Here is a 56392-nt window from a genome sequence, read left to right on the forward strand (position 1 = left end):
GCAGCCCGCCACCGCGGCGGCGACCAGGGCGAGGGCGGTCAGGGGAACGGTGGTACGGCGCACGGAGACGGTCATGATCGGAACGTAACGACGATCCGGCGCGACCGCGCGGTGTGCTGCTCTTGTCGGACTACCCGTCACCCCCGGCCGGAGTGACGCCCCCTCAGTGCCGCCACGGTCCGGTGACGGCGAACGTGGTCCCCGGCTCGTAGCAGTTGACGTACATGGTGCGTCCGTCGGGCGAGAACGTGACGCCCGCGAACTCGCCGTACTCCGGCTCCTCCGGGGTGCCGATGTTCCGGGCGTTGCGCGCCAGGGCGTAGACCTCGCCGTGCCGGGTCACCCCGTAGACGTGCTGGGCGCCGCCGCCGTCCTCACAGACCATCAGCCCGCCGCCGGCGGCCAGGCAGATGTTGTCCGGCGACTCGCCCGGCAGCTCCACGCCGGTGTCCGGGCCGAAGACCACCACCAGCGTCAGCCTGCGGCGGCGCGGCTCGTACCGCCACACCTGGCCGAAGTGGTCGGCCGCCGAGCCCTCGGAGCTGCGGGCGTAGCTGGAGACGAAGTACACCGACTCCTTCCCCCAGTAGCAGCCCTCCAGCTTCTGGGCGTGCGTGATGCCGCCGCGGCCGAAGTCCTGGAAGCGGATGGGCGTCTCCTTCGCCTGCGGGTCGGGCACCGGCACCCACTCGACGCGGTCGAAGGCGGTGCCGGGCTCCAGGACGGCCGACAGGTCCGGCACGTCCGGCACGCGCATGGCCTCCAGCCTCCCGCCCGCGCGCAGCGAGTCGAAGCCGCCGCGGGGCCGGTCGGGCAGGAAGCGGTAGAAGAGGCCGAAGGGGTGGTCGAAGGCGTCCTCGGTCTCGTAGACCACGCCGGTGCGCGGGTCGACGGCGACGGCCTCGTGCTGGAAGCGGCCCAGTGCGGTGAGGGGCTCGGGGACGGTCCGGTGGCCGGGCCGGAAACCGACCTCGAAGACGAAGCCGTGGTCCTTGGCGTAACCGTTGGTGCCGGCCTTGTCCTCGGTCTCCTCGCAGGTCAGCCAGGTGCCCCAGGGGGTGGGGCCGCCCGCGCAGTTCACGGCCGTGCCCGCGATGCCGACCCGTTCGGAGAGCACCTCGTCGTTCCGGGAGAGCTCCAGCAGGGTGCAGCCGCCCCGGCCCTCCGGGTCGTACGTCAGCCCCTCGACGGCCGGAACGCGGTGCGTGCCGCCGTTCGGCTTGTTCTCGTGGTTGCGGACCAGCCACACGCGCCCGGCGCCCGGGCCGGCCAGGGCGGCCATGCCGTCGTGGTTGCTGGGCACCGGGCCCTCGCCCGAGCGCATCGGGTCGCCCTCGCGGGAGAGCACCCGGTAGCGGAAGCCCTTCGGCAGGTCGAGCAGGCCGTTCGGATCGGGGACCAGGGGACCGTAGCCGCCCCGACCGCCGGTGGCGTGGGCGGGATCGGTACCGGCGAACAACTCGGAGACGGCACCCGCGAAGACGATGCCCGCTCCCACGGCACCGGCTCTTCCCAGGATTTGGCGTCGCGTTGCTGACATGGGCGACTCCCTGCTGGCGGACAGGTTGATGACCCGGTTGTGTGTACCACGGTGTCCGCTCAGCGGGAACCAGGCGCGGCCCGGTCGACCCCGTGGGACCCGCCCGGCGTACGTCCGTCGCCGCCCGTCAGTCCCCGGCCGCCCGGGCCTCCTCGGCGGGCCGCCGCGCGTCGCGGGCGAGCGCGGTGAGCCGGGAGATCGCCCGGAAGTACTTCTTGCGGTAGCCGCCCTTGAGCATGTCCTCGCCGAAGAGCCGGTCGAACGGCACCCCGGAGGCGAGCACCGGCACCTCGCGGTCGTAGAGCCGGTCGGCGAGGACGACCAGGCGCAGCGCGGTGGATTGATCCGGCACCGGCCGGACATCCGTCAGGCAGACCATCTCCACGCCGTCGCACAGGGCCCCGTAGCGGCTGGGGTGGACGCGGGAGAGGTGGTCCAGGAGGGAGGGGAAGTGGTCCAGGGAAGCGCCGGGCGTGCGGTGCGCGACGGCGGTCACCGTCGCGTCGTCGACGGGCCGCGGGGCCTCGGGCAGGCCGCGGTGCCGGTAGTCCTCGCCGTCGATGCGCAGCGTGCGGAAGTGCGCGGCCAGCCCCTGGATCTCCCGCAGGAAGTCGGCGGCGGCGAAACGGCCCTCGCCGAGCTTGCCGGGCAGGGTGTTGGAGGTGGCCGCCAGCGCCACCCCCGCCTCCACCAGGCGGCTCAGCAGGGTGGAGACCAGGACGGTGTCGCCCGGGTCGTCCAGCTCGAACTCGTCGATGCACAGCAGGCGGTGCCCGCTGAGCGTGGCCACCGTCTGCTGGAAGCCGAGGGCGCCCACGAGGTTGGTCAGCTCCACGAACGTGCCGAACGCCTTGCGCTCGGGCGGGGCGTCGGTGGCGTGCCACAGGGAGGCCAGCAGGTGCGTCTTGCCGACGCCGTAGCCGCCGTCGAGGTACACCCCGCGCGGCCCGTCGGACGCCGGCCTGCCGCCGCTCCGGCCGCGGCGGAACCAGCGTCGTATGCCGCCCTCGTCCCCGCCGCCCGCCGGCGCCCCGTCGAGCCCGGCCGCGAACTCGTCCAGCACCCGCACGGCCTCGGCCTGGCTGGGCCGCGCCGGGTCGGGGATGTAGTTGTCGAAGCGCACCGAGTCGAACCGCGGCGGCGGCACCAGCTCCGCCACCAGGCGGTCGGCGGGAACCCGCGGCTCGCGGGAGCACAGGGACAGCGGTGCTGTCTCGTCGGTTGTCGGACGCTTCGAGGCAGTGGAGGACGACACCCTTCTCACTCTACGGGGCGTGGCGGGGCGCGGAACGTGCCCGTGGCCCGTGCCACACTGCGCGGTATGCGACGTCTGTTCCCCTCTCCCACCCCCTCGGCGGCCCCGATACCTCCGGCGGAGGCCGCGCCCCCGGCGGAGCCGACCGGCTCCGCCGACCCGCAGTGGACCCTGGAGGAGCTCGCCGACGCCTACGCCTATCCCGCCGTCGCCCCGGGCACGCCCTGGCTGCGCGGCAACATGGTCTCCTCGCTGGACGGCGCCGCCCACCACCAGGGCCGCTCGCAGCCGCTGTCCTCGGACGCCGACATGCGGATCTTCGGGGTGCTGCGGGCGCTGGCGGACGCCGTGGTCGTCGGTGCGGAAACGGTACGCCAGGAGGGATACCGGCCCGCCCGCCGCCGCGAGGCGTTCGCCGCCCGGCGCGCGGCGGCCGGACAGCACCCGGCCCCGGCCATCGCCGTCGTCAGCGCGAGCCTGGACCTGGACTTCTCCCTGCCGCTGTTCACCGAGCCACTGGTGCCCACGCTGCTGGTCACGGGCGCGGCGGCCCCGGCCGACCGCCAGGCGGCGGCGCGCGAGGCCGGCGCGGTGGTGGTGCACGCGGGCGAGGGCGCCGCGGTGGACCCGGCGCGGGTGCCGGCGCTGCTGGCCGAGCACGGCCACACCCGGCTGCTCACCGAGGGCGGTCCGCGCCTGCTGGGCCAGTTCGCGGCGGCCGGCGTGCTGGACGAACTCTGCCTGACCCTCTCCCCCCGGATCACCGCGGGGGACGCCTCGCGCATCACCGACGCCCCCGGCTTCGAGGTGCCGCTGGAGTACCGGCTGCACTCGGTGCTGGAGGAGGACGGCTTCCTCTTCACGCGCTACCGGCGGGCCGGCGCGGCGGCCGGCGCGAAATGACGCATGCGGACCGGGAAAGTGTGACGTGCACAGAATGAGATACGCAGAGTGAAATGCGCAGCCCTCGCACGAGGGCGGATGGTTCTACGGGTCGAGGGACCCGACAGGAGGAAGGGCACCCGACGTGTTCACCACCGTGTTGATGATCGAGAAGCCGCTGGTGCCCGCCGACGTGGAGCTCGTCACCACACTCCACGGTGACGAGCCCGTGTCCTTCGTGGTGCTGATGCAGCCGCGCGGAGACCAGGACCGGCTCCTGCGCGCCCTGGACGACGTGGCGCTCGGCGAGCTGGACGACGCCGTGCGCGAGTTGTCCGAGGAGAAGCGGGAGGACAGCCCGGTCTCCCCGGCGGAGCGGTCCCTGGAGCATTCGCTGGAGGCGCTCCGCGCCGCGGGCGCGGAGGCCGTCGGGCAGATCGTCCAGGACCGCCCGCTGGACCTGCTCGCCTCCGTCGTCCGGGAGACCGGCGCGGACGAGGTGATCGTGCTGACCGCGCCGCACCTGGTCGAGGAGTTCTTCCACCGCGACTGGGCCTCCCGGGCCCGTCACAAGGTGGGCGTCCCGGTGCTCAAGCTGTTCGCCCACGGCGAGGAGTAGCCGCGGCGGCGGTCGGCGGGAGACGGCCGGCCCGGAGCGGGCGCGCCGTGCGGGCCGACTGCGGGGGGCGGACGCGCTCGCATAGGCTGGGGGCCGCGTCCGGCGCGCACCGCGCGCCAGGGCGGGACGGTCCGGTCCGCGACGCGGACGCGCCGGCCCGCGGAGACGTCACGGAGATGTTCGACCAGCACGCCCCGGCGGGCGGGCCCACCAGGAGCGCCCCCCGACCGGCACACCCGAAAGGACACCGTATGGCGCCCGGCCTGCCGCCCGCGATGGAACGACCCCACTTCATCGGCATCGGCGGGGCCGGCATGTCCGGTATCGCGAAGATCCTCGCCCGGCGCGGCGCCCGGGTCGCCGGCAGCGACGCCAAGGAGTCCGCCACCGCCGAGGCGCTGCGCGCGCTGGGCGCCACCGTCCACATCGGCCACGCCGCCGACCACCTGGCCGCCGACGCCACCGCCGTCGTCGTCTCCAGCGCCATCCGCGACGACAACCCCGAGCTGGCCGCCGCCCGCGAGCGCGGCGTGCCGGTCGTCCACCGCTCCGACGCCCTGGCCGCCCTCATGGAGGGCACGCGCCCGATCGCCGTCGCCGGCACGCACGGCAAGACCACCACCACCTCGATGCTCGCGGTCGCCCTGACCACGATGGGGCTCGACCCCTCCTACGCCATCGGCGGCGACCTCGACGGCCCCGGCACCAACGCCCGCCACGGCACCGGCGAGGTCTTCGTCGCCGAGGCCGACGAGAGCGACCGCAGCTTCCACAAGTACGCCCCCGAGGTGGCGATCGTCCTCAACGTGGAGCTGGACCACCACGCCAACTACGCGTCGATGGAGGAGATCCACGACTCCTTCGAGACCTTCACCGACCGCGTCCGCCCCGGCGGCACCCTGGTGGTCTCCGCCGACCACGACGGCGCCCGCGACCTCACCGACCGGGTCCGCGCCCGCCGCCGGGCCCCGGGCGCGGAGGAACTGCGGATCGTCACCTACGGCGAGGCCGACGACGCCGACGCGCGCGTCCTGAAGGTCGTCCCGCGGGGCCTGACCAGCGAGGTCACCGTCCTCCTCGACGGCGAGGAGATCGCCTTCACCGTCTCCGTCCCCGGCCGCCACTACGCGCACAACGCCGTCGCCGCGCTCGCCGCCGGCGCGGCCCTGGGCCTGCCGGCCCGGGACCTGGCCGCCGCCCTCGGCTCGTACACCGGCGTCAACCGCCGCCTCCAGCCCAAGGGCGAGGCGCGCGGCGTGCGGGTCATCGACTCCTACGCCCACCACCCCACCGAGATGGCCGCCGACCTGGAGGCCATCCGGGGCGCCGCCGGGGACGGCCGGGTGCTGGTGATCTTCCAGCCCCACCTGTTCAGCCGCACCCGCGAGCTGGGCGCCGAGATGGGCCGGGCCCTGGCCCTGGCCGACGCCTCGGTCGTCCTGGACGTCTACCCCGCCCGGGAGGACCCGATCCCCGGCGTCACCAGCGCCATCGTCGTCGACGCCGCCCTCGCCGCCGGGGCCGACGCACGGGCCGAGCAGGACAAGGAGAAGGCCGCCGAGCTGATCGCCGGAATGGCCGGCCCCGGCGATCTCGTTCTGACGATGGGGGCGGGCGACGTCACCGAACTCGGCGCGACCGTCCTCGACCGTCTGGCGAAGTAACGAGGAGGCACCCCATGGCGTACGAGGTCGACAAGACCGAGGAGGAGTGGAAGCGGGAGCTGAACCCCTTCGAGTACCACGTGCTGCGCGAGGCGGGCACCGAACCCCCCTTCACCGGCGAGTACACCGACACCAAGACCACCGGCGTCTACCAGTGCCGGGCCTGCGGCGCGGAACTCTTCCGCTCGGAGACGAAGTTCGAGTCCCACTGCGGCTGGCCCAGCTTCTACGACCCGGCCGACTCCTCGGCCGTCGAACTGCTGGAGGACCGCTCCCACGGCATGGTCCGCACCGAGGTCCGCTGCGCGCGCTGCGGCTCCCACCTGGGCCACGTCTTCCGCGGCGAGGGCTACCCGACCCCGACGGACGAGCGCTACTGCATCAACTCCGTCTCCCTGCGGCTGGTCCCCGAGGAGGGCTGAGCCCGGCCGGAGGCGCTCCGCCCCCGGCGACCCGCCTCCACCCCCGCGCTCCGGGGGTGGAGGATGGCGGGCATGCACCAGACACTGCTGCCCTTCCTGGGCGCCTGCCTGCTGATCGCCGCCTCGCCGGGACCGAGCACCGTGCTGATCATCCGCCGGTCCCTGGTCGGCCGCCGCGACGGCATGGCCACGGTGCTCGGCAACGAGACCGGGGTCTTCGTGTGGGGCGTGGTGGCCGCCTTCGGCCTCACCGCGCTGCTGACCGCCTCCCGACTCGCCTACGACGCGATGCGCGTCGTGGGCGCGGTGGTGCTGGTGGTCTTCGGCGTCCAGGCGCTGCGCGCCGCGCGCCGGCTCCGGGGGAGCGCGGCGGCGGGCGTGGGGGAGACGGGGGACGCGGGGGGCGCCGAGGAGACCGGAGACGCCCGCTCCGCGCCGTCCGCGCGGTCCTCGGCGTGGGCGTCGTACCGGGCCGGGCTCGCGCTCAACCTCGCCAACCCCAAGGCGGCGGTCTTCGCCCTGTCCTTCCTGCCGCAGTTCGTCCCCGCCGGCGCCCCGAAGCTGCCCACGATGGTGGCGCTGGCCGCGCTGTGGGCGGTCTTCGAGGTGGGCTACTACGCGTGTTACGTGTGGGGCGTGCACCGGATGAGGCGGCTGCTCGACCGCGCGTCCGTACGCCGCCGTCTGGAACAGATCTCCGGCGGGGTGCTCATCGCCCTGGGCCTGCGGATGGCCCTGGAGGGCTGACGGGACGCGCCCGCGCGTCGCCCGGTCCGGAGGAGACCCCTTTGCATATTCTTTCGATTGAGTGTAAGAGTATGCCATGTTGTCGGTCTCGGGGGTCGTTCCCGAGCCGCTCACACGTCACGGAACAGGGAACCCGCGCGACGCGGGTCTAGGGTGCGCGCATGTCGAAGGTCTTGAAGAAGCTGCCGGTCGGCGAACGGGTCGGTATCGCGTTCTCCGGTGGATTGGACACCGCGGTCGCGGTGGCGTGGATGCGTGAACGCGGCGCGATCCCCTACGCCTACACGGCCGACGTCGGCCAGTACGACGAGCCGAATCTGGCCGACGTGCCGGAGCGCGGCCGTGCCTACGGGGCCGAGCGGGCACGGCTCGTCGACTGCTGCGCCGCGCTGGTCGAGGAGGGCCTGGCCGCGCTGGCCTGCGGAGCCTTCCACATCCGGTCGGCCGCACACACGTACTTCAACACCACCCCGCTCGGCCGCGCCGTGGTGGGCACCCTCCTGGTGCGGGCGATGCAGGAGGACGGCGTCTCCGTCTGGGGCGACGGGTCCACGTACAAGGGCAACGACATCGAGCGGTTCTACCGCTACGGCCTGCTCGCCAACCCCAACCTGCGGATCTACAAGCCCTGGCTCGACCAGGCGTTCGTGGCGGAGCTCGGCGGCCGGCACGAGATGTCCGCGTGGCTCGCGGAGCGCGGCCTGCCCTACCGCGCCTCCGCGGACAAGGCGTACTCCACCGACGCGAACATCTGGGGCGCCACCCACGAGGCCAAGCGCCTGGAGTACCTCGACACCTCCCTGGAGATCGTGGAACCGATCATGGGCGTCGCCTTCTGGGACCCCGAGGTCGACATCCCGGCCGAGGACGTCACCGTGGAGTTCGAGTACGGACGGCCCGTGCGGATCAACGGGCGCTCGTTCGCCGACGCGGTGGAACTGGTGCGGGAGGCCAACCGCATCGGCGGCCGCCACGGACTCGGCATGTCGGACCAGATCGAGAACCGCATCATCGAGGCCAAGAGCCGCGGCGTGTACGAGGCCCCCGGCATGGCGCTGCTGCACGTGTGCTACGAGCGGCTGGTCAACGCCATCCACAACGAGGACACCATCTCGATGTACCACGTCGAGGGGCGCCGGCTCGGGCGGTTGCTCTACGAGGGCCGGTGGTTCGACCCGCAGGCGCTCATGCTCCGCGACGGCCTCCAGCGCTGGGTCGGCCACCCGATCACCGGCAGTGTCACGGTGCGGCTCCGCCGCGGCCAGGACTACTCCGTGCTCGACACCCAGGGGCCGAACCTCAGCTACCACCCCGAGAAGCTGTCCATGGAGCGCAGCCACGACCCGGCGTTCGTCCCGGACGACCGCATCGGTCAGCTGACCATGCGCAACCTGGACATCGCCGACTCGCGGAACAAGCTGGAGCAGTACGCCGCGCAGGGCCCGCTCGGAGGGTGGGGCGGGATCATCGGCGAACTGGCCCCGGGCGGCGCGGAGGCCATCGCCGCGGGCAGCGTCGACGCGGAGGCCGTGGCGATGGAGTCCGAGGCGCTCGACCACGCGGCGATCGAGTCGGGGACGGACTGAGAGGTCCGCCGAACCGGTACGCCGGCCGTACGCCGACCGCACACCGCCCTCGCGGCTCCGGGACCGCCGCGCGCACCGCGCGGCGGTCCCGGGCTCGCGTGGCCGCGCCGGGGCCGCCGGCCCCGGACCTCCCGGCGGTGCCTCCCCGGCGCTTCCCTCCCGGCGGTGCGCGCGAGCGCGCTCAGCGCAGCACCGCCACCGCGTGCGGGCCCAGCCGCAGCAGCCCGTCGCCCTCCGGCGGCTCGCACGCCCCCCAGGAGGCCAGCTCGGCGGCCGTGTGCACCGACAGGGGGATCTCGACGGTGCCCTCGGCGGCCAGGTGCACCGCGATGTGCAGCCCGCCGTGGCGCAGGTACAGCCAGCGCCGCTCCTCGTCGAAGTCCACGTGCACGTCCGAGAGCCGCACCAGGGGCGAGACGTGGGCGCGGCGCAGCGCGATCAGCGCCCGGTGCCAGGCCAGCAGGGCGGCGTGCGGCTCGCGGCGCGGCTCGTCCCAGTCCAGGCAGGAGCGCAGCCGGGTGGCCGGGTCCTGGGGGTCGGGGACGTCCTCGGCCGCCCAGCCGTGCGCGGCGAACTCCCGCCTCCGGCCCTGCCGCACGGCCTCCGCCAGCTCCGGGTCCGGGTGGTCGGTGAAGTACTGCCAGGGGGTGCGCGCCCCCCACTCCTCGCCCATGAACAGCATCGGCGTGTACGGACCGCACAGCACCAGCGCCGCCGCGCAGGCCGCCAGACCGGGGGAGAGGTGGGAGGCGAGCCGGTCGCCCCGGGCCCGGTTGCCGATCTGGTCGTGGGTCTGGGCATAGGCCAGGAAGCGGCGCGCCTCGGTGGCCGCGCGGTCCACCGGGCGGCCGTGGCGGCGGCCCCGGAAGGAGGAGTAGGTGCCGTCGTGGAAGAACGCGCCGGTCAGCGTCTTGGCCAGGGCCGCCAGCGGGGCGCGGGCGAAGTCGGCGTAGTAGCCCTGCGCCTCGCCGGTCAGGGCGGTGTGGAGGGCGTGGTGGACGTCGTCGTCCCACTGGGCGTCCATCCCCAGCCCGTTGGCGCGGAGCGGCGCGGTGGTGCGCGGGTCGTTCCGGTCCGACTCGGCGATCAGGAACAGCGGACGGCCCAGCTCGGCCGCGAGGGCGTCCACGGCCGCCGACAGCTCGGCCAGGAAGTGCTCGGCCCGCTCGTCCATCAGCGCGTGCACCGCGTCCAGCCGCAGCCCGTCCAGCCGGTGGTCGCGCAGCAGGGCCAGCGCGCTGCCGATGAAGTACGCCCGCACCTCGTCCGAGCCGGGCGCGTCGAGGTTGACGGCCGCGCCCCACGGGGTGTGCCGGCGGTCGGTGAAGTACGGGCCGAACTCCGGCAGGAAGTTCCCGGACGGCCCCAGGTGGTTGTGCACCACGTCCAGGACCACGCCCAGCCCGTGGGCGTGGGCGGTGTCGACGAAGCGCTTGAGGCCGTCGGGCCCGCCGTACGGCTCGTGCACCGCCCAGGGCGCCACCCCGTCGTAGCCCCAGCCGTGGGTGCCCGGGAACGGGGCGACGGGCATCAGCTCGACATGGGTGATCCCCAGGTCCGCCAGGTGCCCCAGCCGGCCGGCCGCCGCCTCGAAGGTGCCCGCCTCGGTGAAGGTGCCGACGTGCAGCTCGTACAGCACCGCGCCCGTCAGGTCCCGACCGGCCCACTCGTGCCGCCAGGAGTACGCCCCCTGGTCCACCACCGCGGCGAGCCCGCCGGGGCCGTCCGGCAGCCGCCGGGCCCGGGGGTCGGGGCGCACGGGCCCGCCGTCGAGCGAGAAGCCGTACCGGGTCCCGTGCCCGGCGGACGCCTCGGCCCGCCACCAGCCGTCGCGCTCCGGGGCGCGCTCCATGGGGAACTCCTCGCCCTCCACGTGGAGCGCGACCCGTCGCGCGGTGGGTGCCCACACCTCGAACAGCACTGGCGTCTCCTTCGGCCGACGGCGCGTCAGAGACCCAGCATGCCCGTCGAAGGGGCTTTCACCCCAGGCAGACGCGGCGCTGCGTCACCGGATACCCGGCGCGGGCGAAGTGCGCGGCCATCGGCGTGTTGGTCACGTCGGTGGCCGCCGCGATGCTCCGCGCGCCCTCCGCGACGAGCTGGTGGGTGCACTCCACCAGCAGGTCGTACGCGTAGCCGTGGCCGCGCTGCTCGGGCACCACGCCGATGAAGCCGACGCAGGGGCCGGACGGGTTGCGCGCCGGGACCTGGATGCCGACCAGCGCGCCGTCCGGCGTGTACGCCAGCCGCCACCACTCGCGCGGCGACGGGCACCAGAGGAAGAAGTCCAGCTCCTCCCGGGCCGCCTGCTCCAGGCCGCCCTCGGCGATCGCGCGGCGGGCGTGCGCGTCCAGGGTGACGGAGTGGACCCGGCGCAGCACGTCCAGGACCGCCTCCTCGCCCTCCTCGCCGTCCGGCACGGGACGGAACTCCAGCCGCCCCGGCCGCTCGGGCAGCCCGCACTCCGGGGTCCAGGTGTAGCGGAAGCGCTCCACCAGGAGCGTGTAGCCGGCCGCGCCGGCCGCCTCGATGCGGGCCTCGGCGGCGGCGCGCACCTCGTCCCGCTCGCGCCAGTCCGGAGGCAGCATCAGCTCGTACTCGACCTGGAAGGGGGCGCGGCGCAGCAGCTCCACCGCGGCGTCCCGGTCGGTGAAGTCGAACCAGTCGAGCGCGACCGGTTCCTCGTCGTCGGGTCCGCCCCAGAAGGCGGCGCGCGCGACGACCTCGCCGTCGCGCAGGGCCACCCACGTCCACTCGGGGCGGTGCTCGCCGCCCTCGGCGACGGTGGCGTACGGCCGTCCCAGCAGGGAGCGGCCGACCAGGGCGGAGGTGGGGTCGGGAAGGGAGACGAACAACTCGCGCGCCTCGTCCTGGGCGAGCGCGCGGACGACCGTGGCGGTCGAGGGGGTCATGGGATTCCTCCGTGGAAGGCGGGGACGTCGCCGCGCTTCCGGTCAGGGGAGGCACGCCCGGAGGACAGGGCGGAAGCGCGTGACGACGGGTGCGTGGACGGCGTGCACGGCTCTCACCTCCCTCTCCGGTCCGTGGGCGTGGCCGACAACGTAGCCGAGGGGACGGTGGGCGTCCACGCCTTTTCCGGGGGCCTCTCCGGGCCGCTCTCCTCCGGTCCCTTCCGCGTTTCCCCCGCACCGCCCCGCACCGCCCCGCACCGCCGTCCCCGCGTGTCGTACCGGTCGTGCCCCCGTCCCCGGGCGGGAGGGCACAGGCTGGACAGCCCCCCTCCGCGCCCGGACAATGACGGGTCATGGCATCTCTTGGGTTCAGGGCGGTCCCGCCGCGCCCGTCGGACGAGGACCGGGAGCGTGCCATGGAGCTGCTGCGCGACAGCGCGGCCGACGGACGGGTGTCGCACCACACGTTCGAGCGCCGGATGGAGCTGATCCTCACCGCCCGCCGCTCCGACGAACTCGAGGCCGCCGTACACGACTTGCGTCCGCAGCCGCGGGAGCCCCTCGTCATCCGGGCCGTCGGCGCGGTCTCCGCGCTCCCCGGACGACTGCGGCGGGCCTGGCAGACGGCGCGGCTGCCGGAGTTGCTGCTGCCCCTGCCCGGCCCGCACCCGATGAGCATCGGCCGCGCGCCCGGCTCGGCGCTGCGTCTGAACGACGAGACGGTGTCCCGGGCGCACGCCCAACTCCACAGCTCGGCGCGGGGTTGGGTACTGCGCGACCTGGGCTCGTCCAACGGCACCTGGGTCAACGGCCGCCGGGTGACCGGATCGGTGAACGTGCGCCCGGGGGACCACGTGCGGTTCGGGCGGGTCAGCTTCCGGCTGACCGGTCGCTGACCCCTCGCCCCGCCGGCCGGGTCAGTCGCGGACCAGCAGGGCCACCGGGGAGTCCGCCAGCAGCTCCGCCAGGGCGCACCGTCCCTCCGCCTTCCGCCCGTCCGACAGGTCGCGCCACCGTCCCGGCGGCAGCTCCAGCACGGTCTCCCGCCAGCCGCCCGCCTCCGCCAGGCGCAGCGAGAGCCGGGTGACCACGGTGGCGACCGAGCCGGAGCGCGTGAACGCCACACAGTGCCCGGCCGCCGGCCCCTCGGCGCGCAGCGGCTCGTACGACGCCGACGCGCCGAACCACTCGGGGTGCTCCCGCCGCAGCCGCAGGGCCGCCTCGGTCAGCCGCCGCTTCTCGCGCGACAGCTCGTCCGGCAGCCCGCCGGACGCCTCCCCGCCGTCCGTCCCGTCGGGCCGGACGGCGGGGAACTCGGGCAGCCGGCGGTTGTCGGGGTCGACCAGCGCGGAGTAGACGCCCTCGGTGCCCATGTAGAGGTCCGGCACGCCCGGCATGGTCAGGTGCAGCAGGGCCGCGCCGAGCACGTTGGCCCGCACCGGCTCCCTCAGCTCCCTCGCGAAGGCGATGACCGTGGACAGCGGTGGCCCGCCCGGGCCGGCCGTGACGAAGCGCTCGACGGCCGCCTCGTACGCCGGGTCCTGCTCGGTCCAGCTCGTGCGCAGCCCCGCCTCCCGCACGGCCTTCAGCAGCGCGGGCGCCAGCCGCTCCCGACAGGGGAAGCCCATGCCGTACGCCGTCTGCCACGCCGCCCACGCCACATGGCGGTCGGGCGCCTCCACCCCGGAGAGGCGGAAGGTTTCCTCGGTCACGCGTTCCAGCAGCTCCGCCCAGCGCCGCGGGCACTCGCTCAGCACCGCGATCGCCGCCCGCACGTCCGCGCTCCGCTTGGTGTCGTGCGTGGACAGCACCGTGCCCGTCGTCGGCCGGTCGCGCTGGATCCGCGCGCAGTACGCGTGGAACTCCTCCGGCGCCACCTGGGGCCGCCCCGGGCCGCCGCCCACCTCGGTCGCCGACAGCAGCGGCGTGTAGCGGTAGAAGGCGGTGTCCTCCTCCGACTTGGCCCGCAGCGCCGCACTGACCTGCGCGAAGCGCGCGCAGAAGTCCCGCTGTGCCGCGCCGTCGCCCAACTGCCCCAGCGCCAGGTCGCGCACCACGTCCACCGAGGCGGCCTCCTCGGGGACGACGAACGCCTCCCGCGCGCCCTCGGCCGCCTCCTCCAGCATCGCCCGGTCCTCCGCGCCCACCGGCCCGCCCACGGTGACGTACGGCCGGTAGACCGGGATGCGCACCAGGACCTCCCGGATCGCGGTGCGCAGCGCCCAGGGCGCGTGGTCGCGCAGCGCGAGCTCGGGGGCCGTCTCGCACACCGAGACGGCCGTACGGGTGAGCCGTTCGACCTCGGCGGCCAGGTCGTGGGCGACGACCTCCCGCGCCGCCCGCCGCACGGTCGCCTCCCACTCGCCGCCGAGGTCGGCCTCGACGCCGGTGAAGTCCCGGTACACGGCGGTCAGTTCGGCCAGGCCCTCCGGGTCGACGAAGAGCCCGTCGATCCGGTGCAGCGCGTCGTAGCCGGTGGTCCCGGCGACCGGCCAGGACACCGGCAGCCGCTCGTCGGGGGCGAGGATCTTCTCCACCACCGTCCAGGCGCCGCCGGTCTCCTCGCGCAGCCGCAGCAGGTACGCCCCCGGGTCGGCCAGCCCGTCCGGGTGGTCGACCCGCAGCCCGTCGACGACGCCCTCGCGCACCAGCCGCAGCACGCACGCGTGGGTCGCGGCGAAGACCTCCGGGTCCTCCACCCGGACGCCGATCAGGTCGGAGATGGTGAAGAACCGCCGGTAGTTCAGCTCGGTGCGGGCCAGACGCCACCAGGCGAGCCGGTAGTGCTGGGCGTCCAGCAGCTCGGGCAGCGGCAGGTGCTCGGTGCCCTCGCGCAGCGGGAAGCGGTGGTCGTGGTACGTCAGCACCCCGCCGCGCACCGACATCGCCTCCGCCTCCTCGCCCAGCCGTCCGCCGAGCACCGGCAGCAGCACACGGCCCCCGCCGGCCTCCCAGTCGATGTCGAACCAGCGGGCGTAGGGGGAGGCGGGCCCCTCGCGCAGCACCTCCCACAGCGGCTTGTTGAGCCGTTCGGGCACGGGGACTCCCATGTGGTTCGGCACGATGTCCACCACGATGCCCAGGCCGTGCTCCCGGGCGGTGCGCGCCAGCGCCCGGAGGCCCTCCTCGCCGCCCAGTTCCTCGCGCACCCGGGCGTGCTCGGTCACGTCGTAGCCGTGGGCGGAGCCGGGCGCCGCCTCCAGCACCGGCGACAGGTGCAGGTGCGACACCCCCAGCGAGGCGATGTGGGGCACCGCGCGGGCGGCGGCGGCGAACGGGAACTCCGGCCGGAGTTGGAGCCGGTAGGTGGCGGTCGGCACGGGGCGGGAGGTCCGTCCGGCCGACGGGGACGGTGGGGAGGACATGTACGGCATGTTCCCGGCCCGCGGCGCCCGAACCCGTCGCGCGCCGTGCGGGTGACCGCCCGCCCACCGGACGGACGGCGCGCGGCGCCGCTCAGGCCGGGCGCTGGAGGACGGTCAGGCTGCGGTCGACCAGGGTGATCCGGGCCCCCGCCTTCACCGTGGGGCCGGTGCCGGGCGGCACCCCGTCCTCCCGCGCGGTGTCCACGACCACCTGCCACTGGCTGCCGTGGTCGACCGGCACCACGAACGCGCGCGGGGTGTCCTGCGCGTTGAACATCAGCAGGAAGGAGTCGTCGGTGATCCGCTCCCCGCGCTCGCCGGGCTCGGAGATCGCGTTCCCGTTGAGGAACACCGTCAACGCCCTGGCCTGGGCCTCCTGCCAGTCCCGCTGGGTCATCTCCTCGCCCTCGGGCGTGAACCAGGCGATGTCCGACAGCTCGTCGTGCGTGCCCTCCACCGGCCGCCCGTGGAAGAACCGCCGGCGCCGGAACGCCGGGTGGTCGCGCCGCAGCCCCACCATGGCCTGCACGAACTCGAACAGCGGATGCTTCTCGCCCGGCTCGGGCCAGCGCACCCACGACAGCTCGCTGTCCTGGCAGTAGGCGTTGTTGTTGCCCTTCTGGGTGCGGGCGAACTCGTCGCCGTGGCTGAGCATCGGCACGCCCTGGGAGAGCAGCAGCGTGGCGATGAAGTTGCGCATCTGCCGGCCGCGCAGGGCGAGCACGGACTCGTCGTCGGTGTCGCCCTCGACCCCGCAGTTCCAGGAGCGGTTGTGGCTCTCGCCGTCCCGGTTGCCCTCGCCGTTGGCCTCGTTGTGCTTCTCGTTGTACGACACCAGGTCGTGGAGGGTGAAGCCGTCGTGGCAGGTGACGAAGTTGATCGAGGCCAGCGGGCGCCGCCCGTCGTTCTGGTACAGGTCGGAGGAGCCGGTCAGCCGGGAGGCGAACTCCGCCAGGGTGCGCGGCTCGCCCCGCCACAGGTCCCGCACGGTGTCCCGGTAGCGGCCGTTCCACTCCGTCCACAGCGGCGGGAAGTTCCCCACCTGGTAGCCGCCCTCGCCGACGTCCCACGGCTCGGCGATCAGCTTCACCTGGCTGACCACCGGGTCCTGCTGCACCAGGTCGAAGAACGACGACAGTCGGTCCACCTCGTGGAACTGCCGCGCCAGCGTGGCCGCCAGGTCGAAGCGGAAGCCGTCCACGTGCATCTCGGTGACCCAGTAGCGCAGCGAGTCCATGATGAGCTGGAGGACGTGCGGGGACCGCATCAGCAGCGAGTTGCCGGTGCCGGTGGTGTCCATGTAGTAGCGGGGGTCGTCCGCCAGCCGGTAGTAGGAGGCGTTGTCCAGCCCCCGGAAGGAGAGGGTGGGCCCCAGGTGGTTCCCCTCGGCCGTGTGGTTGTAGACCACGTCGAGGATGACCTCGATCCCGGCCTGGTGGAGCGCCTTGACCGCCTGCTTGAACTCCAGCACCTGCTGGCCCCGGTCGCCCCAGGAGGCGTACGCGTTGTGCGGCGCGAAGAAGCCGATGGTGTTGTAGCCCCAGTAGTTCCTCAGCCCGGCGTCGGCCAGCCGGTGGTCGGTGACGAACTGGTGGACCGGCATCAGCTCCAGCGCGGTGACGCCGAGCTTGGTCAGGTGCTCGATGATCGCCGGGTGGCCGAGCGCCGCGTAGGTGCCGCGCAGGTCCTCGGGCAGCTCCGGGTGGAGCATCGTCAGGCCCTTCACGTGGGCCTCGTAGATCACCGTCTGGTGGTAGTCGGTGCGCGGCGGCCGGTCGTCGCCCCAGTCGAAGTACGGATTGACCACGACGGACGCCATCGTGTGCGGCGCCGAGTCCAGGTCGTTGCGCCGTTCGGGAGCGCCGAAGTGGTAGCCGTAGACCGCCTCGTCCCAGTCGATGGTCCCGCTCATCGCCCGGGCGTAGGGGTCCAGCAGCAGCTTGGCGCTGTTGCAGCGGTGGCCCTTCTCCGGCTCGTACGGCCCGTGCACCCGGAAGCCGTACCGTTGGCCGGGCATCACGCCCGGCAGATAGGCGTGCCGCACGAACGCGTCGGACTCGCGCAGCTCGACGGCCGTCTCCGACCCGTCGTCGTGCAGCAGGCACAGCTCGATGCGCTCCGCCGCCTCGGAGAACACGGCGAAGTTCGTTCCCGCACCGTCGTACGTGGCCCCCAGGGGATAGGCCCGTCCCGGCCAGACCTGCATGTCGGCTCTTCCTGTCGCGGTCTCTTACCCGTCCGTCGCTGCATCCTCGCGCAGCGCCGGCCTGCCGGGCGCGCGCAACATTTATCTTCCCCCGGTCGAGCGTACGAACAAAGGAACTTGGTGGGGGGATACTGCTGCGGTCCATCCGGGGGGCGCAGTAGGCTCCTTGATCGAACAGCGGGTCCGGAAGGCGGTGCACAGGTTGAGCTCGGGAGGGCTTGAGCTCCCCCCAGGTGACGGGGGCGAGGGCGGTGCCGCCGATCCGCCCGGAGTGCCGCCCGGCACGGTGTCCCTGGCACGTCCGATGGAGATCGGCACGGACCTCCGCTGGGACGCCGAGGACTGGGCCGAGGTGCGCCTGCGCGCCCAGCGCGCGGGACGGGCGTACATCTGGCTCAATCTGGTGGAGCAGCGGCTGCGCGCGGTGGTCGCGGCGGTGCTGCGGCCGATCTACGAGCCGGTGCACGGCGAGGAGTGGGTCGTGGCGGCGGCCGGCCCGGCCGGACAGGAGTGGGTCCAGCGGGCGGTGGCCGTCCGCGAGGTCAGCCGCCGCAAGGGCTACCTCCTCGACCCGGCCGACGACAACCTGCTGTCGTTCCTGACGCTGCCCCAGCTGCGCGAGCTGATGGTCCAGCACTGGCCCTGCTTCGAGCCGTACTTCGACGGACGGCGCGAGCTGGAACTGGCCCTGGACGAGCTGGAGGTGGCCCGCAGCGCGGTGGCGCGCAACCGCGCGCTGTCCCCGTCCGTGCTCGCCCAGGCCGAGCGGATCTCGGCCCGGCTGCTGGACCTGCTGGGCGCCGGCCGGGAGGTGCCCTCCGCCCACCGGCTGCCGGTGGACGCGGTGGAGGAGCTGGTCGGCGACCGCTTCGCCGACGTCGTCGGCGTCCACCCGGACCGGGTGCGCCTCCAGCGGCAGCTCCCGGCCGAGGACCTGTTCGGCGGGGCGCGCCGCCTGGACGCCATCGGCATAGGTCTCAACCTGCTGGTCCAGAACTACTCCGGCCGCCGCCTGGTGCGGCTGGCCGACTCCGGATGCCGGGTGCGGCTGCTCTTCCTCAACCCGGCCAGCAGCGCGGTGCGGCGCCGGGAGCGGGAGCTGGGGCTGAAGAAGGGCGAGCTGAGCCGTTCGGTGGAGATGAACATCCTCCACATGCGCCGGGTCCGCTCCCGGGTGCGCGACGCCGGCGCGTTCGAGATCCACGTCTTCGACGAGACCCCGCGCTTCACCGCCTACCTCGTCGACGGCGACGGCCCGGACGGCATCGCGGTGGTCCAGTCGTACCTGCGCCGGGTCCGAGGCATGGAGACCCCGGTCTACGTGCTCCGCGGCGGTGGTCGCGACCTCGTCCACGGGGGCGTCCACGGCGGTGCCCACGGCGGCGTCCACGGGGGCGTCCACGGCGGTCCCGCGGGGGAGGGCGGCGAGCACGGGCTGTTCCACCTCTACCGCGAGGAGTTCGAGTCGGTGTGGACGGACTCCCGCCCGGTCTCCTGACCGGCGCCCGTCGCGCATTTCGGGTGCGGGCGGGACACCGCCCGCCCTAGGGTCGCACCATGACCACCCCCCGTACCGCCCACATCGCCGTGTTCGGCATCGCCTCGGCCGGTCACGTGTTCCCCTCCCTGGAGGTGATCCGCGAGCTCGTGCGGCGCGGGCACCGCGTCACCTACGCCATCCCGGAGTCCTTCGCCGAGGTGGTGGCGAGCACGGGCGCCGAGCCGAGGATCTACACCTCCACCCTGCCGACCGACGACCCGGACGCCTGGGGGACGGAGTTCATCGACACCATCGAGCCGTTCCTCGACGACGCGATCCGGGTGCTGCCCCAGCTCGCGAAGGCGTACGAGGGCGACACGCCCGATCTCGTCCTGGCCGACATCGCCGCCTACCCCGCCCGCGTCCTCGCCCACCGCTGGGGCGTGCCCCACGTCCAGCTCTCCCCGGCCATGGTCGCCTGGGAGGGCTACGAGGAGGAGGCCGAGCCGATGTACGCCGAGCTGAAGCGCAGTCCGCGCGGGATCGCGTACTACGAGCGCTTCGAGCGCTGGCTGGCCGACAACGGCGTCCCCCTCGACCCCGACCGCTTCGCCGGGCGCCCCGACCGCTGCCTGGTACTGATCCCCCGGGCGCTCCAGCCCCACGCCGACCGGGTGAATGAGGACGTCTACACCTTCGTCGGCGCCTGCCAGGGCGACCGCGCCCACCAGGGGGAGTGGCAGCGGCCCGCCGGGGCGGAGAAGGTGCTGCTGGTCTCCTTCGGATCGTCCTTCACCAAGGAGCCGGCCTTCTACCGGGAGTGCGTCGCGGCCTTCGGCGACCTGCCCGGCTGGCACGTCGTCCTCCAGATCGGCAAGCACGTCGACCCGGCGGAACTCGACCCCCACGGGCACGGCCTGCCGGCGAACATCGAGGTCCGCTCCTGGGTGCCGCAGCTCGCGGTCCTCCGGCAGGCCGACGCGTTCGTCACCCACGCCGGCGCCGGCGGCAGCCAGGAGGGACTGGCCTGCGGGGTGCCGATGGTGGCCGTGCCGCGGGCGGCGGACCAGTTCGGCAACGCCGAGGCGCTCCAGCGGCTGGGCGTGGCCCGGTACCTGCCCGCGGAGGAGGCCACCGCCGCCGCGCTGCGCGCCGCCGTCCTGGAGCTGGTGGACGATCCCGCCGTCGCCGAGCGGCTGCGCGCGATCCGCGAGGAGATGGCGGCCGAGGGCGGCCCCCGCCGCGCCGCCGACCTGATCGAGGCGGAACTGCCGTGACCGGCCCGCGACCCGTCGTCACCCCCCGCCCACGGGGTGCGGGCACGACGGGACGCCCCGAGGAGCCGGAGAGGTACGCGGTGCTGCCGCGTCGACAGCGGGAACGCCGGCTTCACCGCCGAGCGGCGGAGCCGGCGGCCGCCTGCCGGGGCCGCACGGTGACGGGCCGCAACCGGCGCACGGTCACCAGGCTGCCGGCGATGGTCACGCGCTGACGGGGACGTGCCCGGCCGTCGACCACTCCGCCGGCGCCTCGTCGTAGCGGCGCGCCAGCAGCTCGACCAGCTCCGGGGCGTCGCCCAGCACCGGGGCCAGCAGGTCCGCGTCCGCCTCGCGGGCGCCCGCGGCGATGCGGTCGGGCAGGAAGCCGGGCGCGATGACGTACGGGGCGACGGCCACCCGCCGGACGCCCTCCGCGCGCAGCTCGCGGACGGCGTCCGCGGTGCGGGGAAGGGATGCGGAGGCGAACGCGGGTCGCACGGCGCACCAACCGGCGGTGCGCCGCCACTCCCGCGCGATATCTGCGATCACCGCGATCGCCTCCGGGTCACTGGAGCCCGCCGAGGCCAGCACGACCCCGGTCGAGCGTTCGTCGCCGGGCCGCAGCCCGGCCTCGTGCAGCCGCCGCTCCAGGGCGGCCGTCAGCAGCCGGTCCGGGCCCAGCACCGCGGCCTGGTGGACCGCCAGCCGCGGCAGCCGGGCGACCGTCTCGCCCAGCACCGCCGGGATGTCGGCCTTGGCGTGGAAGGCGCGGGTGAGCAGCAGGGGCAGGGCCACCACCCGGCGTACCCCCTCGGCGTGGAGACGGGTGAGCGCCTGGGGGACGGACGGCGCGTTGAAGTCCAGGTGGCCGATCTCGACCCGCACCTCGGGGCGGAGGTCCCGCAGCCGCTCGCACAGGGCCGCCACGGTCGCCGCGTGACGGGGGTCGCGGCTGCCGTGGGCGACGACGAGGAGGGCGGGGCGGCTGGAGCACAGGGGGAGGGTTCGCACGGCCTCGTTCACCTTCCGGCCGCGGCCAGCCCGCGGCTGTGCAGGACACGGCGCTCCACGGGGGAGAACAGCAGCGACTCGACGGCCACGCCGACGGCCAGGATCAGCACCACCGAGGCCAGCACCAGGCTCATCTCGCCGCCCTGCCGGCCCGCGTCCAGCATCCGGCCGATGCCGGGCAGTGGAGTGGCCGTGATCAGTTCGGCCGTCATCAGGGCGCGCCAGCCGAAGGTCCAGCCCTGCCGCAGCGCCGCCACGAAGCCGGGCAGGGCGGCGGGCACCAGGACGTGCACGGCGCCGCGCAGACCGCTGGCGCCCATCGACCGGCCCGCCCGCAGCAGCAGCGGCGGCACCTGGTCGACGGCGGCCGTGACCCCGACGGCGATCGAGGGGACGGCGCCGAGCAGCACCACGGCGTACACCGCGCCCTCGGAGTTCCCCAGCGCGATCACCGCGACCGGCACCAGCGCGGCGGCGGGCAGGGACTGCACGGCGGAGAGGATCGGGCCCAGCACCGTGCGCAGCGGCGCCAGTCTCGTCAGCACCAGCCCCAGGGGGACGCCGATGGCGACGGAGGCGGCGAACCCGACCAGACAGCGCAGCAGGCTGTGGCCGAGCGCGGGCAGCAGGGTGCCGTCCGACCAGGCGCCGGTCAGCTCGTCCCGGACGGCGGAGGGGGCCGGCAGGGTCGCCGACCAGTCCAGCGCGTACGCCGTCTGCCACAGCGCGAGCACCAGGGCGAGGGCCGCCAGCGGCGGCGCGATCTTGGCCAGCGCCCGGCGGGAGGCGGCCCCGGTCGTGGAGTCCGGGGACTCCAGGGCGTCCAGACCGGACGCCACCTCGTCGGAGCCGTCGGCCCTGTTCCCCGTCTCCCGGGGGTCCTGTCCGGAGGTCCGGCGGGAGTCCTCGGTGTCAGTGGCGGGCATGGCGGACGATCTCCTCGTGCAGATGGCCGGTGATCTCCCGGGCGAGAGAGGTGACACCGGTGTCCTCGATACGGCGGGGGTGGGGGATGTCCACCCGCCACTCGCGCGCTATGCGCCCCGGACGCGAGGACAGCAGGACGACCCGCTGACCGAGCCGTACCGCCTCGCGCACGTTGTGGGTGACGAACAGGACGGTCAGTTTCCGTTCGTTCCAGACGCGGGCGAGTTCGTCGTGGAGCAGGTCGCGGGTGATGGCGTCCAGCGCGGCGAAGGGCTCGTCCATCAACAGCACCCTGCTGCCCTGTGCCAGCGAGCGCGCCAGCGCGACGCGCTGCCGCATCCCGCCGGAGAGCTGGTGGACGCGCTTGCCGTAGGCGTCCGGCAGGTGGACCAGCCGCAGCAGCTCCTCGGCGCGCTCGCGCCGCTCGGCGCGGGGCACCCCGGCGAGCTTGAGGGCCAGTTCGATGTTGCGGCCGGCGCTCAGCCACGGGAAGAGCGCGTGGTCCTGGAACATCAGCGCCGGACGTCCGTGCGGCACCCGCACCTCGCCGGAGGTCGGCCGGTCCAGCCCGGCGACCAGGTTGAGCAGCGTAGACTTGCCACAGCCGGAGGCGCCCAGCAGGCAGACGAACTCCCCGGGGGCGACCGTCAGCCCGATGTCGTCCAGCACCTGCTGGCGGGCGCGGGGGGAGCCGAAGGACTTCGAGACGTGGTCGAGCCGCACGGCGTACGGGCGGTCCCGGCCGGCCCCGGAACCGGTGACGGACGGCGCCGGGGCGGGGGTGGCGAGTTCGGTGGACACAGGGGAGTCCTCTCGGGGTTCGCCACCCTGTGCGGGCGGCTCTACGGCTGGGGGGCGCCGGCGTGCGCGGCGGGGACGTACGGGACGTACCGGGTGAACCGGGCGTGCCGGGGGTGCGGCATCGGAGGTTCGGACGTCACCGGCGGCATCCCGCCAGCCCTGCCCGGGCGCCCCGGACGGCGTTCACCGCGGTCAGAAGTCCCATCCGTCGTCCTCCGTGGCGTCGGCGGCGGCCTTGGTCGCCTTCGTGGCCTGGGTGAAGGCGTCGCCGGCCATGCCGGCGGTCAGGGTGGCCCCGTCGGCCGGATCGATCAGCAGAAACGATCCGGTGCGCCGGGAGAGCGCATAGGCGTCCACCGGCAGCGGCTCGGCGGTGCGCAACCGCACCCGGCCGATGTCGTTGGCGACCAGCTCCCCGGGCGCGGGATGCAGCGAGAGGTCGTCCAGCGCCAGCCGGGCGGAAATCTCCTGCACGACGGCCTTCACCGTCCGGGTGGTGTGCTTGACCAGCACCCGCCGGCCCACCGTCAGCGGACTGTCGTGCAGATGACAGACCGTGGCGGTGACCTCCCGGGTGGTGGCCGGCGCCGCCGCGGTGGGCGCGATCAGATCACCACGGGCCACGTCCAGATCGTCGGCGAGGCGGACGGTGACCGACTGCGGCGCCCAGGCGGTCTCGACGGCCTGGCCGAGCACGTCCAGGCCGGCGATGGTGGTGGTGCGGCCGGACGGCAGCACGGTCACCTCCTGCCCGACCCGCAGCACCCCGGCGGCGATCTGACCGGCATAGCCCCGGTAGTCGGGATGCTCCGAAGTCTGCGGCCGGATCACGTACTGCACCGGAAACCGGGCCGGCTCGGCGGCCGGATCGTGGCCGACCGGCACGGTCTCCAGATGCTCCAGCACGGTCGGCCCGCTGTACCAGTCCATCCGCGCGCTGGGGGTCACCACGTTGTCCCCGGCCAGCGCCGAGATCGGCACGGCGGTCACCTCCGGCACCCCCAGCGAGGCGGCATAGTCGGCGAACTCGCCGGCGATCGCGGCGAAGACCGGCTCGGCGTAGTCGACCAGGTCCATCTTGTTGACCGCCAGCACCACGTGCGGCACCCGCAGCAGCGCGGCCACCGCGGCGTGCCGGCGGGTCTGCTCCACCACCCCGTGGCGGGCGTCGACCAGGATCACGGTCAGCTCGGCGGTGGAGGCGCCGGTGACCATGTTGCGGGTGTACTGCACGTGGCCGGGGGTGTCGGCCAGGACGAACCGCCGGCGGGGCGTGGCGAAGTAGCGGTAGGCCACGTCGATGGTGATGCCCTGCTCGCGCTCGGCGCGCAGCCCGTCGGTGAGCAGCGCCAGGTCCGGGCCGTCGGCGCCGCGGGCCCGGGAGGCGTGCTCGACGGCCTCCAGCTGGTCGGCCAGCACCGCCTTGGAGTCGTGCAGCAGCCGGCCGACCAGGGTGGACTTGCCGTCGTCCACGCTGCCGGCGGTGGCGAACCGCAGCAGGGAGGTGGGCGCCGGCGGCGCGGCGGCCGCGCCGGCGGCGGGGTCAGAGGTGCCGGTGGTCATCGGTCAGAAGTACCCTTCGCGCTTGCGGTCCTCCATGGCGGCCTCCGAGAGCCGGTCGTCGGCCCGGGTGGCGCCGCGCTCGGTCAGCCGGGAGGCGGCGATCTCGGCGATCACCTGCTCGATGGTGGTGGCCTCGGAGTCGACCGCGCCGGTGCAGGACATGTCGCCCACGGTGCGGTAGCGCACCATCCGCCGCTCCACGGTCTCGCCCTTGCGCGGGCCGCCCCAGGCGCCGGGCGCCAGCCACATGCCGCCTCGGCGGAACACCTCCCGGACGTGGGCGTAGTAGATGGCGGGCAGCTCGATCTTCTCCCGGGCGATGTACTGCCACACGTCCAGCTCGGTCCAGTTCGACAGCGGAAAGACCCGGACGTGTTCGCCGGGGGCGTGCCGGCCGTTGTACAGCTGCCACAGCTCCGGGCGCTGCCGGCGCGGGTCCCAGCCGCCGAACTCGTCGCGCAGGGAGAACACCCGTTCCTTGGCGCGGGCCTTCTCCTCGTCCCGGCGGCCGCCGCCGAAGACCGCGTCGAAGCGGTGGGTGTCGATGGCGTGCAGCAGCGGCACGGTCTGCAGCGGATTGCGGGTGCCGTCCGGGCGTTCGCGCAGCTCGCCGCGGTCGATGAACTCCTGCACCGAGGCCACGTGCAGCCGCAGCCGGTGCTCGGCCACCACCTTGTCCCGGTAGGCGAGCACCTCGGGGAAGTTGTGGCCGGTGTCCACGTGCAGCAGCGCGAACGGCAGCGGAGCCGGCGCGAACGCCTTCAGCGCCAGGTGCAGCATCACGATGGAGTCCTTGCCGCCGGAGAACAGGATCACCGGCCGTTCGAACTCGCCCGCCACCTCGCGGAAGATGTGCACCGCCTCGGACTCCAACACGTCCAGATGGGTCAGTGCGTACGGGTCGGCGGTGTCGGTGCCTTCGGCGATGTCGGCGACGACCGTCATGCTATGCCCCTTTCGCCCCTGTGTGTGGTGGTGTGTATGTCGCGTGTGCGCGCGCCCGCGCGGGACCCGCTCACGCCAGGCCCCTCTCGGAGAGCAGCGCGTGGAGCCTGTCGGCGGACTCCCGGACCGTCTCGGTGTGGGCCTCGATGCGCAGGTCCGGGTCGACCGGGGCCTCGTACGGGTCGTCCACGCCGGTCAGCCCGGAGATCTCCCCCGCGGCCTGCTTGGCGTACAGCCCCTTGACGTCGCGTTCGGAGCACACCTCGACCGGCGTGGCCACGTGCACCTCCAGGTACGCCGTGCCCTCCGCCTGGTGGCGCTTGCGCACCGCCTCGCGGCTGTCGGCGTACGGCGCGATGACCGGGACCAGGACCTTCACGCCGTTGGAGGCGAGCAGTTCGGCGACGAAGCCGATGCGCTGCACGTTGGTGTGGCGGTCCTCCCGGGAGAAGCCCAGCCCGGCGGAGAGGAACTCCCTGATCTCGTCGCCGTCCAGGACCTCCACGCGGTGTCCCTCGCCGCGCAGCCGGTCGGCCAGCGCGTGGGCGATCGTGGTCTTGCCCGCGCTCGGCAGGCCGGTGAGCCAGATCGTGGCTCCCGCGTCCGCCGTGTTCGCGCCGGGGACAGTCGCCCCGCTCATTCGCCGCTCCTCACCTGTCGGGTATCCGGTCTGGGGTTCGTCATCGATGCGTCGTCCGAAGGTGTCCGAAGGTCTCTAAAGGTGCAGTCCGCACTCGGTCTTGCCGCGTCCGGCCCAGCGTCCGGCCCGGGCGTCCTCGCCCTCCAGCACCCGGCGGGTGCAGGGGGCGCAGCCGACGGAGGCGTAACCGTCCATCAGCAGCGGGTTGGTCAGCACGCCGTGCTCGGCGATGTAGGCGTCCACGTCCTCCTGCGTCCAGCGGGCGATCGGCGAGACCTTCACCTTGCCCCGCTTGGCGTCCCAGCCCACGACCGGAGTGTTCGCCCGGGTCGGGGACTCGTCGCGGCGCAGGCCCGTGGCCCAGGCGTCGTACGCCTTCAGCCCCTCCTCCAGCGGCTTGACCTTGCGCAGCGCGCAGCACAGGTCCGGGTCGCGGTCGTGGAGCCGGGGCCCGTACTCGGCGTCCTGCTCGGCGACGGTCTGCCGGGGGGTGAGCGTGATGACGTTGACGTCCATCACCGCCGCCACCGCGTCCCGGGTGCCGATGGTCTCCGGGAAGTGGTAGCCGGTGTCCAGGAAGACCACGTCGACGCCGGGCATCACGCGCGAGGCGAGGTGCGCGACGACCGCGTCCTCCATGGAGGAGGTCACGCAGAAGCGCGGACCGAAGGTCTCGGCGGCCCAGCGCAGGATCTCCGACGCCGGGGCGTCCTCCAGTTCGCGGCCCGCCTTCTCGGCGAGTCGCTGCAGTTCGTCGGCGGTCGGACGCAGGGTGTCCCGCTCGCCCGTGACGGTCATCGTGAGGTCTCCCCTTCGCCGGAGTCGGACCGCAGCCCCTTGGCCAGCAGTCCGAGGAACGAGAGCTTGAAGGCCCGGTTGCAGGACGCGCACTCCCACGCGCCGTGGCCGCTTTCGGACGGCCGCAGGTCCTCGTCGCCGCAGTACGGGCAGTAGAACGGCGCGGCGCGCTCGCTCACTTCAGGGCCCCCTCGTCGGCCCTGGCGGCCCACTGCGCGAAGCGTTCGCCGTCCTGCCGCTCCTCGCGGTAGCGGGTGAGGACGCGCTCGATGTAGTCGGGCAGCTCGGCGGCGGTGACCTTCAGACCGCGGACCTTGCGGCCGAAGGCCGGGTCCAGGCCCAGGGAGCCGCCCAGGTGCACCTGGTAGCCCTCGACCTGCCTGCCGTCGGCGTCGGTGACGAGCTGGCCCTTGAGGCCGATGTCCGCGGTCTGGATGCGGGCGCAGGAGTTGGGGCAGCCGTTGACGTTGATGGTGAGCGGCTCGTCGAAGTCCGGCAGGCGGCGCTCCAGTTCGTCGATGAGGGAGGACGCGCGGCCCTTGGTCTCGACGATGGCCAGCTTGCAGAACTCGATGCCGGTGCAGGCCATGGTGCCGCGCCGGAAGACGGACGGCTCCGTGGTCAGGTCCAGCGCCTCCAGGCCGTCCACCAGGGACTCCACCCGGTCCTCGGTCACGTCGAGGATGATCATCTTCTGCTCGGGGGTGGTCCGCACCCGGCCCGAGCCGTGGGCCTCGGCGAGGTCCGCGATCTTGGTGAGGGTGGCGCCGTCGACGCGGCCGACCCGGGGGGCGAAGCCGACGTAGAAGCGGCCGTCCTTCTGGAGGTGGACGCCGATGTGGTCGCGCCAGCGCTGCGCGGGGAACTCGGGCGCGGGGCCGTCGACCAGCTTGCGTCCCAGGTACTCGTCCTCCAGCACCCGGCGGAACTTCTCCGGGCCCCAGTCGGCGACGAGGAACTTCAGCCGGGCGCGGTTGCGCAGCCGGCGGTAGCCGTAGTCGCGGAAGATCGACACGATGCCCTCGTGGACGTCCGGGACGTCCTCCTCGGGCACCCAGGCGCCCAGCCGGACGCCGAACTTGGGGTTGGTGGACAGGCCGCCGCCCACCCACACGTCGAAGCCGGGACCGTGCTCGGGGTGGCGGACGCCCACGAAGGACACGTCGTTGATCTCGTGGGCCACGTCCAGCAGCGGGGAGCCGGAGATCGCCGTCTTGAACTTGCGGGGCAGGTTCGAGTAGGCCGGGTTGCCGACGACGCGGCGCTTGGTCTCCTCCAGCGCGGCGGTGCCGTCGATGATCTCGTCGGAGGCGATCCCGGCGACCGGCGAGCCGAGGAAGGCGCGCGGGGTGTCGCCGCACGCCTCGGTCGTGGACAGCCCCACGGCCTCCAGACGGCGCCAGATCTCCGGGACGTCCTCGATCCGGATCCAGTGGTACTGGATGTTCTGCCGGTCGGTGATGTCGGCGGTGCCGCGGGCGAACTCCTGGGAGATCTCGCCGATGACGCGGAGCTGCTCGGTGGTCAGGCGCCCGCCGTCGACGCGGACGCGCATCATGAAGTACTCGTCCTCCAGCTCCTCCGGCTCCAGGACGGCCGTTCTACCGCCGTCGATGCCGGGGCGGCGCTGGGTGTACAGGCCCCACCAACGCATCCGGCCGCGCAGGTCGTTGGGGTCGATGGAGGCGAAGCCGGTGCGGGAGTAGATCGTCTCAATGCGTGTCCGCACATTGAGACCGTCGTCGTCCTTCTTGAACTGCTCGTTGCCGTTGAGCGGGGTGAAGTGCCCGGCGGCCCACTGGCCCTCGCCACGGTGGCGGCCGGCCTTGCGGCGGGACGGGGCAGCGCTGGCTGGCTTGGCGGTGTCGGCCATGGCGGTGTTCTTGTCCTTCGGCTGGACTCGGCTGCACGGAAGCGGCCCGGGTCCGCACGGAACGCGCGGACGTGCACGGATCCGGGTACGGACGTGAGGCGGGAGGTTCGCTCGCCCTCTGCGGGAGGGGCGGCGGTGTACGGCGGTGCTGGGACTGTCAGCCCGCCGGACAGATGGCGCTGGACATGCGGCCGAGGTCGACGTGCCGCCGACTCACCAAGGCGATTCCAGCTCGAGACATGGCAGAAGAGTCGCACGCGCATCTCGCGGCAGTCCACCGATGTCCGTGATTTGGACAGCAATGTCTCGCTCAGCGAGATGTGTGGTTTCGGTCACAAGTGGGTTTACGGCCCCGACCAGGGGCCCGGAGCGGGGACGGGAGGTCCCCTTCCCGACCGCGGTGTCGGCTCCGTCGGCCCTACGGGAGCCGTGCTTCCCGGGCCCCGCCCTCATGGGGGGCACGGGTCTCGTGGGAGGCACGGGCGGGCGGCGCACGGCGGCCGTCCGTGCCGGACGCGGCACGCCTCAGCCGACCGCCGGACGGGCCCGCTCCACGATCGCGGCCAGGTCCAGGGCGGCCGGCAGGGTGCCGAAGGCCGTGCCCCGCTCGCCGCCCAGCCGGGACGCGCAGAAGGCGTCGGCGACCTCCGGCGGCGCGTGCCGCACCAGCAGCGCGCCCTGGAGCACCAGCACCATCCGCTCGACCGGCCGCCGGGCCCGCGCCTCGATCCCCTCCAGATCGGCCAGCTCGCCCAGCAGGTCCCGGATCGCGCCGTCCAGTCGGTGGTCCGCGCCCCGGGCCCGTCCGATCTCGGAAAGGACGGCGGTCAGCGCCTCCGGGTCCTCGCGCACCACCCGCAGCGCCTCCAGGGCCAGGGCGCCGCCGCTCTCGCCGGCCGGGTCCGGCGGCGCCTCGCGCGGCAGCGGGGGAGTCCCCGGCCCGCCGGCGCAGCCGTCGTCGCCCAGGAGGTCCAGCGCCTCGGCGGCCACCGGCGCGCAGCGCCCGGCCACCCAGTACGCGGCCGCCGGCACCACCGCCCGCAGCAGGGCGCGGTCCCGGTCGGTGCCGCCGTCGCGCGCGGCGGCCAGCCGCAGCGCGAGCGCGGTCGCCGCCTCCGACTCCACCGCCAGGTCGGCCAGCACGTTGCGCGTCGGGCCCTCCTCGCCCGGCGCCCCGTGGTGCGCGGCGTGGTGGACGGCCCGGGTCACCGCCTGCCGCAGCACGGCCGCCGAGCAGGTCACGCGGTCCAGTCGCAGCGTCTCGGTCACCGCCGCGGCGGGACCCCGGTCCTCCCCGCCGATCCGCCGGGCCCGGGCCGTGCCGTCGAACTCCACCTCCGCCGCCGGACCCGGCCACGCCCCGGACCCGTCCGCCGGCCGCCGTGTGCTCGGGCCGTTGCGGGTGCCGTCCGGCAGCGTCCGCGGCGCCAGGAACCAGGCCGGCCCGTCGGCCGTCCGCGCCCGGACCAGGAGGACGTCCGCCGCGGCCGCCGGGCGGAGCCGGCCGCGTCCGGCGAGGACGTGCCCCCTCCCCTCGGCCTCCCTCCCCTCGGCCTCCTCCGTCCCGTCGGGCCCGGGCTCGGCGCGGATGCCGTCCGGCCCCCTCGGCGTGACCACCCCGGCCGCCGGCCGGGCTCCGTCTCCGGTGCCGTCCCCGAGGCCGTGGGCGGGCGGGACCGACGGCAGCGGGACGGCCGCCGCGAGTCCGGGGTCCGCGCGCAGCGCGGCGGCGACCGCGTGCGCCGCCGACAGCGACAGGCCGTGCCCGGGGTCGACCTGCGCCCACACCAGGAGGGCCGCCGTCCGCCCCAGTTCGCCGTCCGGCTCCGGTCGGCCGCCGGCCGATCCGGCCGCCCGCCCCGGCCCGGCCGGCTCGGCGCGGACCTCCGCGGCCCGCCCGGCGTCCGCGTACCGGTCGACGCCCTCGACCAGGGCGCGGTCGGAGGAGAAGACGTCGCAGGCGGTCAGGGGCGCCGGCCCGCCGGCCGGGGTGTGAGTCGCGGAAGACATGCCGGATACGTTAGGGACGTGGAACCAGCCCCGTCATCTCCCAGGCAGTCCGCGAGCACGCTGCGCAGGGCCCGTGCCCTGTACCGCAACGTCCCCAAACGGAAGCTCGCCTGGCTGTTGTTGAAGGACACCGTCAACTCCTGCGTGGAGTACCGGGTCCTGGGGCTGGCCGCGGAGGCCGCCTTCTTCACCCTGCTGTCGCTGCCGCCGCTGCTGCTGGGCCTGATCGGGCTGCTCGGCTACTTCGACGCCTGGATCGGCACCGACACCATCGCCAGCGTCCGCGCCAACATCCTGGAGGCGTCCGCCGCCGTCCTGTCCGAGCGGGGCGTCAGCGAGATCGCGGAGCCGCTGCTCGACGACGTGATCGAGGGCGGGCGGCCCGACGTGATCTCCGTCGGCTTCGCGCTCGCGCTGTGGTCCGGGTCGCGCGCGGTGAACGTCTTCATCGACACCATCACCGTCATGTACGGGCTCGACGGGCACCGCGGCATCGTCGCGACCCGGCTGCTGGCCTTCGGGCTCTACCTGGTGGCGCTGCCCCTGGGCGCGGTTGCGCTGCCGCTGCTGATCGTCGGCCCGGACGCGCTGGTGCAGTGGGTTCCCCCGCTGGAGCCGCTCGTGCCGATCCTCTACTGGCCCGTGGTGGTGCTGGTGTCCATCGCCTTCCTCACCACGCTGTACCACGTCTCGGTGCCCGTCCGCTCGCCGTGGGTGGAGGACGTGCCCGGCTCGCTGGTCGCCCTGCTGATGTGGATCCTGGGCAGCTTCCTGCTGCGCCTCTACCTCACCCGCACGGTGGCGGGCCCGACGCTGTACGGGTCGCTGGCCGCGCCCGTGGCCGTCCTGCTGTGGATCGGCATCTCGGCGTTCGCCGTCCTGGTCGGGGCCGCCGTCAACGCCGCCATCGACCACGTGTGGCCCTCGGTCTCCACCGCCGCCGCCCGTCGTGCCACCGAGCGCGCCCGCGAGCAGGCCGCCGCCGAGGTCGTCGCCGCGGCGGCGGCGCGGCGCGCGATGCGGGACGCCGAGGGCGGCGACGGCGGGGACGACGAGGACGACGACGAGGACGAGGGGACGGGCGAGCCGCCGGCGGAGTTCCCCGAACGCTGGACGAAGTTCCTGCCGCCGGCCGACGTGCGCTCCCGGCTGCGCTCCCGCCGCCGCCACTGACCCGGACACGGCGGACCCGGGGCGTGTGACGCGCCCCGGGCCGTTCGTGGCCGGTCACCCGGCTGCGGTCACCTCCTCCCGCGACCACCGCCGGCCTGGGCGCTCCTGCCGCCCCTGCCGATGGCCAGGAGCGCCAGGCTGAGGAGGATGGCCAGGGCACCGACGATCACGTTGTTGACGATGGTGCGGGTGGTGTCCACCTCCCCTGCGACGACCCAGGGAGAGACGATCATCCACACGCCGATCGCGGCCGGAATCCAGCTCATGCCGTAGGTGCGCTCGTAGGCCGTGGCGAAGGCCAGACCGAGCAGCGCGAGCGTCACACCGCAGACGAGGTTGTTGACGGTCAGCCTGGCGAGCCCGTCGAAGCCCACGATCCACGGGGAGATCGCCAGGTACAGACCGGTCAGCATGGTCAGGGCCTCCAGGCCCCGAGCGGTGGGGGTCGACGCCGCCTGTGCGTAGCGTGCACGCATCTCCACCAGATCAGGGTGTTCTTCGATGCGTGACGTGGGTGCGGCCATCTGAAGCCACCTCCTTGGAGACTCGCTCTCTTATATCCCAATTTTCACCCATTTGCCCTTCTGTGTCTTCCCGAAGAACCGCCCCAAAGGCGACGGCGTGGAAAAGGGGCGGGGGAAGACGCGGAAAAAGGGTGGCGAGGGGAGACGACGCCGTCCTAGGGTCGGCCGCGGAAAGGAGCGCGGGCCGTCCGCGCGCCGTCGAGACCGAGGAGAACGGGAGGTGAGGGCCATGACCGCCGTCGCCGTCGCCGTGGGCGCCGCCCACCGGCACAGGTCCGTCCGTCCCACCTCCGCGGTCTCCGGCTGACCACGCGCCGCCGACACCGGCAGCCCAGCGCGCCGGGACCGCCCTTTCCGAAGGGCCATCCCCCTTGAACGTCTCCGACACCACCCCCGCCTCCGCGCACCCGCTCGCCCTCTACGGCTGGGACGAACGGACCGCCGCGGCCTTCGTCCCCCACGAGCGGCGGGGCCTGCTCCCCGCCCGCGTGGTCCGCGTGGACCGCGGCCGGTGCGAGGCCGTCACCGCCGACGGCACCGTCCGGGCCGACACCGCGCCCGTCGCCGGACCGGACCCGACGCACGGCCCGTGCACCGGCGACTGGGTCGCCCTCGGCCCCGGCGCCGGCGGCCTTCCCGAGGTGCGCGCCGTGCTGCCCCGGCGCACCGCCTTCGTCCGCTCCACCTCCTCCAAGCGCTCCGAGGGACAGGTGCTGGCCGCCAACGTCGACCACGCCGTCGTCGCCGTCTCCCTCGCCGTCCCGCCGGACCTCGGCCGGCTGGAGCGCTTCCTCGCCCTGGCCTGGGAGAGCGGCGCCCGACCGCTGGTCGTCCTCACCAAGGCCGACCTCGCCCCGGACGCCGACCACGCCGTCGCCGACGCCGAGGCGGTGGCGCCGGGCGTGACGGTGCTGCCGGTCAGCGCCCGCACCGGCGAGGGGCTGGACGTGCTGGCCGCCGTGCTCGGCGGCGGCACCGCCGTCCTGCTCGGACAGTCCGGCGTGGGCAAGTCCACCCTCGTCAACGCGCTGGTCGGACAGCAGGTGTTGGCGGTCCGGGAGACCCGGGCGAGCGACGGCAAGGGACGGCACACCACGACCGCCCGCGAGCTGTTCGCCCTGCCCGGCGGCGGCGTCCTCATCGACACCCCCGGACTGCGCGGCGTCGGACTGTGGGACGCCGAGGAAGGGCTCGGCCGGACCTTCTCCGACATCGAGGAGACGGCGCGCGACTGCCGCTTCCGCGACTGCGCGCACACCACCGAGCCGGGGTGTGCCGTCCTCGCCGCCGTCGACGACGGCACCCTGTCCGAACGCCGGTTGGACAGCTACCGCAGGCTGCTGCGGGAGAACCGGTACCTCGCGGCCCGCACCGACGCCCGGCTCCGCTCCGAGCTGCGGCGCGACTGGAAGCGGAAGCAGGCGATCGGCCGCGACGCGATGGAACGCAAGCGCGGCCCGCGGCGGTAGGGGCCGGCCCTGCCGCCGGCGCGCGGACACGAGCGGGGCGACGGTGGCCGGTTGCTACCGTCGCCCCGGACGACGGCGGACGCGCCGCGCCCGGACCGCCCTCCGCGGCATCCGGTTCGACCGAGGAGCACGCACCATGACCGACCCGACCGACGCGCCGACCCCGTTCGGCCCCCGGCAGTTCCAGCTCGTCCTGCTGCGCCGGATGGCCGACTTCCAGCCCGAGAAGGTGCTGGACGCCCTGCGCGAACTGGACGCCGACCGGGCCGAGATGCGCGAGGCCAACCGCCGCTGGCAGGCCATGGTGCGCTCCCCGCGCGCCCGCGGCGCGGTGGCCCGCTACCGCTCGGTGCTCGGCGAGCCCGAGGCCGTGGAGCCCCGCCGCGTGGGCGACCTGGACTGCCGGGCGCTGCGCTGGCCGGTGGCGCTCTGGCCCGACCTGCGCCTGGAGGTGCTGACCGCGCCGGGCGGGGCGGTGTGGAACGAGTGGCTGGTGCGCGCTCCCGGCGCGGCCGGCCCCGACCCGCGCACGGTCGAGGACCTGACGCCCTGGAGCTGCACGGTCGACGAGGTCGCCCGTGCCTTCGCGCCCGCCCGGCCCATGGAGGGCTCGGCCCCCACCCGCTGGCGGCTGGCCTTCACCGCCCCGGACCGGGAGGGCGAACTCCACGACGTGATCGCGGAGTTCACCTGGGGGCTGCTCCAGCGGCTCCCGGAGCACTGACCCCGCCCCCGGCCCGCCCGGCGGCGTCGCCGTCGGGCACCCCGGACGCCGTCACGCCCGGCACCCGGCCGCGCGGGGCCTCGGGCACGGTCCCGGACACCACCGTGGACGGGACGGAGCCGGGAGCGCCCGCCGCCGGCGGTCGGCGGCGGGTCGGGCGGAGGGCGCGGGGGAAGCGGGGCCGGTGGTCACGACGGCACCGCGGGCCGGCCCGACCGGACCAGCCGCAGCCCCGTCTCGACCAGGACCCAGCCCACCCGGTGGCGCACGGCGATCCGGCGCGGACGCGGGCGCGGCCCCGGTGCCGCCGTGGAACGGGCGGCGGCGCGGGCCAGGTGCCGGGCGCGGGCCCGGCGGCGGAGTTCACGGGAGTGCGCCCGGGCCAGGCGCAGGCGGATCTCGGGATGCGGGTCGTGCACGGGTGCCTCCTGGGTTGGTCGGGGCGCGGGCTCAGTTCTCGGCGTTTTCGGCGTCCTTGGCGTTCTCGGCGTCCTCGGCGCGGGGGAAGGCGTGGAGGTGGAAGCGGACGCGTTCGCTCCGCTCGTCGTCCTCGACGGCCCGCTCCCGGTAGTTCTCGATCAGGTCGTGGAGCTTCTCGTTCAGCTCCCCGGCCAGTTCGGGGGTGAGGCGCAGGGTGAAGCTGCTGAGGTCCGCGGCCTGCCGCCACTCCTCGGGCCACTCGTGCATCGTGCCCAGCCAGGTGTTCAGCTCACGGGTGTGCCGGCCGGCCGTCTCGTGCATGAGCAGGGTCAGCGCGCCGCGCACCTCGGGGTCGGGGTGCCGGACGAGCCCTTCGACGTCGTCCAGCCGCGTGCCCCGGTGCGCGGCCCGCCACCAGCGCTCCCGCGCGGTGCCGCGCTCGGTGTCCTCCTCGACGAAGCCGTACGCGGCGAGCCGTCGCAGGTGGTAGCTCGTCGCCCCGCTGGACTCGCCGAGCCGGTCGGCCAGGCGGGACGCCGTGGCGGGGCCGTGTTCGCGCAGCGCGTCGAAGATGCGGATGCGCAGGGGGTGGGCGAGGGCGCGCAGCGAGCGCGGGTCCAGGACGCGGACGGAGTGACGGGGATCGGACATGCCACGACCGTAGAGTTGCAAAGGAATCTTTGCAACGCTTTTTTGCAAAAATTTCTTTGGAAAGTGGCCGCGGTGCGATCGGAAGCCCCCGACGCCGCGCACCACCGCGTCCGATTTCCGCCAGTGGCGGGACGTCCGGCGGCGCACACTGGAGGCGTGATGGACGACGAGAGCAGGTACGAGGCGGTCCGCAGCCGGGACGAGCGGTTCGACGGGGTGTTCTTCACCGGCGTGCTCACCACCGGCATCTACTGCCGCCCGAGCTGTCCGGCCGTGACCCCCAAGCGGCGGAACGTCCGCTTCTTCCCCTCGGCCGCCGCCGCCCAGCGGGCCGGTCTGCGGGCCTGCCGCCGCTGCCGCCCGGACGCCGTGCCCGGCTCGGCGGAGTGGAACGTGCGGGCCGACCTCGTCGGCCGCGCGATGCGGATGATCGCCGACGGGATCGTGGACCGCGAGGGCGTCGAAGGGCTCGCCCGCCGCCTGGGCTACAGCGTCCGCCAGGTCCGCCGCCAGCTCACCGCCGAACTCGGCGCCGGACCGGTGGCCCTGGCCCGCGCGCAGCGGGCGCACACCGCCCGGGTGCTGCTCCAGACCACGACCCTGCCGGTCACCGAGATCGCCTTCGCCTCCGGCTTCGCCAGCGTGCGGCAGTTCAACGACACCATCCGCGAGATCCACGCCCGCACGCCGCGCGAACTGCGCGCCGCCGGCCGCGGCCGGCCGGTCGCCGAGGGCGGGGGAGTGGCCCTGCGGCTCGCCTACCGGGGGCCGTACGCCGCCGGGGAGGTGTTCGCGTTCCTGGGGCGGCGGGCCGTTCCCGGCGTCGAGGAGGTCGTCGGCGAGCCGGGCGCCCGCACCTACCGGCGCACCCTGGCCCTGCCGTACGGGCACGGGATCGCGGAGGTCGAGGAGGCGGGCGGCGATGCGGGAGGCGGTGCGGGCGGGGGCTGGCTGCCGTGCCGGCTGCACCTGACCGACCTGCGGGACCTGACCACGGCCGTCCAGCGGGTGAGGCGGCTGTTCGACCTGGACGCCGACCCCTACGCCGTCGCCGAACGCCTGGGCGCCGACCCGATGGTGGGCCCCCTGGTGCGGCGGCTGCCCGGACTGCGCTCGCCCGGCACGGTCGACCCCCACGAACTGGCGGTGCGCGCCGTGCTCGGCCGGCGGACCACGGCGGGCGCGGCCCGCGCCCTGGCGGGCGCCCTCGTGGCGGCGTACGGCAAGCCGCTGCCCGCGCCCGACGGCGCCCTCACCCACCTCTTCCCCGCCCCCGACAACCTCGCCGAGGCACCCCTGGCCGAACTGGACGTGCCCGAGAGCCGGCGCCGGACGATCCGCGAGGTCGCCGGGGCCCTCGCCGACGGCACCGTCGTCCTCGACCCCGGTGCCGACCGTGAGGAGGCCGAGCGGGCGCTGCTCGCGCTGCCCGGCGTCGACCCGTGGACGGCGGGCTGGGTCCGGATGCGCGCGCTGGGCGACCCGGACGTCTTCCTGCCCTGCGACGCGGACCTCCGGCACGGGCCGGCGCGGCCCGCGGACGCGGCGGAGCGCGCCGAGGGCTGGCGACCCTGGCGCTCCTACGCCCTGCACCACCTGTGGAACGCGGCGTCCCGACGCCCGCAGACCCCACCGGACCCCCGGAACACCACGACCCCGGAGACGCGATGAGCACCCTGTACACCATCCACCCCAGCCCGCTGGGCGACCTGCTGATCGCGGGCCCCGAGCCCGGCGCGCTGTCCTCGATCACCGTGCCCGGCCAGAAGGGCGGTGCCCGGGTGCTGCCCGACTGGCGGCGCGACGACGCCGCCTTCGCCGAGGCGACCCGGCAGCTCGACGCCTACTTCGCCGGGGAGGCGAAGGAGTTCGACCTCACCCTGGCCACCCGGGGCTCGGAGTTCCGCGAGCGGGTCTGGGCGGCCCTGGACCGCATCCCCTACGGCAGCACCGTCACCTACGGCGAGTTGACCGCCATGGCGGGTCTGGAGCCGCGGTCGGTGCGGGCCGTCGGGGGCGCGGTCGGCTCCAACCCGCTGATGGTGGTGCGTCCCTGTCACCGCGTCATCGGCGCGAACGGCTCGCTGACCGGGTACGCGGGCGGACTGGACCGCAAGCGGCACCTGCTCGCCCTCGAAGGGGTGCTCTGACGCCCGGCCCCAAGGCGCCCCGGACACGCGGAACGTGGCCGGGGTGACCGGTCCGGCGCGGGCGTGGACAATCGGGGGCATGAGCCGACAGGGGGAGAACGCGGGCGGGTCCGACTGGTGGGGCCGGCTCTACGACGAGGACGCGCCGGACACCGGCCGCGCGCCGGCGGACGACAGCGTCGACGAACGCTTCGACTCCGCCGCCGGCACGGTCGGCGTGGGCCGGTCCCCGGCGCCGGCGCCGCGGGAGGCGGCCGGGACCGCCGAAGCCCCCGCGGGCCCCGAGCCCTCCGGAGGCACCGAGCCCCCCGCGGCCCCCGCCGTCCCCGTCCCCGACTTCGTGGGCGACCGTCCCCCCGGCTACGAGTCCGAGCCGACCGCCCTGCCCGCCGCCGACCCCGACGAACTGGCCGACCTGACGCCGGACACCGTGCTGGAGGGGGCCCGGTACGGGTCCTTCACCCTGCGCGCCGTCTCCCTGCGCGGCGACTCGTCCCGCTACCGGGGCGAGCCGCGCCGCGACGCCCTGCTCACCGCCCGCTTCGGCAGCGGCGAGGACGCGCTGGTGCTCGTCGCCGTCGCCGCCGGCGCCCGCACCGCCATCGAGGCGCACCGGGCCGCGCGGGAGATATGCCGGTGGGTGGGGTCGGCCGTCGGGCACAGCCACGCCCGGCTGGCCGAGGACATCCGCGCCGCCCGTCGGGGCGATCTGAAGTCGGGCCTGCACCGGCTGATGGGCCGCGGCTACGGCCGGCTGCGCGCCCGTGCGGCCGAACTGGGCCTGGAGGCCGAGGAGTACACCGCCGACCTGCGCTGTCTGCTGCTGTCCGCCGACCCCGAGTGCCGTGTCCGGGTGTTCTTCGGGGTGGGCGACGGCGGCCTGTTCCGGCTGCGGGACGGGACGTGGCAGGACATCGATCCCGGCGGCCGGGGGACGGGGGCGGAGCGGGGAACCCGTCCCGAGGAGTCCGGGGGCGGCCTCGTCCCCGACCCCGGGCCCGCGCCCGCGATGCCCGGGCCGTTCCGTTTCCGGGCCTCCGTCGCCCGCCCGGGCGACACCCTGCTGCTGTGCAGCGCGGGCCTGGCCGGTCCGATGCGGGACGAGCGCGCCTTCGCCGACCGGCTGGCCGAGCGCTGGGTGGACCGCGAACCCCCCGGGTTGGCCGCTTTCCTGGTGGACGCTCGGCTGAGGGTCGAGGGCCACGCCGACGACCGCACGGCCGCCGCGGTCTGGGAGCACTGACCCGCGGCGGGCCGGCCGGCGACGGACCCGCGCCCCGAACACGCCCCGACCCGCACGCCCCCCGAACGCGGCTCGCCCCGGTCCGCGGGGCGCGGACCGGGGCGAAGCGAACGGCCGGAGTGTCCACCGGCCTCGTCGACTAGCCGAACTGCTTCTCGATCGCGGCGAGTTTGGCCTCCAGCGAGTCCAGCCGCGGGCTGGTGAGGCTCTCGTCCGAATCGAACGAGCCTCCGGGGCGCGGCGGTTCGACCTTGCGCAGCCCGTCCGCGCCGACCCCGCCGCCGGAGTCGTCCGAGGCCGCCTGGAGCGCGGCGCGCGGCCGGTTGGGCTGCGGAGCGCTCGCGCCGCGCTCCAACTCCACCTGGGGACCGTCGTCCTGATGCGGCAGCCGGCCGCGGCTGATCGCCCGCAGTCGGGCCCGCTCCAGCTTCTTCTGCTCACGGGCGCGGGCGCGCTCCTGCTCCTTGCGGCGCCGCTCCTCGCGGACCTCGTCGACCGCCTCGTCCAGCGTCCGCACGCCCTCCAGGAGCATCAACGACCAGGCGGCGTAGGTCTCGCGGGGCGCGCGCAGCCACCGCACGACCCGGATCTGCGGCAGCGGACGCGGCACCAGTCCCTGCTCGCGCAGGGCGGAGCGGCGGGTCTGCTTCAGAGCCCGGTCGAAGAGGATCGCCGACGCGATCGACATGCCGGCGAAGAACTGCGGGGCGCCGGCGTGCTCGTCGCCGCGCGGGGCGTGCACCCAGTTGAACCACGCCGCGGCACCCGCGAACAGCCAGACCAGCAGCCGGGAACCGAGGGAGGCGTCACCGTTGCTGGCCTCGCGGACCGCGATGACGGCGGAGAACATCGCCGCGCCGTCCAGTCCGAAGGGAACCAGGTACTCCCAGCCGCCGGAGAGTCCCAGGTTCTCCCGGCCGAAGCCGACCAGGCCGCGGAAGGAGAGGGCGGCGGCGACTCCCGCGCAGCAGAACAGCAGGACGTAGGAGGCGATGGCGTAGATCCCCTCCTTGCGGCGCCGCCGCTCCTCCATGCGCTCCCAGGAGTCCGCGTTCTCTTCCTCGTTTCGGTGGCGTCCGTTTCCGCGGCCCATCAACACGACCGCTACCAGGGCGCCGAGGAGCAGTACGGCGCCCGGCAGCACCCAGTTCATCGATATGTCCGTCAGTCTCATCCGGGGGTGTCCCTTGCCTGGCGGCATGCCGTGTGGACCGGCCCCGCCGTGCTCGCATTGGCTTCGTTGACGCGCAGCATCCTGGCGGAAAACACAGTGTGTGGCAGGCCCTTTGGGCCCAAGAAACCGCCATGGGTGGCCAGAACGTGCGAACAGGAGTGTAGCGAGCCGAATCTACTGACGATATCCGGTCGGGTGATCGAAACCGACGGGTTACAGAAGCGGTCAGGCGGCGGCCGATCCGCTCAGGCGCTTGACACGGTCGGCGTCGCACGTCCGCGGGCAGGTGACACAGGTGTCCTGCGGGCGCAGCGTGTAGAACATGCAGCAACTCGCCCTGTCCCGGGTGGAGAACGTCTCGCCGTTCGGCCCGGCCAGCTTCCGGAAGCCCGCGCCCCGCGGGTAGGGGGCGACGGAGCCCGGCAGCAGCAGCTCCGCCTCGGCCATCGCCCGCCGCTCCTCGCCCAGCAGGTGGCCGACGTACCACAGGCCCTCGGTGATCTCGTCCGTCGCCATGCCCCACAGCGCGCGCGGCCCGCGGCGCATGCGCGGCCGGAAGGCGTCCAGGATCGGGGCGAGGTGGTCGGCGACGGACTCGCGCACGGCCGCCCGCAGCGCCTCCTCGTCCGGCACGACGCGGGCGCCGGGCAGCCGGCGGGCCGGGTCCCCGGGCAGGCAGGAGAACTCCTCGATCCGCACGGTCATCCGCCCCGACGCGCGGTCGTAGGACACCGCGTCCACCGGAACGCGCGGCACCCGACGGTGCAGGAACCAGGGGACGGTGACCAGCAGACAGGCGGCCCAGGCGTAGCGGTGGAGCCCGAAGCTGGCGACCACGTCCGGACGGGCCCGCTCCCCGTAGTCGCGCCGCACCTGCTCGTCGTCCCAGGCCAGGAAGGCGTCCAGGGCGGCTCCGCCCTCGGCCAGCTCCGCGGCCGGCACCCAGCCGCCGCCGCGCGGCAGCTCCGTTCCGCTCGTGGCCTCGGTGACCCGCAGACTCGGCAGGACTTCGGCCAGCCGGGAGTAGGCCGCGGCGAAGGGCGACGCGGCGGACGCCGTCGGCGCCGGAGCGAGGGTGCGCATGGGCATGCGGGTACCACCGAATCGAGGTCGTCAGCAGGTAAGGCTTACCTTACCGTAGTGGACCTTGGGTGGTTCCGCTGCCCGGCGTCCGGGTGACGCACGTCGCCCCGAGGGGCGCCGGCCGGGTCCGGGCGGGATCCGGGGGGAGGTCGGAGCGCGGTCAGGCGGCGGGCTCGGGCAGGTCCTCGGAGAGGTCCAGCCGCTCGGCCAACCAGGTCGGCACCCCGCCCAGCAGGCGGAACAGCCGCCGCGCCTCGGCCCGCAGCCGCTCCGCCTCCGGCTCCGGCTGGACCTCCGCCAGGGACACCAGGGCCGGGGCCATGCCCACCAGGTAGCCCAGCTCCTCGCGCAGCCGCAGCGACTCCGCGAAGCCGTGCCGGGCCTCGGCCGTCTCGCCGCCGCGCAGGGCGAGCCCGGCCAGGTGCCGCCAGGTGAAGGAGCACAGCAGGAGGTCGCCGTGCGAGGTCGCCGCCGCGTGCGCCCGGCGGTACGCCGCCCGCGCCGACTGGGGGCTCTCGCCGAAGTGCTCGGCCATCAGACCGCGCCGGAAGTCCAGCAGCGCCCGCCGGTGAGAGGTGGGCGGCAGCAGCGCCGCGGCCCGCCCCAGCGCGGCGCGGGCCTCGTCGGCCCGGTCGCGGACGCCCAGCACCGAGGAGGCGTACGCCAGGTGCCCGCGCTCACAGGCGGCCGCGCCGCGCTCCTCGTCCGTGCCCGCCAGGGCCTCCGCCGCGCGCAGCGCCTCCTCGGCGCGCTCCCAGCCGTCCCCGGTGAACATGCACGACTCGCCCAGCAGGGCCGCCCGCCGCAGCGCGGCGCCGGCGTCCTCGCGCTCGACGTGCGGCTCCAGCAGCGCCGCCGCGTCCTCCCAGCAGCCGCGCGACCTCAAGCGCCACACCGCGTGGTCGAGGGGATCGTCACCCGCCCCACCGCTCGAACCGACCGGCCGTACCGAACGTGACATGGCGGTCTCCGCCACAGTGCCCTCCCCAAGCGCGCCGTCGAGCCGGATGTGAGCGAATCTCAGCACGAACCGTAGCGTCCGCCAAGGGCAAAGTGTGAACGGTTTCACAATCTTGGTTCGCTCTTGGTGTGGTAGAGGAGGCCGCCCGTCACGCGCGCCCCCGCCCGCCGGCCGCGGCGTCCGGGCGCGGGCGCGGGCGCCGGTCACCGGCCGGCCGGATCGCCGTGCGCGCCGTCGCCGGGGGCGAGCAGCGCCAGACGGCCCCCTTCGTCCAGTGGGGTGGGGAGGGTCGGGCGTGCCCGCTCGACGCCGCTGTCGGCGTCGAACAGGTGGACCTCGCCGTGCCCGCCCCGGGAGACCGCCACCCACGGCGCGCCCGGGGAGGCGGCGACGGCCCGCCGCTGCACCCCGTCCCAGGGCGTCCCCCCGGGCCGCGGCGCGCCCTCCATCGGCGGCAGCGGCACCCGGGCCGTGACCCGCGGACGTTCCGTCCCGGAGAGGTCGGTGGTCAGGAGCACCAGTTCGTCGCCGTCCGGGTGGCAGCGGGCGAACGCCACGCGGCGCTCGGCGATCGCCATCCGGAACACCAGCCCCTCGCCCAGTTCCACCCGGCCGGTGCGGCCGGTGTCCAGGTGGTGCCACCAGGCGTCGTTGGTCCAGGCGGGCCAGTCGGCGGGGTCCGCCGGGCCGCCGCGCAGGCAGGACCACAGCAGCCGGCGGCGCGGGTCGATCCGCAGGAAGTGGCCGCGTCCCCCGGCGCGGCCGTCCGCCGCCCACGGCAGCGGCGGCTCGGTCACCAGCCGGTCGCCCGCCCGGCGCGCCCGGTGCACCCCGGAGCCGGTGGCGGCGAACAGCCGTCCGGTGACCGGGTCGTGGGCGTCGCCGTGCCCGTCGTCGGGCAGGGGGAGGCGCGCGTACGGCTCGACGACGGGACAGCCCGGTCCGGCGGCGAGCAGGTCGGCGTGGCGGTGGACGTCCCACGAGCCCGGCTCGCGGTGCCGCACGACGGCCAGGGGGCCCTCCGTCGGGCCGTCGCCCGCCGGGAGGGTCGCGCCCGGCTCGCCCACCCGGGTGCGCACCCGCACGGCGTGCGGTCCGCCCGCCGCGGCCAGGTCCACGGCGGTCAGCAGGTCGCTCCACGGCTCCTCGGCGCGGCCCAGGCCGGTGGTGACCACCACGTGCCGCCCGGTCGGGTCGGCGGCCAGGTGTTCGGCGGGGACGGCCACCGGCACCGTGGCGACGACGGGCTCCCCGCCGCGTGCCGCCTCGAACGGGGCGAGCACCACCAGCTCGCCCGCCCGGTCGTCCACGAACGCCACCCGGTCGCCGGGCAGGGCCAGGAAGCCCGCGTGCTCGGACACGTGGCGGTCCGTCAGGTGGGCGAGCGGCCTGCCCTCCGGGAGGGCGAGGAGGTGGACGGCGCCGGCGACGTGATCGGCGGCCAGGAGCACGGGCGAGGCGGTCATGGGCGGAGAACCTTCGAAGCGGGCGGAACCGTAACTGGTTTTGATAACGATTATCGTGTGAGAATTCGGTGCCGGGTGCCCGGGACCCGTGCCGTGCCCGCGATACCGCTCACCGCCCGGGAGTCGAGAAGTCTGGGAGTCACCGATGACACGTCCACCGACCCGCACCGCCCGCCGCCTTCGGGCCGTCGCCGTGCCGGCCCTGCTGGGAGTCCTCCTCGCCGGATGCGGCGCCGGCGGGAAGCCGGAGTCCGACGGGGAGAACACCGGCGCCGGACCGAGGACCGAGGTCACGGTCGAGCCCATCGAGCCCGCGCGGAGGGTCACCGGTCCCGACGGCGTCACCGTCGCCACCGACGCCGAACCCCGGCGCGTCGTCTGCCTGGTGGCCCTCTGCGACGACATGCTGACCGAGCTCGGCATGGTCCCCGTCGCCACCAACTCCGCCCTGCTCGCCCACCCGGACTTCCTCGGGCCGAAGAAGGCGAAGGAGGTCCCGGTGATACCCGGCGGCTTCCTGGCCCCCGAGACCGAGGCGATCCTCTCCCACGAGCCGGACCTGGTGATCGGCCTGGGCGACACCCACGGCAAGCTCGCCCCCGCCCTGGAGGGCGCCACCGTCTTCTGGCCCGTCCAGCCCGAGAACTGGCAGGACAGCGTCGGCTACCTGCGCGCCCTGGCCGCCCTCACCGGACGCACCGAACAGGGCGAGGCGGCCGAGAAACGCTTCCGCGCCACCCTGGCGAAGGCCGAGGAGCGGCGGAGCGGGAAGACCGCGCTGATCGTCTACGGCAGCGACGAGAACTTCGGCGTCGCCACCCCCGGCACCGACGTGGCCGCCGGGCTCTTCCCCAAGATCTCCCACTACCCGTGGAAGTCCCGCGGCGTGGAGGGCTCCTACAGCCTGGAGGAGATCCTCGCCCGCGACGTCGACGTGATCTTCGCCGAGACCCTCTCCTTCGGCGAGAGCGACGGAAAGCTCTCCGAGAAGCTCGCCGACAACCCCCTGTGGTCGAGGATTCCCGCCGTGGAGAACGGCGCCGTGCACGAGGTGGACTCCGAGGTCTGGGCCAAGGGGCGCGGCACCCGCTCGCTGGGCATCGTCCTCGACGAGGCCACGGCCGCGCTGCGGTGAGCGCCGGTCGTCAGTGGGCCGCCCTCGCCCTGCTGCTGGCGGCGGCCTCCGTGTGCGCGCTGTGCCTGGGCACCCCGGTCCTGGCGCCGTGGGAACTGCCCGCCGCGCTGACGGGCGGAGGCGGCGGAGAGGCGAGCCTCGCGGGCGTGGTCGTCACCGAACTGCGGCTGCCCCGGCTGGTGTCGGGCCTGCTCGCCGGGGCCTGCCTGGGCGCGGCCGGACTCGTCCTCCAGGAGGCGCTGCGCAATCCCCTGGCCGTCCCCGAGATGCTCGGCGTCTCCTCCGGGGCCGCCCTGGGCGTGGCCGCGCCCCTGGTGCTGAGCCTGGCCGTGCCGGCGTTCCTCCAGCCGGTGCTCGCGCTGGCGGGCGCGGCGCTCGGCGGCGCGCTCACCCTGCTGGCGGCCGGGTTCGGACGCAGCCCCTCGGCCGTCCTGCTCACCGGGGCCGCGGTCGCCGCCGCCCTCCAGGCCGCGCTGCTGGTGCTGATGGTGCTCGCCGACCAGCTCGACCTCCAGCTCGTCTACCGCTACCTGCTGGGCAGCCTGTCGGCCCGCACCTGGGACGACGTGGCCGGCCTGGGGCCGTGGCTGCTGCTCGCGGTGCCCGCGCTGGTGCTGTGCGCGCCCGTGCTCGCCGTCCTGCGGCTGGGCGACGACGACGCCCGCGCGCTGGGGGTGCGGGTACGGCGGGCCCGGTTGGCCGCGCTGGCCGTCGCCGTGGTGCTGATCGCCCCCGTGGTGGCGGTGTGCGGCCCGGTCGCCTGGGTCGGGTTCCTCGCCCCGCATCTGGCCCGGCGGCTGCTGCCGGACGCCGGTGCCGTGCGGTGGCTGGCGCCGTCCGCCGCCTGGGGAGCGGCGGCCGTCGTCTGCGCCGACCTCCCGGCGCGGCTGGCCCTGGCCCCGGTCGAGACCCCGGTGGGCGCCTGGACGGCGCTGCTGGGCGTTCCGGCGGGCGTGGCCCTGCTGCGCACCGGGCGCCGGCGCGCGGACCCGCCCTCGGGCGGGCCGCCGGACAGGGCGTCGGGCGGGGCGTCGGGCGGGGCGTCGGGCGGGGTGTCGGGGCCGGAACGGCGGATCGGGACGGAGGTGGCACGGTGAGCGCGCTCACCGCCGGCGTCGGCGCGCGGCCGGGACGGCGCCTGGTGCTGCTGCTGGCGCTCGTGGCCGTCGTGGCCTGCGCCGACCTCCTCGCCGGACGCTCCCCGACACCCTCCGGGGTGGGGGAGGTGCTGCTGGGCGGGGGCGACCCCACCGCCCGCCACGTGGTGCTCCGGCTCCGTCTGCCCCGGCTGCTGGTGGCGCTGGTCGCCGGGGCCTGCCTCGGCGTGGCGGGGCTGGTCCTGCAGTCGGCCCTGCGCAATCCCCTGGCCGGGCCGGAGGTCACCGGCGTCACCCCGGGCGCCGTCCTCGGGGCCGTCGCCGCGACCGGGTTCGGCCTGGCGGGCCGGGGGTCTCCCACGGCCGTGGTGGTCGCCGCGACCCTGGGCGGCTTCGTCGGGGCGGGGCTGCTGTGGCTGCTCGCCGGACGCGAGCGGGGCGACCCCGCCGCGACCGCCGTCCACGGAGTGCTGGTCTCGGCCGTCCTGACCGGGCTCACCGCGATGGTCCTGCTGGTCGCGCCGGGGGAGTTGGGCAGCGTCGTGCAGTGGCTGATCGGCACCACCGAGGGCCGGGTCTGGCAGCACTGGCACCTGCTGTGGCCCTGGGCGCTGGCCTGGACGGCGGCCGCGTGGTGCCTGGCCGGGCCGCTGACGCTGCTGCGCTGCGGCGACGAACAGGCCGCGGCGGCCGGACTCGCCCCGGGGCGGGCCCGCGCGGCGGCGCTGGTGTGCGCGGTGGCGCTGACGGCCGGGGCCGTGGCGGCCGTCGGAGCGCTCGGCTTCGTCGGCCTGCTGGTGCCGCACCTGGCGCTCGCCGTCACCGGGGCCGACCTGCGGCTCACCCTGCCGTGCGCCGCGCTCACCGGCGCGGCGGTCGTCTGCGGGGCCGACGCCGCCGCCCAGGCGCTCTCCCGGCTGCTCGCGCAGGCCCTCGACGCCGAGCGGCTCACCCTGCCCGTCGGCGCGCTGACCACCTGTCTGGGCGCGGCCCTGCTGCTGTTCGTGGTGCGCCGCGCGCCCGGCCACACCCACTGAGAGGCACGACATGACCGAATCCCGGCTCCACCTGCCGGAGACGTCCGTCCCGGGCGGCGGGACGGACATCGCCGTCGAGGACGTCCACTTCGGCTACCCCGGGCGGCCGGTGCTGCGCGGCGTCGACCTGCGGATCGGCGCGGGCGAACTGGTGGCCCTGATCGGGCTCAACGGCTGCGGCAAGTCCACGCTGCTGCGGCTGGCCGCGGGCCTGCTCCGCCCCTCCGCCGGACGGGTGCTGCTCGGCGGGGACGACCCGGCCCGGCTCTCGCGCCGGGCGGCGGCCCGCCGGGTGGCGCTGCTCCACCAGTCCGCGCCCGCCGTCCCCGGCATGACGGTCCGTCAGCTCGTGCGGCAGGGACGGTACGCCGCCCGCGGCCCGCTGGGCATGCTCCGCGAGGGGGACGACGCCGTCTGCCGTCGGGCGCTGGCCGACGTGGGGGTCGCCGACTGGGCCGACCGCCCGGTGGACTCCCTCTCCGGTGGCGAACGGCAGCGCGTGCGGCTGGCGATGGCGCTCGCCCAGGACACCCGCGTCCTGCTGCTGGACGAACCCACCACCTACCTGGACCTGCGGCACCAGTTGGAGGTGCTCCGGACGGTCGTGCGGCTGCGCGTCGAGCGCGGGCTGACGGTGGTGATGGTGCTCCACGACCTCGCCCACGCCGCCCGGTTCGCCGAGCGGCTGGTGGCCCTGCGCGATGGCCGGGTGGCCGCGGACGGGCCGCCCGCCGAGGTCGTCACCCCCGAGCTGCTCGCCGACGTCCTGGGCGTGGCGGGCCGGGTGGGCCGGGACCCGGAGGGCGGCTGGCCGGTGTGCTATCCGGATCACCCGATCGCTGTTGAATCCGATAATCGTTTTCAGTAATGTGTGCGTGCGGCACTCGAACGGGTGTCGCGCCATCCGAACGACCCATCAGGAGGCATCAGCCATGGAGCACACGGAGCAGGAGAAGGTCTTCACCCCGATCGCCGACCCGGCCCGGCTCGCCCACGCCTCGGCCACCCACTCCAACGCCCTCGTCGAGAACCCCTTCGACGACGGCGAGGAGTAGGACCCGTCCAGGGCCCGCCCGGCTCCTCCTTCCCAGCCGGCCGGGCGGGCCCGCCCCGACCCCCGAACCCCCCGCCCGCACCACCCGCTCCAGGAGGAACCGTGACCCGCACCCGGCTCGCCCCCGGCATCGCCGTCGTCGCCGTCCCCGGCCGGGGCCCGGCCGTCCGCACGGCCGGCGGGGAGTTCCTGCGGATGGCCACCGGCGACGTGCCCGAGCGGCTCCTGCTGGACCGGCTCTCCGGCGCCGCCGACGGACACCGGGACGCCGCCGACGCCCCGCCCGGCCTCGACCGGCTGCTCGCCGCCTTCGCCTCCGCCGGATACACCCGCACCGGACCGGTCGACGACCGCCCCCGGACCGAGTGGGCCGCGCGGTCGCGGACGGTCTGGCTGCTGGGGGACCCGGTCCTCACCGCACCCCTGGCCGAGTGCCTGCGCCCCGCCGGGGCGGCGCCCCGCACGGCCGCGCCCGAGGAGGTCGCCGCGCTCGTCCGGGGAACCGGGCCCGAGGGCGAACGGCCCGCCGCGGTGGTGTGGTGCCTGGACGGCCCGGTGCCGCCCGGCCTGTGGGACGACGCCGACCGCCTGCCCGCCCACGGCGTCGCCTGGCTGCGCTGCCACCGCGAGGGCCGGCAGGTGTGGATCGAACCGCCCGCCGTCGCCGCCGGCGACGTCACCTCCGCCCACGTACGGCTGCGGAGGCTGGCCGTCACCCCCGCCCACCGGGAACTGGCCGCCTACTGGGCCGGCGAGCGGATCACCGGCGACGACCGCCTCACCACCCCCGCCTCCGCCGCGCTGACCGCCGCCCTCCTCGCCGACGACCTCACCGCGTGGGCCCGCGGCGGCTTCCCGGACCCGGCCCCCGGCGCCCCGCCCGCCCGACGGCGGCTGCGCCGCGTGGACCTGAACGGCCTCACCGTCACCGAGCACCCCGTCCTCCCGGTGCCCGACGTCGCACCGGCGCCGCGCCCCCGGAGCGCGACATGACCCCTCTCATACGCCCCCTCGCACGCCCCGTACGCGCCTTCCCGTGCACCGCCCCCGACGGCACCGCGCTCGCCGGCGACCTGTGCCTGCCGGACGGCGACGGCCCGTTCCCCGCCGTGCTCCTCCGCACCCCCTACGGCCGCGACCGCCACCACGCCGAGCTGCGCGGCTGGGCACGGCGCGGATTCGCCGCCGTGGCCCAGGACGTCCGCGGACGGCACGGCTCGGCGGGACGGTGGCGGCCCTACCGACGGGAGGCGGAGGACGGCGCGGCCACCGCGCGCCGGATACGCGAACAGCCCTGGTGCGACGGTCGGTTGGTCGCCTGCGGCGCCTCCTACGCCGCCCACTGCGCCCTGACGCTCGCCCTCCACCCCGACCCCGCCGCGCGGGCCGACGCGGTGATCGCCGCCGTGCCCGCCCTCGGCCTCGCCGAGACCGCCCGCGAACCGTCGGGCTGCGAACGGCTGCTGTCCCGCGCCGGCTGGTGGGCCGCCCACGGCGACCGCCGCGACAGCGACGAGGGGGCCCTCGACCGGGCCCTCGACCGCGACCCCGCCCTGCTCGACCACCTCCCCCTGACGGACCTGCCCCGACGGTTGGGACGCGACCTGCCGTCCTGGCCCGAGGTGTGGCGGGCCCGCCGCTCCCCGCTCCCCGCCGAGGCCGCCCGGGTCCCGCTCCTCGCCGTCGGCGGCAGCCACGACCCCTTCGTCGACGACGTCCTGGACCTGTGGCGCCGCTGGGGCGCACCGGCCCGGCTGCTGCTGGGGCCGTGGGGCCACGCCCTGACCGCCGACCCCGGCCCCGACGCCGGCCCCGCGCACCGGCCGAACCTGGGGGAGCTGTACACGCGCTGGGCGCGCGCCGCGCTGACCGGCCGCCTCGCTCCCGGCCGGTCGGGGGCCGTGGGCCTGGGCGGCAGCGGACTGTGGCTGCCGGTCGCCGCGTCCGCCCGGCACGGCACCCCCTACCGCTTCGACCACCGCGCCGGGCTGCGGACGTCACGCGGACGGGAATTCACCGCCGACCCCCTGCGGCCGGTGCGCTCCGACGACCTGGCCGTCCCCGCCACCGGCGTCCCCGACCGCTGCCTGCTGGTCTCCCCGCCCCTGCCCCGCCCGCTGGATCTGCTCGGCGAGGCCGAGGTGCGGCTGCGCGCCACCGCCGACACCGCCGACGCCGACTGGTTCGCCCGGCTGGTCGCCCTCGACCCCGACGGCACGGCCACCCCCCTCGCGGTGGGCGCCGAACGCCGCCGCGACACCCCCGGACGGGAGGCGGAGTTCCGCGTCCGCCTCGGCCCGTTGGCCCGGCGGCTGCCCGCCGGCACCCGGCTGCGGCTGGAGATCGCCGGACACCACTTCCCCGCCCACGCCCGCAACCCGCACACCGGACGGGACCCCGTCACCGCCGGCGAGACGCGCCCCTCCCGCCGGTCCGTACGGGCCGACGGCAGCGCCCTGCTGCTGCCGGTGACCGCCCCCCGCACCCTCGCCGACTCCCTCGACCCCCTCCAGGAGATCCCCCGATGAGCTCCCCGACGGCCCTGCCGCTCGACTCCCTCGTCGACCCCGTGTGCGGGATCGTCCGCTCCGTCGAACCCGTCGACCACCCCGACGGCACCCCGCCCCGCTACACCGCCATGACCGCCGAGGTCTCCGAGGCGCGACTGCTGGGCGCCTGGCCCGCCGACCGGGTCGCCCTCGGCACCACCTTCGGCGACCCCGACGGCGCGCGGGTCGCCGCCGTCGCCGAGGCCGTCGAGCGGTACTGCGGCAACCGCGTGCCCCCGCCCGGACACCCGGACGCGCCCCTGCGCGCCACCGCGCGCGAACTGGCCGGGCGGGGACTGCGGCTGTACGGACCGGACGACGTGCCCCGGTACGCCCCCTGGCAGTACGACCGCCCCCGCTTCCCCTACCTCCCCCTCACCGAGGACACCCCCGCCCTGTGGACGCGCGGCCGGGAGGTCACCGCCGACGGCGAGGCGGAGTGCTGGGCCCCGGTGGCGCTCACCCACCTCAACTGGCGGCAGGGCGAGCTGCGTTCGCTGCCGCGCACCCACCACCTCAACTACGCCGGGATCGCCACCGGACGGGGCCTGGCCGACGCCGTCGAACGCGCGCTGCTGGAGGTCGTCGAACGCGACGCGCTGGAGCTGTGGTGGCACCTGGACCTGCCCACGCGCGGCATCGACCCCGACAGCGTCCCCGGCCTCGCCGCCGACCTCGCCGGCTCCGGCCTGGAGACGTGGATCGTCCGGATGCCCTCGGAGTACGCGCCCTGCATGGCCGCCCTCGTCCACGACCCGCGACGCGGCATCCACGCCGCCGGGTTCGCCTGCCGCCTCGACCCGGCCGAGGCCGCCCGCAAGGCCGTCCTGGAGGCCGTGCACACCTGGGTCTTCACCCTCGGCCTCACCGACGCCGACGGCTGGGTGTTCCGGGCGATCGAGGCCGGACTGCTCGCCCCCGGCCTGTACCTGGACCACCGCGCCGACCGCCGCTACCTCGACGACTGCGGCACGGACTTCGCGGCCGTACGCGACCTGGGCGCGCACGTCCAGGTGTGGCTGGACGACCGCACGGCCCCGCTGGCGCGCCGCTTCACCCACCCCGAACACGGCACCGTCGGCATCGACGAGGAGGCCCCCGGCAGCCGCGCGGAGCTGGACGCCCGGCTGCGCGCCGACGGCCGGCGCGTCGTCACCTTCGACCTGACCACCGAGGACGTCGCCGAGACGGAGCTGCGCGTGGCGCGCGTCCTGGTCTCCGGGCTCGTCCCCAACGCGCCCGCCGCCTTCGCGTACTACGGCTGCCCCCGCTTCGCCGAGGTCGCCCTCTCCCGCGGCCGGCGCACGACCGCCCCGAGCGCGCCGGACGACTTCACCCTCGCCCCGCCGCCGCACATGTGAGGCGCGACGACACGATGACGACCCCGACGACCCCGACAACCCCGGCACCCTCGACCTCCCCGGCCACGGCACGGGCGCACGGGTCGGTGGCCGCCGCGCTGGCCCGGGCGCGCTCGCCCGAGGAACCCGGCCCGGACCGCGACCCCGGCCCGCTCGTTCCCGCCCGGCCCGGTCCGGCCCTGCCCGTCCCGCCGGCCGGTCCCGGGGAACTGCCCCTGGAGACGGTGCTGCGGCTCTCCCTGGCGGCCGTCGAGCGGAGCGGCAGACTGCGGCCCCACCCCTCGGCGGGCGGCTGTCACCCGGTGGGCGCGCACCTGCTCGTCGGTCCCGGCTGCCCGCTGCCGCCGGGCCGCTACGCCTACGACCCGCTGACCCACCGCGTGCACGCCCGCGGCCCGGCCCCCGCCGGAGCACCGGCGGGCGCGGTCGTCGTCCTGACCGTCACCCCCCGGCGCACGGCCGCCCACTACGGCCACCGCGCCTGGCCGCTGCTGCTGTTGGACGCCGGGCACGCGGCGGCGGCGCTCGTCCTGGCGGCCCGCGCCCACGGGGCGGCCGGGACGCCCGTGCGCCCGGCCGTCTGCCCGGACGCGCCCGGCCCGCTGCTCGCCGCCGCGGCCGGGCTGGACCGCCCGGCGGGGGAGGAGGACGAACACCCCCTGGCGGCCGTCCGGTTGACGACCCCGGAGACGGCGTCCGACCCCCGCCCCCTGGCCCGCTGGGCGGACGGCGGCGCCGGGGGCGGACGGGCCCGGCCCACGGTGGGCGAGGACGGTGACGACGGCGGCGAGGACGCCGGCGCCCTCCTGCGGGTCCTCACCGACGCCTCGCCGCACGGCACGGGGGAGGACTGGTGGACGCCGCCCGCGGTCCGGCCCGCTCCCACCGCCCGCGACCTCCTCGCCCGCCGCAGCGCGCCCCCGCCCCTGACCGACGCCGTGGACCACGCCGACCTGGGCGCCGTCCTCGCCGCGGCCTCCGCCGCGGACCCCGCCGGGCTGACCTGGTGCGCGGCCGTCGGAGGCCCCCGGCCCGCGCTGCTGGCACCCGACCGGACCCCCGCCCCGGACGCGCCCGGCGGCCCGCGCCGACTGGCCGTCGGGGAGGCCCGGCCCACGCTCGCGCTCTGGGCCGCCCGCCAGGGCTGGATCGCCGACGCCGGAGCCGTCCTGCTCGCCTGCGGCTGCCCCGACGACGCCCCGCCCCACCGGGTCCGCGCCGCGCACCTGGGCGCCGGACACGCCGTGGGGACCGCCCAGGCCGTCGCCACCCGCCTCGGGCTGCGGTCGAGGCCCATCGGCTCGTGGCAGGGCGCGGACCTGGGCGCCGCGCTGGGGGAGCGGCCGGGACGGACCTGGGTGGTGCACGGCCTCGCGCTCGCGGGGCCCGCACGGAAGGAACGGAAGGAGGGGGCACGGCCGTGATGCTCCACCGGGAACTGCTCGCCGCCGCCCGCACCGCCCCCGGACCGTCGGCGGGCGCCGGCGCGCTGCTCGTCGCGGTCGCCGCCTGCCATCTGGCCCAGGCCGTCCTGCTCGCCCACGCCCTGTCCGCCATCGCCCGCGGCGCGACCGACGAGGTGGCCGCGCCGCTGGCGGCGGTCCTGGGCACCGTCGTGGTGCGGGCCCTGCTGGGCCGGTGGCAGCGGCGCGTCGCGGCCCGCGCGGGCGCGCTGGTGCGGGTGCGGCTGCGCGACGCCCTGCTGGCCCACCTCGGCCGCCTGGGCCCGGCCCACCCGGCGGCGTCGCGGTCGGGCGCCGTACGGGCCACGGTGGTGGACGGCGTGGAGGGCGTGGACGCCTACGTCTCGCGCTACCTGCCGCAACTGGCCGTCACCTGCCTGCTGCCGCTGCCCTTGCTGGCGGCCGTCGCGGCCGTCGAGCCGTACGCGCCGCTCGTCCTGGCCCCCGCGCTGGTCCTGGCCCTGCTCGCCCCGCGCTGGTGGGACCGGCTGCTCGCGCGGCGCGGCGCCGAGCACTGGGACACCTACGAGGCGCTGGGCGCCGACTACCTGGAGGCGCTCCAGGGCATGCCCGCGCTGCGCGCGGCGGGGGCCGTCGGCCGCTTCCGCCGGCGGCTGGAGGAGCGGTCGGCCGCCCTGCACCGGGCCACGGTCGCCAAGCTGCGGGCGTCCCTGGCGGACACCGCCCTGACCGACCTCGCCGTCCAGGGCGGCACGGTCGCCGCGGCCCTGCTGACCTGCGCCTCGATCGCCTCCGGACGGACCACCGCCACCGGCACCTACCTGCTGCTCCTGCTCGCCTCGGAGTGCTTCCGGCCGGTCCGCGACCTGGCCCGGGAGTGGCACGCGGGCTACCTGGGGATCTCGGCGGCCGACGGCATCGCCGCCCTGCGCCGCGCCGAACCGGAGGTGACGGACCGCGGGAGACGGCGCACGCCCCCACAGGCACCGCCCGAGATCCGCTTCGAGGACGTCCACCTGACCTACCCCGGCGCCGCGCGGCCCGCCCTGCGCGGGGTCGCCTTCACCGCCGAGGCCGGACGCACCACGGCCGTCGTCGGCCCGTCCGGCGCGGGCAAGTCCACGCTGCTGGCGCTGCTGCTGCGGCACCGCGACCCGGACCGGGGACGGATCACGCTGGACGGCACCGACAGCACCGAGTACACCCTGGAGGCGCTCCGCGGCGGCATCGCCGTCGTCTCCCAGGAGATCTACCTCTTCCCCACGAGCATCGCCGAGAACCTGCGGCTGGCCCGCCCCGGCGCGAGCGACGAGGAGGTGGAGCGCGCCGCGCGGGCCGCGGGGATCCACGACGAGATCGCGGCGCTGCCCGACGGCTACGCCACCGTCCTCGGCGAGCGCGGCGCCACCCTCTCCGGCGGCCAGCGGCAGCGCCTGGCGCTGGCCCGCGCGCTGCTGGCCGACGCACCCGTCCTCGTCCTGGACGAGGCGACCAGCGCCGTCGACGAACGCCGCGAGGCCGCCATCACCGCCGAACTGCTGCGCGCCGGCCGGGGCCGCACCCGCCTGGTGATCGCCCACCGGCTGCGGACGGTACGGGACGCGGACCGCATCGTCGTCCTCGACGGCGGACGGGTCGAGGCGGTCGGCGACCACCACGGCCTGCTGGCCCGGGGCGGGGTGTACACCGCGCTGGTCGCGGCCGGAGAGGAGCGAGCGGCATGAGTGCGCCCGCCGCGTCCCCCACCGCGTCCCCCACAGAGCCCCCCGTCGCGTCCCCCGCCGCCCCGGGGCCGTCCGGGGCCCTGCGCGCCCTGCTGCCCGCGCTGGCCGGACACCGGGCCATGGCCGCGCGCACCTGCGCGGCGGCCCTGGTCGACCAGGCGGCGCTGGTCGTCCTGGTCACCCTGGCCGCGCACACCGTCGGCGCGGCCGTGGCGGAGCGCGCCGCCCCGTCACCGGCCGCCGTCGCGGCGCTGGTCGTCCTCGTCCTGGTGCGGGCGGTGTCCACCTGGCGCGAGATGGACCTCTCCCACGACCTGGCCTACCGGGTGCTGGCCGCGCTGCGGGTCCGCGTCTTCGACGGTCTGGCCCGCAGCGCGCCCGCCCGGATCGCCGGGCGCCGCAGCGGCGACCTGGCGGCCACGGCCATGGCGGACGTGGAGGCGCTGGAGTTCCTCTACGCCCACACCACCGCCACCCTCCTGGCCTCCGGCGCGGTGTTCGCCGCGGGGACGGCCGTCCTCGCGGCCGTGGAGCCGTGGACGGTGGCCGTGGTCCTGCCCGTCGCCGCGCTGCTGGCGGCCGTCCCCCTGCTGGACGCCCGGACGCGGACCGAGCGCGGCGCCCGCGTCCGCGAGCAGGCGGCGCGGCTGTCCGCCGAGGCCGTGGAGACGGTGGACGGACTGCGCGAACTGCTGGCCTTCGGCGCGCTGGACCGGCGGCGCGCCCGGCTGGCCGAGCGGGGCCGGGCGCTGGGCGACGCCCAGCGCGCCGAGGCGTCCCGGGAGGCGTCCGCGGCGGCGGTCCGGGAGGCGCTGGTGGTGACGGCCGTGGTCGGCGTGGTCGCGGTGACCGCCTGGTCCGTCGCCGCCGGGCGGCTCCCCGGACCCTGGGCGCCCGCGGTGATGGCCCTGGCCCTGGGAATCCTCGCCCCGGTCGCCGAGGCCGCCGCCGCCCTGGGACGGGCGGGGAGCCTGCGGGCGGCGGCGGCCCGGGTGGGCGCGGCGATCGGCGCCCCGGCCCTCGCCCCGCCCCCGCGGCGCCCGCGGCCGGTGCCGGACGGCCCCCTGGGACTGCGGATGCGGGGGGTCCACTTCGACTACGGCGGCGCGCCCGTCCTCACCGGCGTCGACCTGACCGTCTCCGCCGGACGGACCACCGCCCTGGTGGGCGCCTCGGGCGCGGGCAAGTCCACCTGCGCCCACCTGCTGGCCCGCTTCTGGGACCCCGTGCGCGGCGCGGTCGAACTGCTGCCCGAGAACGGACCCCCGCTCGACGTCCGCGAGGTGGCCGACGCCGACCTGCGCCGCACCGTCGCCGTCGTCGGTCAGGACGCCCCCCTGTTCCACGGGACGCTCGCCGACAACCTCCGCCTGGCCGTCCCCGACGCCGATGCCGTCGACGACGAGACCCTGTACGCGGTCGCCCGCGTCTGCGGCGTCGACTGGATCGCCGCCGCCCTGCCCGACGG

General features: G+C 75.6%; 50 protein-coding genes (1 of these 50 only partly in view). 26 read left to right on the top strand and 24 right to left on the bottom strand.

All coding sequences use genetic code 11. The features are described 5' to 3' along the window. Nucleotides 1-163: 163 nt before the first annotated feature. Both ABD335_RS18255 and zapE read right to left on the bottom strand, forming a co-directional pair. Nucleotides 164-1540 (bottom strand): alkaline phosphatase PhoX, encoded by a 1377-nt coding sequence (locus ABD335_RS18255; protein ID WP_344324261.1) that lies wholly within the window; start codon nt 1538-1540, stop codon nt 164-166. A gap of 127 nt (nt 1541-1667) precedes the next feature. After that, nucleotides 1668-2795: a cell division protein ZapE gene (gene zapE / locus ABD335_RS18260; RefSeq protein WP_344324263.1), complete on the bottom strand. Its 1128-nt coding sequence runs from the start codon at nt 2793-2795 to the stop codon at nt 1668-1670. A 66-nt stretch (nt 2796-2861) separates the two neighbouring features. Between zapE and ABD335_RS18265 the strand changes: the two genes are divergently transcribed. From ABD335_RS18265 to argG, 6 genes are all read left to right on the top strand, one after another. Next, on the top strand, nt 2862-3698 hold the full coding sequence (locus ABD335_RS18265) for a pyrimidine reductase family protein (RefSeq protein ID WP_344324266.1): 837 nt from the start codon (nt 2862-2864) through the stop codon (nt 3696-3698). 124 nt (nt 3699-3822) lie between these two features. After that, complete coding sequence (locus ABD335_RS18270; RefSeq protein WP_344324269.1) at nt 3823-4296, top strand: indole-3-glycerol phosphate synthase; 474 nt, start codon at nt 3823-3825, stop codon at nt 4294-4296. Nucleotides 4297-4547: 251 nt separating this feature from the next. Continuing rightward, on the top strand, nt 4548-5960 hold the full coding sequence (gene murC, locus ABD335_RS18275; protein WP_344324272.1) for a UDP-N-acetylmuramate--L-alanine ligase: 1413 nt from the start codon (nt 4548-4550) through the stop codon (nt 5958-5960). A gap of 14 nt (nt 5961-5974) precedes the next feature. Next, complete coding sequence (gene msrB, locus ABD335_RS18280; RefSeq protein WP_344324275.1) at nt 5975-6382, top strand: peptide-methionine (R)-S-oxide reductase MsrB; 408 nt, start codon at nt 5975-5977, stop codon at nt 6380-6382. Nucleotides 6383-6454: 72 nt separating this feature from the next. Beyond that, entirely contained in the window at nt 6455-7129 is a 675-nt protein-coding gene (locus tag ABD335_RS18285) for a LysE family translocator (RefSeq protein WP_344324278.1), read from the top strand. Nucleotides 7130-7290: 161 nt separating this feature from the next. Beyond that, complete coding sequence (gene argG / locus ABD335_RS18290) at nt 7291-8715, top strand: argininosuccinate synthase (RefSeq protein ID WP_344324281.1); 1425 nt, start codon at nt 7291-7293, stop codon at nt 8713-8715. 181 nt (nt 8716-8896) lie between these two features. Here argG and treZ read toward each other — a convergent pair whose 3' ends face one another. Both treZ and ABD335_RS18300 read right to left on the bottom strand, forming a co-directional pair. After that, nucleotides 8897-10636 (bottom strand): malto-oligosyltrehalose trehalohydrolase, encoded by a 1740-nt coding sequence (gene treZ, locus ABD335_RS18295; protein ID WP_344324284.1) that lies wholly within the window; start codon nt 10634-10636, stop codon nt 8897-8899. A 58-nt stretch (nt 10637-10694) separates the two neighbouring features. Then, entirely contained in the window at nt 10695-11627 is a 933-nt protein-coding gene (locus ABD335_RS18300; protein WP_344324287.1) for a GNAT family N-acetyltransferase, read from the bottom strand. A 353-nt stretch (nt 11628-11980) separates the two neighbouring features. Here ABD335_RS18300 and ABD335_RS18305 point away from each other — a divergent pair, with 353 nt between their 5' ends. Further along, a complete protein-coding gene (locus tag ABD335_RS18305; RefSeq protein ID WP_344324290.1) occupies nt 11981-12523 on the top strand; it encodes an FHA domain-containing protein in 543 nt (180 codons plus the stop codon). 21 nt (nt 12524-12544) lie between these two features. Here the strand turns inward: ABD335_RS18305 and treY are convergent, their stop codons facing one another. After that, nucleotides 12545-14992 carry a malto-oligosyltrehalose synthase gene (gene treY / locus ABD335_RS18310; RefSeq protein WP_344324293.1) on the bottom strand — a complete coding sequence of 816 codons (2448 nt, stop codon included), beginning with the start codon at nt 14990-14992 and terminating at the stop codon, nt 12545-12547. Nucleotides 14993-15083: 91 nt separating this feature from the next. Beyond that, nucleotides 15084-17198, bottom strand: a complete 2115-nt coding sequence (glgX, locus tag ABD335_RS18315; protein WP_344324296.1) for a glycogen debranching protein GlgX — start codon at nt 17196-17198, stop codon at nt 15084-15086. A gap of 202 nt (nt 17199-17400) precedes the next feature. Here glgX and ABD335_RS18320 point away from each other — a divergent pair, with 202 nt between their 5' ends. Together ABD335_RS18320 and mgt are read left to right on the top strand one after the other, a co-directional pair. Beyond that, nucleotides 17401-18696, top strand: coding sequence for an SAV2148 family HEPN domain-containing protein (locus ABD335_RS18320; RefSeq protein WP_344324299.1), 1296 nt, complete (start codon nt 17401-17403; stop codon nt 18694-18696). Nucleotides 18697-18755: 59 nt separating this feature from the next. Beyond that, on the top strand, nt 18756-19955 hold the full coding sequence (gene mgt / locus ABD335_RS18325) for a macrolide-inactivating glycosyltransferase (protein ID WP_344324302.1): 1200 nt from the start codon (nt 18756-18758) through the stop codon (nt 19953-19955). 204 nt (nt 19956-20159) lie between these two features. On the opposite strand, the gene ABD335_RS18330 is transcribed toward mgt, so the two are convergent. The 11 genes from ABD335_RS18330 to ABD335_RS18380 form a co-directional block, all read right to left on the bottom strand. After that, nucleotides 20160-20948: a sirohydrochlorin chelatase gene (locus tag ABD335_RS18330; protein WP_425583666.1), complete on the bottom strand. Its 789-nt coding sequence runs from the start codon at nt 20946-20948 to the stop codon at nt 20160-20162. A gap of 8 nt (nt 20949-20956) precedes the next feature. Then, nucleotides 20957-21874, bottom strand: coding sequence for an ABC transporter permease (locus tag ABD335_RS18335; RefSeq protein WP_344324305.1), 918 nt, complete (start codon nt 21872-21874; stop codon nt 20957-20959). Further along, the gene (locus tag ABD335_RS18340) at nt 21861-22676 is read right to left on the bottom strand and encodes an ABC transporter ATP-binding protein (protein WP_425583667.1); all 816 of its coding nucleotides are present in this window, start codon (nt 22674-22676) and stop codon (nt 21861-21863) included. The genes ABD335_RS18335 and ABD335_RS18340 overlap by 14 nt, the downstream gene beginning before the upstream one ends. Before the next feature lie 192 nt (nt 22677-22868). Further along, nucleotides 22869-24239, bottom strand: a complete 1371-nt coding sequence (locus tag ABD335_RS18345) for a sulfate adenylyltransferase subunit 1 (protein WP_344324308.1) — start codon at nt 24237-24239, stop codon at nt 22869-22871. A gap of 3 nt (nt 24240-24242) precedes the next feature. Next, nucleotides 24243-25184 carry a sulfate adenylyltransferase subunit CysD gene (gene cysD, locus ABD335_RS18350; RefSeq protein WP_344324311.1) on the bottom strand — a complete coding sequence of 314 codons (942 nt, stop codon included), beginning with the start codon at nt 25182-25184 and terminating at the stop codon, nt 24243-24245. Between the two features lie 70 nt (nt 25185-25254). Beyond that, nucleotides 25255-25824, bottom strand: coding sequence for an adenylyl-sulfate kinase (gene cysC, locus ABD335_RS18355; protein WP_344324315.1), 570 nt, complete (start codon nt 25822-25824; stop codon nt 25255-25257). A 75-nt stretch (nt 25825-25899) separates the two neighbouring features. Then, a complete protein-coding gene (locus ABD335_RS18360) occupies nt 25900-26622 on the bottom strand; it encodes a phosphoadenylyl-sulfate reductase (protein WP_344324318.1) in 723 nt (240 codons plus the stop codon). Next, complete coding sequence (locus ABD335_RS18365) at nt 26619-26801, bottom strand: hypothetical protein (RefSeq protein ID WP_344324321.1); 183 nt, start codon at nt 26799-26801, stop codon at nt 26619-26621. Before ABD335_RS18365 ends, ABD335_RS18360 begins: the two co-directional genes overlap by 4 nt. Then, nucleotides 26798-28495, bottom strand: a complete 1698-nt coding sequence (locus ABD335_RS18370; RefSeq protein WP_344324324.1) for a nitrite/sulfite reductase — start codon at nt 28493-28495, stop codon at nt 26798-26800. The genes ABD335_RS18365 and ABD335_RS18370 overlap by 4 nt, the downstream gene beginning before the upstream one ends. 157 nt (nt 28496-28652) lie before the next feature. Then, on the bottom strand, nt 28653-28736 hold the full coding sequence (locus ABD335_RS18375; RefSeq protein ID WP_309471194.1) for a putative leader peptide: 84 nt from the start codon (nt 28734-28736) through the stop codon (nt 28653-28655). Nucleotides 28737-29020: 284 nt separating this feature from the next. Beyond that, nucleotides 29021-30505 (bottom strand): acyl-CoA dehydrogenase family protein, encoded by a 1485-nt coding sequence (locus ABD335_RS18380; protein WP_344324327.1) that lies wholly within the window; start codon nt 30503-30505, stop codon nt 29021-29023. 18 nt (nt 30506-30523) lie between these two features. Here ABD335_RS18380 and ABD335_RS18385 point away from each other — a divergent pair, with 18 nt between their 5' ends. Continuing rightward, the gene (locus tag ABD335_RS18385; protein ID WP_344324330.1) at nt 30524-31678 is read left to right on the top strand and encodes a YihY/virulence factor BrkB family protein; all 1155 of its coding nucleotides are present in this window, start codon (nt 30524-30526) and stop codon (nt 31676-31678) included. Between the two features lie 68 nt (nt 31679-31746). Here ABD335_RS18385 and ABD335_RS18390 read toward each other — a convergent pair whose 3' ends face one another. Continuing rightward, entirely contained in the window at nt 31747-32202 is a 456-nt protein-coding gene (locus ABD335_RS18390) for an SPW repeat protein (protein ID WP_344324333.1), read from the bottom strand. Nucleotides 32203-32573: 371 nt separating this feature from the next. Between ABD335_RS18390 and rsgA the strand changes: the two genes are divergently transcribed. Together rsgA and ABD335_RS18400 are read left to right on the top strand one after the other, a co-directional pair. Next, entirely contained in the window at nt 32574-33671 is a 1098-nt protein-coding gene (gene rsgA, locus ABD335_RS18395; RefSeq protein WP_344324336.1) for a ribosome small subunit-dependent GTPase A, read from the top strand. A gap of 136 nt (nt 33672-33807) precedes the next feature. Beyond that, entirely contained in the window at nt 33808-34395 is a 588-nt protein-coding gene (locus ABD335_RS18400; protein ID WP_344324339.1) for a hypothetical protein, read from the top strand. 188 nt (nt 34396-34583) lie between these two features. Here ABD335_RS18400 and ABD335_RS18405 read toward each other — a convergent pair whose 3' ends face one another. Beyond that, nucleotides 34584-34814 (bottom strand): hypothetical protein, encoded by a 231-nt coding sequence (locus tag ABD335_RS18405; protein ID WP_344324342.1) that lies wholly within the window; start codon nt 34812-34814, stop codon nt 34584-34586. Between the two features lie 31 nt (nt 34815-34845). Further along, entirely contained in the window at nt 34846-35466 is a 621-nt protein-coding gene (locus tag ABD335_RS18410) for a helix-turn-helix domain-containing protein (RefSeq protein ID WP_344324345.1), read from the bottom strand. A gap of 159 nt (nt 35467-35625) precedes the next feature. Here ABD335_RS18410 and ABD335_RS18415 point away from each other — a divergent pair, with 159 nt between their 5' ends. The 3 genes from ABD335_RS18415 to ABD335_RS18425 all read left to right on the top strand — a co-directional run bounded on the left by ABD335_RS18415 (nt 35626) and on the right by ABD335_RS18425 (nt 38859). After that, nucleotides 35626-37137 carry a DNA-3-methyladenine glycosylase 2 family protein gene (locus ABD335_RS18415; protein ID WP_344324725.1) on the top strand — a complete coding sequence of 504 codons (1512 nt, stop codon included), beginning with the start codon at nt 35626-35628 and terminating at the stop codon, nt 37135-37137. Beyond that, on the top strand, nt 37134-37616 hold the full coding sequence (locus tag ABD335_RS18420) for a methylated-DNA--[protein]-cysteine S-methyltransferase (protein WP_344324348.1): 483 nt from the start codon (nt 37134-37136) through the stop codon (nt 37614-37616). The genes ABD335_RS18415 and ABD335_RS18420 overlap by 4 nt, the downstream gene beginning before the upstream one ends. A 79-nt stretch (nt 37617-37695) precedes the next feature. Next, nucleotides 37696-38859 (top strand): protein phosphatase 2C domain-containing protein, encoded by a 1164-nt coding sequence (locus ABD335_RS18425; RefSeq protein ID WP_344324351.1) that lies wholly within the window; start codon nt 37696-37698, stop codon nt 38857-38859. A 139-nt stretch (nt 38860-38998) separates the two neighbouring features. Here ABD335_RS18425 and ABD335_RS18430 read toward each other — a convergent pair whose 3' ends face one another. The 4 genes from ABD335_RS18430 to ABD335_RS18445 form a co-directional block, all read right to left on the bottom strand. Then, nucleotides 38999-40033, bottom strand: a complete 1035-nt coding sequence (locus ABD335_RS18430; protein WP_344324354.1) for a DUF2637 domain-containing protein — start codon at nt 40031-40033, stop codon at nt 38999-39001. Nucleotides 40034-40258: 225 nt separating this feature from the next. After that, nucleotides 40259-41122: a (2Fe-2S)-binding protein gene (locus ABD335_RS18435; RefSeq protein WP_344324357.1), complete on the bottom strand. Its 864-nt coding sequence runs from the start codon at nt 41120-41122 to the stop codon at nt 40259-40261. 154 nt (nt 41123-41276) lie between these two features. Continuing rightward, nucleotides 41277-42077 (bottom strand): hypothetical protein, encoded by an 801-nt coding sequence (locus tag ABD335_RS18440; protein WP_344324359.1) that lies wholly within the window; start codon nt 42075-42077, stop codon nt 41277-41279. Between the two features lie 203 nt (nt 42078-42280). Further along, on the bottom strand, nt 42281-43543 hold the full coding sequence (locus tag ABD335_RS18445; RefSeq protein WP_344324363.1) for a hypothetical protein: 1263 nt from the start codon (nt 43541-43543) through the stop codon (nt 42281-42283). Between the two features lie 145 nt (nt 43544-43688). Here ABD335_RS18445 and ABD335_RS18450 point away from each other — a divergent pair, with 145 nt between their 5' ends. The 11 genes from ABD335_RS18450 to ABD335_RS18500 form a co-directional block, all read left to right on the top strand. Continuing rightward, entirely contained in the window at nt 43689-44678 is a 990-nt protein-coding gene (locus tag ABD335_RS18450) for an ABC transporter substrate-binding protein (protein WP_344324366.1), read from the top strand. Then, nucleotides 44675-45775, top strand: a complete 1101-nt coding sequence (locus ABD335_RS18455) for a FecCD family ABC transporter permease (RefSeq protein ID WP_344324369.1) — start codon at nt 44675-44677, stop codon at nt 45773-45775. The genes ABD335_RS18450 and ABD335_RS18455 overlap by 4 nt, the downstream gene beginning before the upstream one ends. Then, nucleotides 45772-46812 carry a FecCD family ABC transporter permease gene (locus tag ABD335_RS18460; protein ID WP_425583668.1) on the top strand — a complete coding sequence of 347 codons (1041 nt, stop codon included), beginning with the start codon at nt 45772-45774 and terminating at the stop codon, nt 46810-46812. Before ABD335_RS18455 ends, ABD335_RS18460 begins: the two co-directional genes overlap by 4 nt. A gap of 10 nt (nt 46813-46822) precedes the next feature. Beyond that, nucleotides 46823-47680 carry an ABC transporter ATP-binding protein gene (locus ABD335_RS18465; RefSeq protein ID WP_344324372.1) on the top strand — a complete coding sequence of 286 codons (858 nt, stop codon included), beginning with the start codon at nt 46823-46825 and terminating at the stop codon, nt 47678-47680. A 64-nt stretch (nt 47681-47744) separates the two neighbouring features. Continuing rightward, on the top strand, nt 47745-47867 hold the full coding sequence (gene amiA, locus ABD335_RS18470; protein ID WP_344324374.1) for a streptamidine family RiPP: 123 nt from the start codon (nt 47745-47747) through the stop codon (nt 47865-47867). Between the two features lie 101 nt (nt 47868-47968). Continuing rightward, the gene (locus ABD335_RS18475; protein WP_344324377.1) at nt 47969-48859 is read left to right on the top strand and encodes a hypothetical protein; all 891 of its coding nucleotides are present in this window, start codon (nt 47969-47971) and stop codon (nt 48857-48859) included. Beyond that, the gene (locus ABD335_RS18480) at nt 48856-50394 is read left to right on the top strand and encodes a CocE/NonD family hydrolase (RefSeq protein ID WP_344324380.1); all 1539 of its coding nucleotides are present in this window, start codon (nt 48856-48858) and stop codon (nt 50392-50394) included. Before ABD335_RS18475 ends, ABD335_RS18480 begins: the two co-directional genes overlap by 4 nt. Continuing rightward, the gene (locus tag ABD335_RS18485) at nt 50391-51776 is read left to right on the top strand and encodes a YcaO-like family protein (protein WP_344324383.1); all 1386 of its coding nucleotides are present in this window, start codon (nt 50391-50393) and stop codon (nt 51774-51776) included. Before ABD335_RS18480 ends, ABD335_RS18485 begins: the two co-directional genes overlap by 4 nt. A gap of 14 nt (nt 51777-51790) precedes the next feature. Next, nucleotides 51791-53200 carry a nitroreductase family protein gene (locus ABD335_RS18490; RefSeq protein ID WP_344324386.1) on the top strand — a complete coding sequence of 470 codons (1410 nt, stop codon included), beginning with the start codon at nt 51791-51793 and terminating at the stop codon, nt 53198-53200. Beyond that, a complete protein-coding gene (locus ABD335_RS18495; protein WP_344324389.1) occupies nt 53197-54924 on the top strand; it encodes an ABC transporter ATP-binding protein/permease in 1728 nt (575 codons plus the stop codon). The genes ABD335_RS18490 and ABD335_RS18495 overlap by 4 nt, the downstream gene beginning before the upstream one ends. Next, on the top strand, nt 54921-56392 hold the 5' portion of the coding sequence (locus tag ABD335_RS18500; protein WP_344324392.1) for an ABC transporter ATP-binding protein. The gene runs 331 nt beyond the window's last position; the window shows 1472 of its 1803 coding nt (coding positions 1-1472); its start codon is at nt 54921-54923; its stop codon lies beyond the right edge, outside the window. The genes ABD335_RS18495 and ABD335_RS18500 overlap by 4 nt, the downstream gene beginning before the upstream one ends.

Source organism: Streptomyces macrosporus, from assembly GCF_039533145.1.
GTDB classification, from domain to species: Bacteria; Actinomycetota; Actinomycetes; order Streptomycetales; family Streptomycetaceae; genus Streptomyces; species Streptomyces macrosporus.

What these genes read in the sequence shown, in the direction of transcription:
- ABD335_RS18255 (WP_344324261.1), bottom strand. Translation starts at nt 1,540, where the DNA reads ATGTCAGCAACGCGACGCCAAATCCTGGGAAGAGCCGGTGCCGTGGGA.
- ABD335_RS18265 (WP_344324266.1), top strand. Translation starts at nt 2,862, where the DNA reads ATGCGACGTCTGTTCCCCTCTCCCACCCCCTCGGCGGCCCCGATACCT.
- murC (WP_344324272.1), top strand. Translation starts at nt 4,548, where the DNA reads ATGGCGCCCGGCCTGCCGCCCGCGATGGAACGACCCCACTTCATCGGC.
- msrB (WP_344324275.1), top strand. Translation starts at nt 5,975, where the DNA reads ATGGCGTACGAGGTCGACAAGACCGAGGAGGAGTGGAAGCGGGAGCTG.
- ABD335_RS18285 (WP_344324278.1), top strand. Translation starts at nt 6,455, where the DNA reads ATGCACCAGACACTGCTGCCCTTCCTGGGCGCCTGCCTGCTGATCGCC.
- argG (WP_344324281.1), top strand. Translation starts at nt 7,291, where the DNA reads ATGTCGAAGGTCTTGAAGAAGCTGCCGGTCGGCGAACGGGTCGGTATC.
- ABD335_RS18300 (WP_344324287.1), bottom strand. Translation starts at nt 11,627, where the DNA reads ATGACCCCCTCGACCGCCACGGTCGTCCGCGCGCTCGCCCAGGACGAG.
- ABD335_RS18305 (WP_344324290.1), top strand. Translation starts at nt 11,981, where the DNA reads ATGGCATCTCTTGGGTTCAGGGCGGTCCCGCCGCGCCCGTCGGACGAG.
- treY (WP_344324293.1), bottom strand. Translation starts at nt 14,992, where the DNA reads ATGTCCTCCCCACCGTCCCCGTCGGCCGGACGGACCTCCCGCCCCGTG.
- glgX (WP_344324296.1), bottom strand. Translation starts at nt 17,198, where the DNA reads ATGCAGGTCTGGCCGGGACGGGCCTATCCCCTGGGGGCCACGTACGAC.
- mgt (WP_344324302.1), top strand. Translation starts at nt 18,756, where the DNA reads ATGACCACCCCCCGTACCGCCCACATCGCCGTGTTCGGCATCGCCTCG.
- ABD335_RS18335 (WP_344324305.1), bottom strand. Translation starts at nt 21,874, where the DNA reads ATGCCCGCCACTGACACCGAGGACTCCCGCCGGACCTCCGGACAGGAC.
- ABD335_RS18345 (WP_344324308.1), bottom strand. Translation starts at nt 24,239, where the DNA reads ATGACCACCGGCACCTCTGACCCCGCCGCCGGCGCGGCCGCCGCGCCG.
- cysD (WP_344324311.1), bottom strand. Translation starts at nt 25,184, where the DNA reads ATGACGGTCGTCGCCGACATCGCCGAAGGCACCGACACCGCCGACCCG.
- cysC (WP_344324315.1), bottom strand. Translation starts at nt 25,824, where the DNA reads ATGAGCGGGGCGACTGTCCCCGGCGCGAACACGGCGGACGCGGGAGCC.
- ABD335_RS18360 (WP_344324318.1), bottom strand. Translation starts at nt 26,622, where the DNA reads ATGACCGTCACGGGCGAGCGGGACACCCTGCGTCCGACCGCCGACGAA.
- ABD335_RS18370 (WP_344324324.1), bottom strand. Translation starts at nt 28,495, where the DNA reads ATGGCCGACACCGCCAAGCCAGCCAGCGCTGCCCCGTCCCGCCGCAAG.
- ABD335_RS18375 (WP_309471194.1), bottom strand. Translation starts at nt 28,736, where the DNA reads ATGTCTCGAGCTGGAATCGCCTTGGTGAGTCGGCGGCACGTCGACCTC.
- ABD335_RS18380 (WP_344324327.1), bottom strand. Translation starts at nt 30,505, where the DNA reads ATGTCTTCCGCGACTCACACCCCGGCCGGCGGGCCGGCGCCCCTGACC.
- ABD335_RS18390 (WP_344324333.1), bottom strand. Translation starts at nt 32,202, where the DNA reads ATGGCCGCACCCACGTCACGCATCGAAGAACACCCTGATCTGGTGGAG.
- ABD335_RS18400 (WP_344324339.1), top strand. Translation starts at nt 33,808, where the DNA reads ATGACCGACCCGACCGACGCGCCGACCCCGTTCGGCCCCCGGCAGTTC.
- ABD335_RS18410 (WP_344324345.1), bottom strand. Translation starts at nt 35,466, where the DNA reads ATGTCCGATCCCCGTCACTCCGTCCGCGTCCTGGACCCGCGCTCGCTG.
- ABD335_RS18415 (WP_344324725.1), top strand. Translation starts at nt 35,626, where the DNA reads ATGGACGACGAGAGCAGGTACGAGGCGGTCCGCAGCCGGGACGAGCGG.
- ABD335_RS18420 (WP_344324348.1), top strand. Translation starts at nt 37,134, where the DNA reads ATGAGCACCCTGTACACCATCCACCCCAGCCCGCTGGGCGACCTGCTG.
- ABD335_RS18425 (WP_344324351.1), top strand. Translation starts at nt 37,696, where the DNA reads ATGAGCCGACAGGGGGAGAACGCGGGCGGGTCCGACTGGTGGGGCCGG.
- ABD335_RS18430 (WP_344324354.1), bottom strand. Translation starts at nt 40,033, where the DNA reads ATGAGACTGACGGACATATCGATGAACTGGGTGCTGCCGGGCGCCGTA.
- ABD335_RS18435 (WP_344324357.1), bottom strand. Translation starts at nt 41,122, where the DNA reads ATGCCCATGCGCACCCTCGCTCCGGCGCCGACGGCGTCCGCCGCGTCG.
- ABD335_RS18440 (WP_344324359.1), bottom strand. Translation starts at nt 42,077, where the DNA reads ATGTCACGTTCGGTACGGCCGGTCGGTTCGAGCGGTGGGGCGGGTGAC.
- ABD335_RS18445 (WP_344324363.1), bottom strand. Translation starts at nt 43,543, where the DNA reads ATGACCGCCTCGCCCGTGCTCCTGGCCGCCGATCACGTCGCCGGCGCC.
- ABD335_RS18450 (WP_344324366.1), top strand. Translation starts at nt 43,689, where the DNA reads ATGACACGTCCACCGACCCGCACCGCCCGCCGCCTTCGGGCCGTCGCC.
- ABD335_RS18465 (WP_344324372.1), top strand. Translation starts at nt 46,823, where the DNA reads ATGACCGAATCCCGGCTCCACCTGCCGGAGACGTCCGTCCCGGGCGGC.
- amiA (WP_344324374.1), top strand. Translation starts at nt 47,745, where the DNA reads ATGGAGCACACGGAGCAGGAGAAGGTCTTCACCCCGATCGCCGACCCG.
- ABD335_RS18480 (WP_344324380.1), top strand. Translation starts at nt 48,856, where the DNA reads ATGACCCCTCTCATACGCCCCCTCGCACGCCCCGTACGCGCCTTCCCG.
- ABD335_RS18485 (WP_344324383.1), top strand. Translation starts at nt 50,391, where the DNA reads ATGAGCTCCCCGACGGCCCTGCCGCTCGACTCCCTCGTCGACCCCGTG.
- ABD335_RS18490 (WP_344324386.1), top strand. Translation starts at nt 51,791, where the DNA reads ATGACGACCCCGACGACCCCGACAACCCCGGCACCCTCGACCTCCCCG.